The organism is Mesorhizobium metallidurans STM 2683 (assembly GCF_000350085.1).
Classification (GTDB): Bacteria; Pseudomonadota; Alphaproteobacteria; order Rhizobiales; family Rhizobiaceae; genus Mesorhizobium; species Mesorhizobium metallidurans.
In genome coordinates this window covers 163563-219404 of record NZ_CAUM01000143.1, presented here as the reverse complement: position 1 = coordinate 219404, position 55842 = coordinate 163563, and the positions used below count along the sequence as shown (strand labels likewise).

Sequence of the window (55842 nt, the reverse complement as noted above, 5' to 3'; positions counted from 1 at the left end):
AGGCGATCAGCGACCACACCGCGAGACCGGCGATTGCGATGGTCCAGGAGAACAGCTTCAATGCTTGCGACGCTGGACGCCTGTCCGATACACCATCTGGTATCTCTCGGCCGGAAAACTGCTGCTCGCCATGAGTGTTTCGCCTATGTCTGCCCATGTCGGCCTCCTTCGTCTGACCTGGGGCGCGATCCGCCAGGGATCGGCCAGGACTGTCACTGATTAGGCATGCCTGCCGCTCGCCGCGTCCGACGCGGCTTCGGCTGCTGCATTTGAAAATGCTGCATAGATCTATTGCCCGCGAGTTTTGCGATGCCGGCTATAGCTTCAACTCGCCTTCGGCTTCACGCAGGCTCTGGTCCTCGATCTGCATCGTGGTGTGCGTGAGGCCAAAACCGCTCTTCATCGCCTCATTGGCGCCGACAAGCGTCGCCCGAGCCTGGCCCATGTCGGCCACGACGAGATGGCAGCTCATGGCGTCTATGCCGGAGGTGATGGTCCAGACGTGGAGATCGTGGACGGCGACAACGCCAGGAATGTCGAGCAGTTTTCGCTCAAGCAGCGTGATGTCGACTTCGGGCGGCGTACCCTCCATGAGGATGTGGATTGCCTGTCTCAATAGAATCCATGTGCGCGGAACGATGAACAGGCCGATCGCGGCGCCGATGATAGGATCGGCGAGCGTCCAGCCGGTAAGCATGACGACGGCCGCGGCGATTATGACGCCGAGGGAGCCGAGCATATCGCTCAGCACCTCGAAATAGGCGCCCTTCACATTAAGGCTTTCCGACGATCCGGCGGAGAGAAGCTTCATGCTGACCAGGTTGACCACAAGGCCAGCCACAGCCACCGCCAGCATCGGCCCCCCCCAGAATTTCCGGTGGATTGAGGAAGCGCTTGTAAGCTTCGTAGAAGATGTAAATCGTCAGCAGCAAAAGGACTACAGCATTCGTCAGCGCGGACAGAACCTCCATACGGACATAGCCATAGGTTTTTTGCGGGGTCGCTGGACGTTCGGCGAAACGGATGGCGATCAGCGCCAGGGCCAAACCTCCTGCATCCGTCAGCATGTGCGCCGCATCGGCGAGAAGCGCGAGGCTGCCCGTCCACAGACCACCGATAACCTCGACGGCCATGAAAGTCGTGGTGAGAGCAAGAGCTCCTGCGAGCCTGCTCTTGTGTCGGCCCGCAGCGGTTCCCTGTCGGTCCGCAGCGGTCCCCGACGAAGCAGCCGCTGCGTGTGAATGTCCTGCGCCCACGTGTAAACCCTCGTTGTCAGTGAAGATCCGGCGCTGCGAAAGCCGCCTGTATCACGAGCGAACGTCGTTAATCGAACAGCCGCCCGAGGAATGATCCGTGCCTGCGGCTTTGACCGTGGCCGCCACCATGTCCGCCACCGTGCCTCGAACCATGACCGCTGTCATAGTAGCCTTCGGACGGATAGGGTTGCCCCTGCGGCGCGGGCTGCGGCCTGGAGGGCTGCGCCTGCGCGCCCTGAACCTCTTCGCTCGCGCTGCGCTCGATGATCTTGTCGAGTTCGCCCCTATCCAACCAAACGCCGCGGCATTTGGGGCAGTAGTCGATCTCGATGCCTTGACGTTCGCTCATCACAAGATCGACCCTGCAAGCAGGACAAAGAAGCCCGTGACCTTTGGCGCCACTGCTCGTGCTTGCTACATCTGTCATGTTTCGCTCCTGTATGCAATCTGCGGCCAGACCATTGTCCGCTAGGACATCTGACTTAGAACCTCTGCCACCTAGAGGTTCAAGGGGCTGGCAAAGTTTATTTTGGATGCCACCGCTTTTAAGCGGCTCGACACGGTTGAGACGGTGGTGGATTTCCCGCGCTCTGGGCCGTGAAATCCACCGCGCAGCCAAATGCTCAGAACTGTCTCGAACCTTGATCGCCAACTCTCGGCGGCCAGCATGTGGCAGCGCGTCCCGGCTGATTTCGGCCAGTATCCTTATGGCTTGGTCTTTGGCCGCCACAAGCCCGGACAGGTCCATCCCTTTATCATCGGGACAGAGTTCGCCATCGGGCTGGAAATCGAAGTAGTAGCGCGGCATCCGATTCAACGACGCGGCAAGGCAAAGGTTCAATCGGGATGACAACTCATGAAGCAGCCAGAGCAGGCGTCTGAACGTCGCGGTTCAGCGTTTTGGCTTGCAAACATCGCCTTTTAGGGCCAGCCTATACCGATGATGGCACGTTGGTCGCCAAAACACGTCCTTGTTCTGCTGCTGGCGGTCTTCCTGACCACCGGGTTCAGCCTGTCTGCCGCCCAGGCCAACGTCATGTCGGCAAGGATGACAATGGCGGCCGACAAAGGTATGACGATGCCCGCCAATACCAGCAGGGCCAAGATGGCCGATGCCACCATGAACGGCGATTGCAAGGCATGCCTCAAGGATGCCGCCGGCAGCGACAATCCTGTGCGTTGCCCGCCGAGCTGCATTGCGCCCGTGGTGGCGGTCCTGCCACAAGGCCTCGCCGTGACGACAGCTCCCGGCTTGCGGCAGCCGTCGGCGCTGCGCGCGCCATTCCCGCGCGGGCGAAGTTTCCTGCCCGACCCATACCCTCCCAGACCCAGCGCCTGACGCCGTATCAGCCGTAACACGGCTGATACCCGGCGCCTGATCGCCTGCGTCGCGCATTGCGCCGCGGGTGCGCATGGCAATTCGATGTCGAGCCGCTCGCCATCGATCGAGATCGCAAAGGGATAGAAGGGTGAGTCACGATTTTCATTACACCATGTCGCGCCGCGGTTTTCTCGTCGCGGCGGCGGGCGCTGCCATGTCCGCTTCACTGCGGCCCGCACGCGCCGCCGCCGTGGACGAACGCCGGATCAGGGCCGCGCCGGGCCAGGCGCGGTTCGGCGGCCCCGACGGTCCTTCCACCGCTGTCTGGGCCTATGACGGCACCATCCCCGGCCCGGTGCTGCGCCTGCGGCAGGGCCAGCCCGTCCGCATCACTGTCGAGAACGGGCTGGACGAGGACACCACGGTCCACTGGCACGGCATCCGCCTGCCAAACGCCATGGACGGCGTGCCGGGCCTGACCCAGCCACCCATCAAGCCGGGCGAGAATTTCGTCTACGAGTTCGCGCCGCCGGATGCCGGCACCTTCTGGTATCACCCGCATGCCAACAGTCTCGTGCAGCTCGGTCATGGACTTGCCGGCCTGCTGACCGTCGAGGAGGCCGAGCCCGTCGCCGTCGACCGCGACCTTCTCTGGCTGCTGCAGGACTGGCGGCTCGCCGCCGACGGGCAGATCGCTGCCGGCTTCGGCAGCATGATGGATGCGTCGATGTCCGGCCGCGTCGGCAACGCCGTCACCATCAACGGTGCATCCTTGGCCGATCAGCCGGTGCGCGCCGGCGAACGCGTCAGGCTGCGGCTTGCCAATGCATCGCTCGCGCGCATCATGGCGCTGCGCTTCGAAGGCCACCGCCCAGTCATCGTCGCGATCGACGGCCAGCCTTGCGACCCGCATGAGCCGGAGGACGGCCGCCTGGTGCTGGCGCCGGCCATGCGCATCGACATCGTGCTCGACCTGCAGGGCGATCCGGGCAGCCGCCATCAGGTGATCGACGACTACTATGACGGCCTGGCCTACCGGCTTACCACGCTCGCCTATGACAACGCGCCCCCACTGCGTGCCCATCCTTTCGACGCGCCCCTGCGCTTGCCGGCCAATCCGCTCCCGGTCCCCGATCTCACCAGGGCCGTGCGCCAGGAGATCGTGCTGCAGGGCGGCATGATGGGCGGCGGCAAGCTCGCCGGCGTCGGCGGCATGATGGGAATGGGGATGCCCGGCATGAACGGCGGCGCTGCCTGGGCGATCAATGGCATGTCGATGACCGGCGACGGCATGGCGGGCATGCCGCCGTTGTTCACCTTGCGGCGCGGCGCCACCTGTCACCTCACCATGCGCAACGAAACGGCCTGGTGGCACCCGATGCACATCCATGGCTTCAGTCTGTCGGTGCTTTCTCGCAACGGTTCGCCGGTGCCCAACCGGACCTGGCAGGACACGGTGCTGATGGCACCCAAGGACACGGTCGAATGCGCCTTCGTCGCCGACAATCCCGGCGACTGGATGCTGCATTGCCACGTCGTCGATCACCAGATGGCCGGCCTGATGACCGTCTTCCGCGTGACCTGATCCGTTCGACCGACTTTTTGAACTTCTGCATCAACCGGACCAACCAACCACAAAGGACAACCGCAAAATGAAACCGACTTACGCCCTCGCCGCCCTCGCGGTCGCAATCGCAGTGCCCATGCCCGCGTTCGCCGCAACGATCCAGGCGGTGATGTACAAGAACCCAAGTTGCAGTTGCTGCGAGTCCTACGCTGCCTATCTCGAGCAGAACGGCTTCAAGGTCGAGATCAAGGCGACCAACGACCTGTCACGGATAAGCGCTGGATTCGGCGTTCCGGCGCAGCTCCAGGGCTGCCATTCGGTGGTGATCGGCGACTATGTGGTCGACGGCTTTGTGCCGGTCGACCTTGTCAAGAAGATGCTGACCGAACGTCCCGCGATTTCCGGCATAGCCATGCCCGGCATGCCGATGGGCTCGCCGGGAATGGGCGGCCAGAAAACCGAGAGCTGGAAAATTTACGCTTTCACCAAGGATGGCAAGGCGCCGACCGTCTACGCGACGGAATAACGGCCGCCCCCCGGACTTCTGCAACCAATGGAGATTTCAATGAAACTGACCTATCGCCTTGTCGCCCTGTCCCTGCTGGTCGCGACGCCTCTGCCGGCGGTTGCCGCGACGATCAGCGCCGTAATGTACAAGAACCCGCAATGCAGCTGCTGCGAGGCCTATGCGGCTTATCTCGAACAGAACGGCTTCAAGGTCGACATCAAGCCGGTCAACAACCTCTCGCAGATCAGCAGCGATGCCGGCGTGCCCGCCGACCTCGAAGGCTGCCACACGATGATGGTCGACGGCTATGTCGTCGACGGTCTGGTGCCTGTCGATGTCGTCAAGAAGCTATTGACCGAACGGCCCGCCATATCCGGCATCACGCTGGCCGGCATGCCGGCAGGGGCACCGGGTATGGGCGGCGAAAAGGATGGCACATGGACGATCTACGCCTTCACCAAGGACGGCAAGGCGCCGACTGTCTACGCGACGGAGTGAAAGGCGACCGCCATGTTGGCCAACGTGTCTGATTGCCCTGCAAGAATCTGGCTTTCTATGACGTTCCTGTTGGATCAGCGGGTGCATCATGACCAGCGATAACATCATTCAGTCCGACGCGGACCCGCCGGCCGCCCGGCGCGCCATGCTGCGACGGCTTGCCGTCTTCCTGCCGGCGATAATTTTCGGCGGCATGGCCGTCTTGCTCGGCTGGGGGCTCACGCGCAACGCATCGGATATTCCGTCGGCGCTGATCGACAAGCCGGTGCCAGAATTCAACCTGCCGCCGGTCCAGGGCCGCACGCTTGGCCTGTCGAGCGGCGATCTGCGCGGCGAGGTCTCGCTGGTCAACGTCTTCGCGTCCTGGTGCCTGGCCTGCCGCGAGGAGCATCCCGTGTTCATGCAACTGGCGGCTAGCGGGACGGTGCCGCTGCATGGGCTCAACTACAAGGACAGGCCCGACGACGCCGCGCGATGGCTCGACACGATGGGCGATCCCTATAAGCGCACCGGCGCGGACCTGAACGGCCGCGTCGCTATCGACTGGGGCGTCTACGGCGTGCCGGAGACCTTCGTCGTGAGCGCCGACGGACGCATCGCTTACAAACACATCGGCGCGGTGACGGAAGAGACGCTTCGGAAGACGATCCTGCCGCTGGTCGAGCGGTTGAGGGCAGAAGCAAAGGAACAGCAGCCATGAAGACATTCGCTCTCGCCCTGTTCGGCGCATTGCTCGCCGTGGCGCTGCCCGCAGCGGCGGCGGAGGCGCCCGAGAATTTCGCCGTTCTCGACACGCCGGCAGCGGTGCCGGAGATCACCTTCGTGGACGGCGCCGGCCAGCCGAAAACGCTCGCCGATTTCTCCGGCAAGGTCGTGCTGCTCAACATCTGGGCGACCTGGTGCGCGCCCTGCCGCAAGGAAATGCCGACGCTCGACCGGCTCCAGGCGGAGCTTGGCGGGCCGGATTTCGAGGTGATCGCGCTGTCGATGGACCGGAATGGCCCCGACGCGGTGAAGAAGTTCTTCACCGAGATCGGCATCCAGCACCTTGCCCTCAACATCGACACATCGGCCAAGGCCATGTTCGCGCTCGGCGCTGTGGGCCTGCCGACGACCTTACTGATCGACCGTGACGGCAACGAAATCGGCCGCCTGATCGGCCCCGCCGAATGGGACTCTCCCGAGATGGTCGACTTCATCCGCGGCCGCATCGCCGCAAAATGAGAAAGGAAACGACATGACCACCACTGAACTGACCCAGGCCCGGCAGGCATTGCCAAGCCGCGATGTCCAGTCTTTTCGACGCGCTCTCGGTGGCCGGCGCGGCCTCATAGCCGCCGGCGCGGCCATTGCCGCCGCCGGCCTTGCCTTCAACTGGTCGTGGCTGGTCGCCGCCGGCATCGCGCCGGTGCTGCTCGGCCTGCTGCCATGCGCTGCGATGTGCGCGCTTGGCCTGTGCATGAATCGGATGACGAGTGGATCATGTTCTGCTGAAAACGTTGCCCGGGAGGACGGCGCCGACAGCCCGAAGACACCGTCCGCGGACATGAAAGGCAATGGCTGATGTCTGTCACCGCGCAAAACGGGCCGGACGCCCGGCGTGTTGCATCGACCTGGCGTGAGTGGACGCGCCTGCTTGGCAGCCTGATCGCCATCGCGGTGCTGGTAGCGGCCTTCGCGCGTGGCGCGTGGGCGCATTCGCTCGACGAAGTCGACACCATGCTGCAGGGCGACGAGAAATACTTCCAGCAGATCGACAAGCCGGCGCCTGATTTCACGCTGCGTGCCGCGGACGGGCGCATCGTGCGGCCTGTCGATCTCCGCGGCAAGGTCGTCGTCCTCCACTTCATCTACACATCGTGCCCGGACGTGTGCCCGCTGCATGCCGAGAAGATCGCCGAGATCCAGAAAATGGTGAACGCCACGCCGATGAAGGATCGGGTTACCTTCGTGACCATCACCACCGACCCGACGCGGGACACGCCGGACGTGCTGCGCGACTACGGACCAGCGCACGGGCTCGATCCCGTGAACTGGCTGTTCCTGACCACCATCCAAGGTCAGCCGGAGGACACGACCCGCAAGCTGGCGAAAGCCTTCGGCCACAAGTTCACCCTGACGGATGACGGCTATCAGATGCACGGCATCGTCACGCATGTGATCGACAAGGAGGGCCGCTGGCGGGCGAATTTCTACGGCCTGAATTTCGCGCCGGTCAATCTCGTCACTTTGGTCAACGCGCTCACCAACAACATCGAGCGTCCGCACGATGAACCGGACGAAGGCTGGCTGGCAAAATTGAAGGGCCTTTTTTGAACCATTTTTATACCGCCGGCACGCCCGCATCGGGCGGCCCCCAACAGATGGCAAGGGGAGACGAACATGAGTACAGCTGCAAAACAGATCAACCGACATAGCGGCGGGGTTCTCGGCGCCCTTCTGCTTGTTGGGCTGACGGGATGGTTCCTGCTCAATCCAGGCCTCCAGGGGGTGCAGCAATCGGCGCACGCCGCTGGTGAAATGTCCCAGGACCAGTTCGACAAGCGCGTGCGAGACTATATTCTCGCCAACCCCGAAATCATCATGCAAGCCTTGCAGAGCCTGGACGCTCGCCAGCGCGAGGCGCAGGCTGCCGAGGCCAAACAGGTGTTGGCATCACGTGCGGACGACATCTTCCGCGACAAGCAGAGTCCGGTAGGCGGCAATGCCGAGGGCAACGTCACCCTGGTCGAATTCTTCGACTACAATTGCCCCTATTGCCGGCAGATGGCGCCGATCATGGAACAGGCGGTAGCCGACGATCCGCAACTCAGGATCGTCTACAAGGAATTCCCCATCCTCGGCCCGGATTCGCTGTTTGCGGCCAAGGCGGCGCTGGCGGCGCAACTGCAAGGCAAGTACGGCGCTTTTCACAAGGCGCTGTTCGGTGCCCGAACCAGGGTGACCGAGGCTGTCGTGCTGAAAATCGCCGGTGAGACCGGGCTCGACGTCGAGCGTATGAAGAGCGATATGCAGAAGCCCGACATCCAGGCACTGATCGACCGCAATACGGAACTGGCTCAGGCGCTGAGGATCACCGGTACGCCGGGTTTTGTCGCGGGGGACCAGATTTTTCCCGGTGCGACAGATCTTGCGACCCTGAAGAAACTCCTAGACCAGGCAAGGAGCGGCAAATGACGACGACCCCAAACCGGCGAACGGTCGTTCTCGGCGCAATCGGCGCTGCCACGGCCCTTGGCCTATTCGAAGACGAGGCGATGGCCGCAGGCGACCTGGCAACTCGTTTCAAGGATCTCAGCCAGAATGGCAACAGCACCTGCTCAGCCAAATTCACGGAGTCGATCGCAACAATGCCGAGCACGTCGCGGATCAAGGGGTCATGTTGCAGCCCGATGGAAATGAAGCGCTATGTCGAGCAGCTGAATGGCCTGACCAAATACCGCGACATCGCTATGATCCCGCGCGATCCATACGATATCCCGTCGGGCATCGCGCAGAAGGTGATGCCTTACTACGATGTGAAACTCACCAGCGCCGAACAGAAGGCCTACGACTATGCGATGGCCAATTCCGAAGAGAAAGGTCCGTGTTGCTGCCAATGCTGGCGCTGGAAGATGTATGGCGGGCTGGCGAAATACCTGATCCATGAACGCGGCTTCACCGGCAAGCAGATCGTCGATGTGTGGGACCTCTCCGACGGCTGCGGCGGCGGTATGTAACAGTAAGACCGCGCTGGCAGCCGCCGAAAGCAACCGTTCAGACAATCACCTGACGGAAATGTGAGGGCTTAGGGGCTTTTCTTGCGCTGCACCAAATGCCATGTAGCCTGTGTGAAATTCTGGACCCTATTCCCCCAATTGCTGTCGATCATGGCTGTCGTAAGCCTTCTGACCGCGCCGATGGTGACTCCATCCGCTGCGATGATGATGGTTGTCGATCCTACGGCGACAATGGCGGATATGGCGGACGGTATGCCGTGCCCTTCGGACCAGAGGCAGCAACTGCCTGACTGCCAGAAGTCTTGTCCCCCCGCGACCCTATGCGTCGCCAAATGCCTTCCGAGCGCGTCGACGGCCGCTGCAATCACGCTGACCCGGTTATCCGCGGCTGACGTGATCGCGCCTGGCAGTGACGTCGGACGGAACCTCCTGCCTAGTCCGCCGCCTCCCAGACCTCCACGAACCTGAGTTCATCGACAGCTCCAGCGGGGCCGTTTGTCGCCGCAGGTCTGACGGCCTTGTGGCGAGAGTCCGTGGCTTTGGCATGAGCCTGGCCACCAACCTGCCGTGCACTCCGCGCGGCCGAATGATGAACTTTGGGAAAATCTGACAATGAACTTTTGCAATGTGAAGCACGTCGCAGCCGCGGCGCTGATCGGTCTTGCTCTCGGCGGTGCCAATTCGAAGGCCTGGGCCGGGATCGAGGATTACGAGTTTCAACTCGTTCAAAGCACGATCAAACAAGGCGATGCCGCGATTGTCGCGGTCCGCCTCATTGACAAGCGCTCCGGCAAGGCGGTTTCCGACGCGGTGATCTTTGCCCAGCGCGTCGACATGGCGCCGGACGGCATGGAGATGATGACGGCGCCAATCGAGCCTCTGCCCTCGACGGAGCCCGGCATCTATCGTTTCAAGGCCAATCTGATGACGCCAGGCGGCTGGCGCCTGTCGCTCGGCGCCAAGGTCCAGGGCGAAACCGGCTCTCTCGAAAACAAGCTCGAATTCAAGGCCACGCCATGAAACGCGCAGGCCGTACTGGCCTCACCCTCGCCGCCATCTTGGCGGCGGGGGCCGGAGGCTATTGGGCGGGGCATCGCGATCTAGCGCTGCCTGCCGTTCCGTGGCTGCAAGCTGTCGCCTGGCTCGAAGGCACTGCAGCGGGCCCGGCGAGCGCCAACCCTGCGCCCACCGGACCCGTGATCTACTACCGAGATCCGGACGGCCTCCCGGCCTATGCGGCAACTCCGAAGAAGACCGGCGACGGGCGGGATTTCCTGCCCGTATCGGCGGGGGAGGACCTGAGCTTCGAGGACAAACCGCCGGCCGCCGCTGCGGCCGTTGCCGCAGCTACGACCGTTGCCGCGACTCCCGCGAACCGTGAACCGAAGCGGGTCTTGTACTACCGCAATCCGATGGGCCTTCCGGACACCTCGCCGACGCCGAAGAAGGATTCGATGGGGATGGATTACATCCCCGTGTACGCGGGCGAGGATGAAGACGGCTCGACCGTCAAGGTCGCGACAGGCAAACTGCAGCGCACCGGCGTCAGGTCACAGATCGCCACCGAGCAGTTGATATTTCGCCCGGTGCGGGTGCCCGGCACCGTGCAACTCGATGAGCGGCGCATCACGGTGGTCGCGACGCGCTCCGATGCCTTCATCGACAAGGTAGCGGACGTTACCACCGGCGATCGGGTCAAAAAAGGCGAACCGCTGATGCGGCTGTATTCGGCCGAGATCGCCACGGCGAGCGCCCAGTACCTTACGGATCTGAACGGAAGTGGCCGCGGCTCGGCCGGCGCACGCCAGCGCCTCGATAATCTCGCGGTCCCACCAGATGTCATCGCCGCAATCGACCGCACCCGCCAGGTTCAGACGTCCATCACCTGGACCGCCCCGCGCGATGGCGTGATCCTCGAGCGCAATGCAGTCGAGGGCATGAAGGCGTCGCCCGGCGATGTGCTGTTCCGCCTCGCCGACGTCTCGACCGTCTGGATCGTCGCCGACGTACCCGAATATGAGCTGGGAGCCGTGAAGGTCGGGGCCGCCGCCACGATCCGGGTGCGAAGCCTGCCGGGCCAGACTTTCAGCGGCCGCGTTGCCCTGATCTATCCGCAGGTCACCAAGGAAACGCGCACGACCAAGGTGCGGATCGAACTCCCCAATCCCGAAGGTCTCTTGCTGCCGGACATGTATGCCGACGTTGAGGTCGGCAGCGGCAGCAATGCCCCGGTGGTCGCCGTCCCCGACAGCGCCGTGATCGACACCGGCACGCGGCAAGTGGTGATCGTGGACAAGGGCGAGGGCCGCTTCGAGCCGCGGGAAGTCAAGATCGGCCTTCAAGGCGGCGGCTTCACGGAAATCCGCAACGGCGTTGCCGCCGGCGATCGGGTCGTGGTCGCGGCGAATTTCCTGATCGACGCCGAGAGCAACCTGAAGGCCGCGCTGAGCGGCATGACGAACCCGGAGACTGCGCCATGATTGCCCGGCTCATCGCGTGGTCCGCACGCAATCTCGTCCTGATCTTCGTCGCCACGGCCTTCGCGGTGGCCGCCGGAGCCTACGCGCTGAAGACGCTTCCGCTCGACGCCATTCCGGACCTTTCGGATGTCCAGGTCATTGTCTACACCGAGTATCCCGGCCAGGCGCCGCAGGTGGTCGAGGACCAGGTCACCTATCCCCTGACGACGGCCATGCTCACCGTGCCGAAGTCCAAGGTGGTGCGCGGGTTCTCCTTCTTCGGCGTGTCCTTCGTCTATGTCATCTTCGAGGACGGCACCGATCCCTATTGGGCGCGCAGCCGCGTGCTCGAATACCTCAACGCTGCCGCGCAGCGCCTGCCGGCTGGCGTCACGCCGGGCCTCGGCCCCGATGCCACAGGCGTTGGTTGGGTCTACCAGTACGCCGTCGTCGCCAAGGACATGACGCTGGCCGAGCTGCGGTCGCTGCAGGACTGGGTGGTGCGATACGCCGCCTCCAAGGCGGAAGGGGTCGCGGAGGTCGCGAGCGTCGGCGGTTTCGTCAAGCAGTACAACATCGTCGTCGATCCATTGCGGCTGCGCGCCCAGGGCATATCGCTGTCGACGGTCCGCGACGCCGTGCGCGCCAGCAATCGGGATGTCGGCGGACGCACGCTGGAACTTTCCGAATTCGAGTTCATGGTGCGCGGTCGCGGCTACATCAAGTCGATTGCCGATATCGAAGACATCGTCCTGAAGACGGACCAGGGCGTGCCTCTGCGCCTCAAGGACGTCGCCAAGGTCGAGATCGGCCCCGACGAACGGCGCGGCATTACCGAGCTCAATGGCGAAGGTGAGGTCGCCAGCGGCATCGTCCTGCAGAGGTTCGGGGCCAACGCCCTGACCGTGATCGAGAACGTGAAGCAGCGGCTCTCCGACATCGCCGGGAGCCTTCCCAAGGGTGCCGAAATCGTGCCGGTCTACGACCGCTCGCAGCTCATCGAGGCGGCCATCGAGACGTTGAAGCGCACGCTGGCCGAGGAAAGCGTCATCGTCGCCCTGGTCTGCGTCGTATTCCTTCTTCACCTGCGCAGCGCGCTGGTCGCCATCCTGATGCTGCCGGTCGGCATCCTGATGGCGTTCGGCGCCATGAAGGCGATCGGGCTCGGCTCCAACATCATGAGCCTCGGCGGCATCGCCATCGCCGTCGGCGCCATGATCGATGCCGCGATCGTCATGATCGAGAATGCCCACAAGCATCTGGAGCGTGCTCCGCCCGGCAAGCCGCGAGTCCAGATCCTGATCGACGCGGCGAGCGAGGTCGGCCCGGCGCTGTTCTTCAGCCTCCTCGTCATAACAGTATCCTTTCTGCCGATCTTTACGCTCGAGTCGCAGGAGGGTCGGATGTTCGGTCCCCTCGCTTTCACCAAGACCTTCTCCATGGCGGCCGCGGCAATCCTGTCGGTGACGCTGGTGCCGGCTCTGATGGTGGTCTTCGTGCGCGGCCGGATCATTCCGGAGCACAAGAACCCGATCAACCGCTTTCTGATCTGGATCTACCGTCCTGTCATTCGCGGCGTCCTGAAGGCAAAGACCCTCACCATCGCGCTCGCGCTTGTCGTGCTTGGCGTCTCAGTCTGGCCGGTGAGCCAGATCGGCTCTGAATTCATGCCGAGTTTGAACGAAGGCACGCTGATGTACATGCCGACGACCCTGCCTGGGATCTCCGTCACCAAGGCGGCGGAACTCCTGCAAATGCAGGACCGGATCATCAAGGCCTTTCCGGAAGTGGATTCGGTCTATGGCAAGGCGGGGAGGGCGATGACCGCGACCGACCCGGCCCCGACCGAGATGTTCGAGACCATCATCAATCTGAAACCGAAGGATCAATGGCGGACTGGTGTTACCATCGACAGCTTGAAGGCCGAGATGGACAAGGCTCTGCAGTTCCCAGGTGTCTCCAACGCCTGGACCATGCCGATCCGCGCCCGCATCGACATGCTTTCGACCGGCATCCGGACGCCGGTCGGCGTCAAGGTGTTCGGCACCGACCTGGCGCAGATGGAACAGATCGCGCGCCAGATCGAAGCAACCCTAAAATCGGTTCCGGGCACATCGAGTGCCTATGCCGAGCGGGTGATCGGCGGATATTATCTCGATATCGTCCCGGATCGCGAGGCGCTCGGCCGGTATGGCCTTGGCGTCGGCGACGTCCAGGACGTCATCGCGACGGCGCTCGGCGGCGAGACCGTGACGACGACCGTCGAGGGACGCGAGCGATATGGGGTGAATATCCGCTATCCCCGTGATCTGCGCTCTAGCCCTCAGTCGATCGCTACCGACGTCGAAGTGCCGTTGCCCGGCGGCGGCGCCATTCCACTCGGTGAGGTGGCGAAAGTTCAACTCACACGCGGCGCGACCTCGATCCGTACCGAGAACGGTCAACTCGCGACCTACATCTTCGTCGACATCAACGGCCGGGATCTCGGCGGCTATGTCGCCGATGCCCAGAAGGCCGTCGCGGCGACGGTCAAGCTGCCGCCAGGCTATTCGGTCGCCTGGAGCGGGCAGTTCGAATATCTGGAGCGAGCCGCGGCGCGGATGAAGATCGTCGTGCCCGTCACGCTGCTCATCATCTTCCTGCTGCTCTATCTGAACTTCCGGGCGCTCACCGAGACCTTGATTGTCATGCTGTCCTTGCCCTTTGCCCTTGTCGGCGGGATTTGGCTGATGTGGTGGCTAGGCTTCAACATGTCGGTGGCGGTGGCGGTCGGCTTCATCGCGCTCGCCGGCGTCGCCGCGGAGACGGGTGTCGTCATGCTGATCTATTTGGAGCAGGCCATGGCCGAAGTGAAGGCGGAGCGGGCCGTACACAAGCGGCCGTTCAACCGGGCAGATCTCCATGAGGCGATCATGCTTGGCGCAGTGGAGCGCGTCCGGCCGAAGATGATGACTGTCGTTGCCATCATGGCCGGTCTGATCCCGATCCTCTGGAGCACTGGCGCCGGCTCGGAAGTGATGCAGCGCATCGCCGTGCCGATGATCGGTGGTATGATCTCGTCTACCCTCCTGACCCTGGTTGTGATCCCAGCGATCTACGGATTGGTCAAGGGATGGCGGTTGCCGAAGGGCTTTGCATCGACGATCGACAAGGTTGCACTCACGGAACCTGCAAGGTTTGACCTCGCTGCCGAATGATGGGAGGCCGCAATGATGAACGAGACGATAGGGAGCGGGATGATGTGGGGCATGGGCCGCAGGCTTGCTCCTGGTCGTCGTCGTGCTGCTGATCATTGCGGCCCTCATCAAATGCGTCTTCTTTCGTTGAGGCTATCATGCTTCCCGGGATGCCCCTCGGTGCACCCGACACGGGCGGCAGCAAGTTCCATATTTGAGGAGGCTCAAATTGGTGCCGACCGGGCTCATTGTGTAGAGCTCATTCGTGCGCCCGAACTGGATTTGCCAGCTCATCTGCATGCCGATGCGATCCAGCCTCGGCCGCGCCGGAAAGAACATTCACGGAAGCGAGCCCGGTTGCGAACACCCTCAGCATTGAACCGGCAACCAATTCTGCTCGTGTCGTTCCTTTGTGTGGCGTTCGGTCACTTCGGAGGGTGATTGCATGCGGCTTCAAATCACCTATACTAAGGGAACGATGAACTACGCTCGTCGCCTTGTTATTGGTCTGCTGCTCGTCGTTCTGGGGGCAGGAACGCCTGTGCTTTCAGCGCAGGCGGGCCAAATGGCTCAGCCCGTCACTGTAACCTCCGCACATCAAATGACACTAAACGGTTGTAGTGACTGCGGCGGCGGAGACATGGCGATGATGATGACATCCGCATGTTCGTCCATGGGAACCTGCGTGCAGGGCATGATTGCCACGATCGGACCTACTGTGCGGCTGCCAGGTAACATTTCCCTTGTGTATTTTGCTGAGCACATCGGCGGCTTCAGCGGTTCGCCCGAACCCTTTCCCCCCAAACCTTCCATCCTCGCTTAGGGCGGGTCTGGCCGCACGTCGCGGCTGATTCTGTCCCTTGTCCGAGCCGGTGCGCTTTTGCGTCTCGGCAGCATTCTGGACGTCATCCGCAGCCATGTTCCGTGCGGAAGGCCAAGCCCGGAGGATGGGATGTTCACCAGTTCTCAAAGAACTCGCCTTGATGCGAGCAATCTTCCGTCCTTCGCCAGCGAAGCGATGGACAGGATCGATGCGCCCTCCGTTCGACCTCGATGGGCTCTTCTGCTGCTGCCGGTGGGCATTTTTTGGCTCTTCTGGTGGGGACTGGGACGCGATCCGAGCGTCCTGCCTTCGGTTCTGATCGGCCACGCGGTACCCACGTTCACGCTGCCGCCAGTGCAGGGGAGACCACTCGGCCTGTCGAGCACGGATCTCAAGGGAGAGGTCTCGCTCGTCAACGTCTTTGCGTCCTGGTGCGTGGCCTGCCGTCAGGAGCATCCGGTGTTCATGGGATTGCGCCAAATCAACACGGTGCCGATCCATGGCATCAACTACAAGGACCGTCCCCAGGATGCGGAAAAATGGCTGAACACAATGGGCGATCCTTACACTCGGACCGGTGCGGATCTTGATGGCCGGGTCTCGATCGATTGGGGCGTCTACCGGTTCCGGAGACATTCGTGATCGACGCCGAAGGCCGGATCGCCTTCAAACAGGTCGGGCCTGTCACGCCGGAAATCTATCGGGAAAAAATCGGGCCGCTAATCGAGAGGCTGAGAAGGCAAAACCCCGAGGAGCCACGCGATATCGAAGATGATCGTTCCAACGATGCCGTCAAGGAAGACCGAAAGCTAGAGCAGAAATGAGTCATAACCGCGTCAGCAAGAAACCTAGGAGCCATCCTTACTGGCTGAGTAGAAATCCACGTTTAGTCAACAATCCAAAATCTGAATGGAGATATGAGATGAATTACATAGAGAAACCGACAAAAGTGAGCAACTCCTGTTGTGGTGAAAGCTCTTCGGTAGCTGCTACCGGCGACGCGCCATCCAAAGCATTCGTTGCGTCGGACGGCTCCCTGGGCCGGGATATCCTTCTCTACATACGCCATTCATTGCGGGACCGGCGAGTCCTGATCGGCATTGCCGCGGTCGTTCTCGTCGCTGCCGCGACGTTCAATTGGGGATGGCTGGTGGCGATCGGCGTTGCGCCGCTCCTGCTCGCCATGGCGCCATGCGCCGCAATGTGCGCGCTCGGTCTTTGCACGATGGGCAGCGGCAAGAAAGGTGTGCCCCCTCAGGGGAGCGCCGACGATGGAGCGGGTTCCGGACTCGATACGACGAGACACGAATCTGACACTCGCCCTCAGTGAGACGTACTGCTTCGGGTGCGGCCCGTCTCTGCCGGCTGTCGCCGCCTCGGCGCAGTCGGACAAGAGTTGCTGTCACAGTCCTCGATAAATGGAGAAACCACGATGCGTAAACCCGTACAAGCCTTCGTTCTGGCCTCGGCCTTCGCTGGCCTCGTCGCCATTACCTCAACCCTCTATGCGCAGGAAACCTCGCCATCGCCCGGCCCCTCTAAGGACACCGAGATGATGGGCGGGAGCGACATGATGAGTGGTAACAACATGATGGGCGGGAACAACATGATGGGTGGGGACAACATGATGGGTGGGGACAACATGATGGGGATGATGAATATGATGGCGCAGATGAATCAGACGATGGGGATGATGAACATGGTGGCGCAGATGAACCAGATGATAGAGAGCTGCAACAAGATGATGCAGATCTCCATGAATAAGGATCATGGTTCGAGTAAGCCCAATGACAGGTCGGTAGCCCCCGAGAAGAAAAACTAAGGTTGGTCGACCCGCGGGCGCTTCAACGATCTGCGGGTCACCTCCATGCCAAATATCTCGGATCAATGAGATCCGATTCATCATCTAAATCAAGGTGGACGCGCGAGCCGAAATGGACCCGAACACTGACAATCCACGAGGTAGTCTTTCGCAGCAAAAAGAACTTCGTTGAAGGGTTCGGCGATCCGGACGGCGATCATATCCTTCTCGATGCGTTCTCCGACCTGAATGCCCGCGTCGATGCGGTGTTCCATCAGATCAAGGTGAAGATCATCAACAAGGATTTCGAGCTCAATATCGGGATGCTTCACAAGGAAGCGGCCGATTCAAAGGGTCGCGCTTCTTGACATGCAGTCTGGATCGAGCCAACGAATGCTCGTTTCAGCTCCGCCATGCTAGCCCTTCCACATCGCGTCCGGCACCACCACCAGCTTGCCGACAAAGTCCTTGGCGATGAAATCCGCCTGTGCCCGATGGAAATCGGAGAGCTTGTAGACGCCGCCGACCAGCGGCCGGATCTTCTTTTCCTCGATGTAGCGCACGACGCGGAGGAAGTCCGCCCGCGTGCCCTGGCTCGAACCATGCAGCTGCAGCTGCTTGAGGTATATGGTGCGGAGATCAAGCTGCACGACTGGCCCGGCAATGGCGCCCGCCGTGGTGTAGCGCCCTTCAGGCCGGAGAATGCGTAAGAGGTCGTTGAAGATTGCGCCGCCGACCAGATCCGCGACCACGTCGATCGGCCGGCCGTCGGTTGCCTCGTTCACCGCAGCCGGTAGATCGGCGACGCCGCGGGTGATCACCGCTTCGGCGCCGATGTCGAGCACAGCCGGTTCCTTGCCCTTGCCGACGATAGCATAGGGGATGGCATCACGTGCCCTCGCCAGCTGCACCATGCCTGAGCCGACGCCGCCGGAAGCGCCGGTGACCAGCACCCGTTCGCCGGCCTTGAGCGCGGCGCGCTCCAGCATCTGTTCGCCGGTCAGATAGGCGCAGCAGAAGGTGGCGAGTTCGATGTCGCTGAGATCGGTGTCGACGACATGAGCGTTCTCGACCGGCACGGTCTGGTATTCGGCATAACCGCCGTCGCGCCCATGGCCCATATAGTCGATGTCGGCGAGCGAATCGTCATCGCGGTTGTAGATCGAGAAGTCGACCATCACGCGTTCGCCGATACGATCGGGCGAAACGCCGTCGCCTACGGCAACGATTTGGCCCACAGTATCGGCGCCCTGGATGCGCGGGAAGGTCAGCGTGTTGCCCTGGCGGCGCCAGGTCGACACCGCTGCTGCATCTTCCTCCGTGCCATAGGCGCCCTGGCGCACCCAGACATCGGTGTTGTTCATCCCGCAAGCGGTGACCCGTATCAGCACTTCACCCGGCACTGGCGAGGGCACTTTGACGTCGGTGCGATAGACAAGCTTCTCCGGTCCGCCGTGCCCGGTCAAAAGCACGGCGGCCATTGTGGTGGGGAGGGTCTTGGTCATGGCATTCATGTCGGTCTTCAGATGTTGGCGAACACGCTCTTCACAGCGTCCGCCGTCTTCGACACCACGATGTCGGCTTCCTTGCGCGTCAGGCAGAGCGGCGGCGCGAAGCCGAGGATGTCGCCCTGCGGCATGGCCCGGCCGATGACACCGCTTGCGGCGAGCGCGGTCGCTACCTGCGGCCCGATCTTCTGCGCGGCGTCGAAGAACACCCGGTCGTCCTTGTCGGCGACGAACTCGACCGCCGCCAGCATGCCGTCGCCGCGCACCTCGCCGACATTTTTGTGGCCGCCAACGGCTTTCGCCAGTTCGGCGCGGAAATAGGCGCCGGTCTCGCCGGCGTTCCTGACCAGGTCCATCTCGTCGATCAATTCGAGATTGGCGACGCCGGCGGCAACGCAGATCGGATGCGCCGAATAGGTCCAGCCATGGCCGAGCGAACCAAGCTTGTCGGAGCCCTGCACCAGCACCTGCCAGACCTTGTCCGAAACGATGACGCCCGACAGCGGCGCGTAGGCCGAGGTCAGGCCCTTGGCGATGGTGATGAGGTCGGGCTTGATGCCGCAGTGGTCGGAGCCGAACATCGTGCCCAGCCGGCCGAAGCCGGTGACGACCTCGTCGGCGACCAGGAGCACGTCGTATTTCTTCAGCACTGCCTGGATCTTCTCCCAATAGCCGGCCGGCGGTGGCACGATGCCACCGGTGCCGAGGATCGGCTCGCCGATGAAGGCGGCGACGGTCTCCGGCCCTTCGGCCAGGATCATCTGCTCGAGCTTGTCGGCGCAATATTGCGAGAACTGTTCCTCGCTCATCGAGCGGTCGGCGCGGCGGAAATAATAGGGCGCCTCGGTGTGCAGGATCGGCGCGCGCGGCAGGTCGAAGGCGTTGTGGAACAGGCCGAGCCCGGTCAGCGATCCCGTCATGACGCCGGAACCATGATAGCCGCGCCAGCGCGAGATGATCTTCTTCTTCTCCGGCCGTCCGAGAACATTGTTGTAGTACCAGATCAGCTTGATGTTGGTCTCGTTGGCGTCGGAACCCGACAGGCCGAAATAGACGCGGCTCATGCCTTTCGGCGCGCGGTCGATGATCATCTTGGCCAGCGTGATCGAGGCCTCGGTGCCGTGGCCGACATAGGCGTGGTAGTAGGCGAGGTTCTTCGCCTGCGCGGCGATGGCGTCAGCGATCTTCTGGCGGCCATAGCCGACATTGACGCAATAGAGCCCGGCAAAGGCATCGATGCTCTTCTTGCCATTGTTGTCCCAGACAGTGACGCCTTCACCACCTGCCATCACGCGGGTCGGCGATTCGCCGCGCGCGTGCGTGCCCATATGGGTCGAGGGATGGAAGAAGTGGTCGCGATCCCAGGCGGCGAGTTCATTGGACTGGTCGAGCATTTTTGACTCCTGACGAAAAACGAAGAACCCAGCGCGGCTTAGCCCACGTCGAGACAAAGGTATTTGAGATCGGTGAAGGCTTCCAGCCCGTGGCGCGAGCCTTCGCGGCCGACGCCCGATTGCTTGACGCCGCCGAAGGGGATCGGCGCGCCGGTGATCTTGACGCGGTTGATCGCCACCATGCCGTAGTCGAGCGCACGGCCCAAACGCGACTGCCGGGCGCCGTTCTCGGTCACGACATAAGCGACCAGACCGTATTCGGTGGCATTGGCGCGGGCGACGACCTCGTCCTCCGTATCAAAGGCGGCCACTGCCGTGACCGGCCCAAACGTTTCTTCCCGCATGATCAACGCATCGTCCGGCACGTCAACCAGCAGCGTGGGCTGGTAGAACAATAGTCCGGCCTGGTGGCGGCCGCCGCCGGTGAGGCAGCGTGCGCCATGGGCTAGAGCATCGGCGACCTGTTCCTCGACCTTCCTCACCGCGCGTTCGTGCATCAGGGGCCCGATATCGACATCCGCGGCAAGGCCGTGGCCGGTCTTCAAGGCCGAAATGCGCGTGGCAAAGGCCGCACAGAAACGATCGTAAATGCCGCGCTGGACAAGGATGCGGTTGGCCGCAAGGCAATCTTGCCCGGAGGTGGCGAATTTCGCATCGAGCGCAATCGTTACCGCCTTGTCGAGATCGGCGTCGTCGAAGACGATCAGCGGCGCGTGGCCGCCAAGCTCCATCACCAGGCGTTTCATGGTCGGTGCGCACTGCGCCGCGATCAGCCGGCCGACCTCGGTCGAGCCGGTGAAGCTCATGGCGCGGACGCGTGGGTCTTCGCATATCCGCCCGACGATCGCCGAAGCACTGCCGGTGATGACGTTGAAGACGCCTGCCGGCAAGCCGGCGCGTTCGCCGAGTTCGGCCAGCGCCAGCGCCGACAGCGGTGTTTCGGAGGAGGGGTGCGCGACGATGGTGCAGCCGGCGGCAAGCGCTGCCGCCGCCTTGCGGGTCAGCATGGCCGACGGAAAATTCCACGGCGTGACGACGCCGACGATGCCGAGCGGTTCGCGCCGCACTATCATCTCGGCGTCCGGCAGATGGCTGGTGACGCTTTCGGCGTTGAGGCGTTTTGTTTCTTCCGCATACCATTCGACGAAAGACGCGGCATAGTCGATCTCGCCCAGCGATTCCCTAAGCGGCTTGCCCTGTTCGAGCGTCATCAGCAACGCAAGGTCGGCCTTGGCGGCGACGATCAGATCGAACCATTGGCGCAGGATTCTCGACCGCTCCTGCGGCAGCAGGCCGCGCCAGGCCGGAAAGGCCCGGGAGGCCGCATCGATGGCCCTCGCCGTCTGCCCGGCGTCGAGCGCGGCGACCCAGGCGACAGTCGTGCCGGTCGCCGGATCGGTGACTTCGAAACTCTTTCCCGCCTCGCTCGCCGTCCAGCGCCCATCGACATAGGCAAGCTCGCGCAGCAGGCGCCGATCGGCCAGCTGGTCGAGCGCTTCGTGACGGTGCGAGCGGGCAAAATGCGCGGACATGATCGAGCCTCCCGGTTCAGGTGATACGGGCAAGACTATCCGCGCGGCACGGACAGAGAGGCTGTTTGCATGTCCCGATATAGAGAGATTGTCTTTATTGCACTGCCCTGCCAGACGATCTCTCTGGCGTCGCTATGGCTGCTCCGGCAACAGATCGGCCACGGGCAGCACGATCTCTTCCTTGACCGTCTTGGTGACGATGTAGGTGAAATAACGGTCGATGCCGATTTCGCGTTCGAGCAAGCCATCGACAAGCCGTTGATAGGCGTCGATATCGCGCGCCATCACTTTCAGCACATAGTCGACGCCGCCACCCACCGACCAGCAGGCGACGATCTCGACGATGTCGCGAATGGCGCGTTCAAAGCGGTCGAAATCGGCTTGCCGGTGGCTGGCAAGTGTCACTTCCATCAATACGGTGGCGATTGGCGCCAGCGCACGGATCGCCACCCTTGCGTGATAGCCGGAGATGATGCCGGCCTTTTCCAGCTTGCGCAGCCGCATCCAGCAGGGCGTCGGCGACAGGCCAACCTTTTGCGCCAGGGCAAGCTTGGTGATGCGGCCGTCGCGCTGAACGGCATCCAGTATTTTGAGATCGATGGAATCGAGTCGCGCGGATGTCATGGCGGGCAACTCCGCAGGCCCGGAATCGCATTGTGGCGGGCGGACCTCATTCGACGGTAATCGCAATGACGCTGGCGCAATCGCCGGCCTTGACGAGACCGGGAAAGTGTCGCGCGACGAGAAGGCCAGACATCCTTGCCACAATCTCCTGCGGCGCCACCCCGGTTCGGCTGATGGGGTGAATGCGGGCAACGACCTGTCCGGCTGTGACTGGTTCGCCAAGATCAACCATCGTCTCGATCATACCGTCGTCCTCGGCGAAGCAGAAGCAATCGCCTGACGGCATGTCCAGCCAGCGCGTCGGCCGCTGATCGACAGCGCCGGCGACGATGCCGGCGTGTTTGAGCACGTTCAAAACACCACGCCGGGCAATGCCGACCGTATACGCGGTCGACGTGCCCCCGCCGCCGAGCTCGGTGGTGACGAAGATCTTGCCGAGATCTTCGGCGGCGGTGTCGTACATGCCGACCGCGTCGATTTCGAGCATCTTCATCGACCATGGCGCCGAGAATGCCGCGACGGCTGCGAAGGTCTTTGTGGACAGCGCCTGGTCGGGAACAGCGTGCGCGGCGCAATAGGGAATGAAATCAAGGGTTTTGCCGCCGGAGTGGAAGTCGAGCACGATGTCCGCGCGCGGCAAGAGTTGGCGCTGGAAGTAGTCGGCGATTTTCTCCGTCACCGTGCCGTCAGGGCGTCCGGGAAAGGATCGGTTCATGTTGCCCTTATCGATCGGCGAGGTGCGCGTGCCGGCGCGAAACGCCGGGTAGTTCATGGCCGGCACGATGATGACCGTGCCGTTGACGTCCTTCGGGGACAGGGTACGCGCAAGCTCGAACAAGGCAAGCGGCCCCTCATACTCGTCGCCGTGATTGCCACCGGTCAGAAGGGCGGTCGGCCCGTTGCCATTCCGGATCATGGCGATTGGAATCATCACCGAGCCCCAGGCCGAGTCGTCACGGCTGTAGGGCAAGCGAAGATGGCCATGCTGGACCCCTGACTTGTCGAGGTCGATGGTCGGGGTGATCGACGAGGGTCGCTGGTGAGCTGTCGGCATGATCAATCCTTGACGAAGAGCTGGCGAGGCACGTTGGCCAGGCATTCGACGCCTGTCTCGGTGATCAGGATCGACTCGGTGATCTCCAGCCCCATCGTTTCCAGCCAGAGACCGGTCATGAAATGGAAGGTCATGCCCGGCTTGAGTTCGGTGCGGTCGCCGGGCCGCAGGCTCATCGTGCGCTCGCCCCAGTCCGGCGGGTAGGAAAGGCCGATCGAATAGCCGGTGCGGCTGTCCTTGACGATGCCGTATCGCTTCAAGACCGCGAAAAACGCATTGGCGATGTCTTCGCAGGCATTGCCTGGCCTGGCGGCGGCGAGGCCTGCTTCCATACCTTCCAGCGTGGCCTTCTCCGCGTCGAGAAAGGCTGGTGTCGGCTTGCCAAGAAATACGGTGCGCGACAGCGGGCAGTGGTAGCGGTTGTAGCAACCGGCGATCTCGAAGAACGTGCCTTCATTCGGCTTCATGGGCTTGTCGTCCCAGGTGAGGTGCGGCGCCGACGCATCCTCGCCCGAGGGGAGCAGGGGCACAAGCGCCGGGTAGTCGCCGCCAATGCCGTCGACGCCGCGCGTTCCGGCATCATAGATCTCGGCGACGAGATCGCATTTGCGCATGCCGACCTCAACCTTGTCGACGATGCGCTTGTGCATGGCCTCGACGATGCGGGCGGCGTTGCGCATGTAACCGATTTCGGTTTCGGTCTTGACGGCGCGCTGCCAGTTCACGAGCCCCGTCGCGTCGACTAGGCGCGCGTTTGGCAGATGCTTTTGCAGAGACAAAAAGGCCGCGGCGGAAAACCAGTAATTGTCCAACTCGACCCCGATGGCGAGCTTGTCCCAACGCCGCTCGCCGAGAATCTGCGCGAGATAGTCCATCGGATGCCGCTCGGTCGACTGCACATAGTGGTCCGCGTAGGGCACGATGTTGTCATCGGTGAGATAGCTGGTGCGCCTGGCGCCGTTGGCGTCCTGGCCGCGGCCGTACCAGACAGGTTCTCCGTCGGGCGGTACGATGACCGCCTGGTGGACGTAGAAGGACCAGCCATCATAGCCGGTCAGCCAGTGCATGTTGGACGGATCGCTGACGATCAGCAGGTCGATGCCTTTGGCCTCCATGGCACGGCGCGTCTTGGCCAGGCGCTCGGAATATTCCTGCCGGGAGAACCTCAGATTTGCAGTGGTCATTTTCATTTGTCCCGGTTCTAGGTCTTTGTTTGTTCGCATGATCTTGTCCGAAAAGTCTGCAACTTTTCGGGATCATGCTCTAGCTTTCGAAGGATGTGCCGGCCTTGGCCGCATTGGCGCGATCGCGAGCAAGCGTGGCGATCGCGGTGTCCTGTACGCCGGTGCCGGTGAGATCGGCCAGGGTTGTGTCGGAGGGCGATGTGCGTCCAGGCGACGTACCGGCGATGACTGCGCCAAGCTCCGGGAACGCTTGTTCTGGGGCGGCGACGCCGGCGGCGATGGCGTGGTGCAGTTCGCCAAGCCGCCGCGTCTGCTTGAGGCTGTCGGCGACGTAGACGGCTTTTTCGAACACCGCCGGATCGATCTCGTTCTTGTGCTCGGAGTCCGACCCCATGGCCGTGACGTGCTGGCCGCTCTTCAGCCATTGCGCCATCAGCACCGGCTTCTCGGACGGCGTCGTCGTGACGATGATATCGGCTTCGGCGGCTGCTTGGCGGGGATCTGACACGGCAGCGACGTTGATGCCGAGCGACCGGCTCAGATCGGCCGCGGTGGCCTCGGCCTTGGCCCCGTTACGCGCCCAGATGCGCGCCTGCCGGATCGGCCGCACCAAAAGCAGCGCTTCGAGTTGCAGCCGCGCCTGGGCGCCAGCGCCGTAGACAGCGGCCACGGACGAGTCCGGCCGCGACAGATGTTTGGCGGCGACTGCGCCGGCGGCCGCCGTGCGGACATCGGTGAGGTAGCCATTGTCCAGCAAGAGGGCTTCGACCAAACCCGTTCTGGCTGACAACAACACCATCATGCCGTTGAGGCTGGGCAACCCGAGCTTGGGATTGTCGAAGAAGCCAGGGCTGATCTTGATGGCGAAGCCATCGACGCCGGGAATGTATGCCGTCTTCACGTCAACTTCGCCGCGATGCTCGGGAATGTCGAGGCGCAGGATCGGCGGCATCGCAACCGGCAAGGTGGCCAGTGCCCGAAAGGCGTGCTCGACGCAGGCCACCGCTGCAAGATCAAGTTTGACGACCTTTCTAAGTTCGACCTCGGTCAAGATGGTCATGCGGCTCATGGATTGATCTCCTCGTCATTCGTCCATGTTGCGCAGATGATGCTGCGGTGCAGGCCCATGCCGATGTTGCGGCCCGACAGCAGGACGACGGTTTCGCCTTCCAGCCTGACCTTGCCGGCCAGGATTGCGGCGATCCCAACGGCGCCGGCTCCTTCAACAATCTCGCGCTCGACGGCGTAGGTGTGCCGGATACCCGCGGCGATCTCGGCCTCGGTCAGCAGAACCACCTCGTCGAGCAGGTCGCTGCACATCCGGAAAGTGTATTCATTGGCCAGACCGATGCCGCCGCCCAGCGAGTCCGCGAGCGTCGGCAGCTCCGTCACCGGGATTGGCTTACCAGCATCGATGCTGGCTTTCATAGCAGCACCGCGTTGCATCGAAACGCCGATGATCCGTGTTGCCGGCGAGATGCTTTTTACCGCGGCAGCTATACCGGCCGCGAGCCCGCCGCCGGAAAGCTGGACCAGCACCGTCCCGGCGGTAGGTACCGCTTCGATCATCTCGAGGCCGATTGTGCCTTGTCCGGCAATCACGGCGGGATGGTCGAAGGGCGGAACCATGGTCATGTTCTCATCGCGGACCAGCCGATCGACCTCTTGCTGCGCGTCGTCCTGGCTGTCGCCGACAATGCGTATGTCGGCGCCAAGGCGGCGGATTTCGGCAAGCTTGTTGTCGGGAACCAGGCGCGACATGCAGATGACGGCGCGCACGCCTTCGAGCTTTGCCGCATGCGCCAGCGCGCGCCCATGATTGCCGGTGGAGGCAGCGACCACGCCGCGCGACTTTTCGTCAGGAGAGAGCAGGGCGACCGCGTTGGAGGCGCCACGCAGCTTGAAACTGCCGGTCGTCTGGCGATGCTCCAACTTCAGGGACACCGGCACTCCGGCAATCTCCGAAAGCGACGCGGAACGGACTGTCGCGGTCCGCTCGATCTTGTCGGCGATCCGCAGCCGCGCGGCCTGGATATCGCTGAGCGTGACCGGCTTCATTGGAATACCCGCTGCTCGGCGGTGGCCGCGATCGGCGGTCGATCGAGAGATGCGTTGCGGAAAATCGAGAGTGCGGAATAGCGCGTCATATCAGCGGACAATCGGGCCGGTGGGAGTGCGGGTGAGCACTTCCGCCCCGCTACCGGTCAGAAGCACGGTGTTGGAGATGAAATCGTCGCCGCGGCCCGTGCCCATCAGCCAGGACAGGATGTGAAAACTCATGCCGGCCTCGATTTCGATATCGGAATCGTGGCGGAGCCCCGTCACCGAATTGCCGCCGGTCCAGGAGGGCGGCTGGCCAGCGCCGACCAGATAGCCGCAATGGTGCCGCCGGTAGTGCGAGAGACCTGCGTCATCGACGACGTCCTGCCAGGCCGCGTAGACATCGCGCGCCTTGACGCCCGGTTTGAGCGCAGCGACCACAGCGTCGAAGGCCTTGGCGGTCGTCTCGGCCATCGCCGCGTCCGCATCGCTGATGCCGCCGATACGGACAAGCCGTCCGAGCGGCGCGTGATAGCGCGAGACGCAGCCGGACAGTTCGAGGAACACAGGCTCGCCGGATCTGTAGTTCTTGTCGCCCCAGGTGGTGTGCTCTTCGCCAAGCCGGGCGGCCGGGCGGATGAATGGGCCGAAGCCCGGAGCGTGGCCGCCGGCCCTGATCATTGCCGCCACGCATTGCGCGGCGACATCCTGCTCGGCCGCGCCATCCGAAATCGCTTCGATCGCGGCGGCGGCGGCGGCGTCCGTCACCTTGGCGGCGCGGCGCATGAGGGCCTGTTCCTCGGCACTTTTCACACGCCGCATCGTGTCGACCAGACCGGAGATATCGCTCCAACTGGCACCAACTTGCGCCTTGAGCTTGAGAGCGAGGCCGTGGCTCAGTCCGGACGTCCAGTATTCGAGCCCGATCGGCTTGTCCGCGAGGCCGAGTTCGGACAGCACACGGGCAGCGAGATCGGCTGCGGTCTCGCTGTCGGAATGGCCGCGAAATTCTGTCGCCTTGACCTGGTTCTCGATGGTCACGCGCTCCATCGAACGCGTGATCAGGATCGGTTTTCGATCGGGTGGAACGATAAGGAAATGCGGCGCGAAGTAACCCCAGTGATCGAGGCCGGTGAGGTAGAAAACATTCTCCGGCGAGACGATGATCGCTGCTTCGAGCCCACTTTCAATCAGCGCTGCGCGAAGCTTCGCAAGACGTTCAGCCAGCTCGGCTTCGGAAAACGGATTGCGGTCCATGGGGTCTCTTTCCAAGCATTTTTTCTGGGTACACCAACACGGCCGACGACGCTTAATTGTGCACAACAAAGAGAGTGGGTGCGCTAAATTAGCAATGCGCACTCAGCAATTTATGGATTGTTACAACGCCGCTTGCAGCAAGTCCAGATCAGTTGTATACGTCTTATGCACCAATCGACGATGTGGGAGAAACATCGATCCGCTTGGCCAGCCATTGAAAAAGAAAAGGGGAAAGCATGTTCAAATCAACGACATCACGTCGCGCGGTGGTGAGAGCCGCTGCTTTTATCGCGCTCACGGCTACGGCATTCACATCGCTGCCGGCTCAGGCACAGACGACTCTCGAGCGCGCAAAGGCGGATGGCTACATTCGCGTCGGTTTTGCCAACGAGGCGCCGTTCGGCTTCGCCACGCCAGACGGCAAGCTGACCGGCGAGGCGCCGGAAGTCGCCAAAGCGGTGCTCGCCAAGATGGGCATCAAGCAGGTGGATGGCGTTCTCACCGAATTCGGCTCGCTCATTCCCGGCCTCAAGGCAGGCCGGTTCGACATCATCGCCGCCGGCATGTTCATCAACCCCAAGCGCTGTGCGGAGATCAATTTCTCCGAGCCGTCTTATGGCATTGGCCAAGCCATGCTCGTGCTCAAGGGCAATCCGAAAGGCGTGAAGGACTATTCGAGCATCAAGGACAATCCCGACCTGAAGCTCGCCGTGATGGCTGGCGCCGTCGAGGGCGGCTACGCCAAGGACGCCGGCGTAGCCGCTGACCAGATCGTCTCGCTGCCCGATCAGTCCAGCCTGGTCGCCGCCGTTCAGGCAGGCCGGGCCGACGCGGCGGCGCTGACTGCGCTGTCGATCGCCGACATGGCAAAGAAGGCCGATGGGGTCGAATCCACGACACCGTTCGGTGAAGTCGCCGGCAAGTCGGTCAAGGGCCATGGCGGGTTCGGCTTCCGCAAGGAAGACACCGACCTGCTGGAGGCGTTCAACGCCGAACTGAAAACCTTCCTGGGGTCGCCTGAGCATATCGCGCTGGTCGAGCCGTTAGGCTTTGGCAAGGATTACCTACCGAACAAGACCACCGCGCAGCTTTGCGCGGGCGAATAGTTTCCCCTACCGCTGGGCGGCGCAAAACGCGCCGCCCCCTTTGCAAGGAGGGGTAGATGGGAATCCGTACGCTGGTCGGCATGCTTGTCGCAGCACTCGCCGTCATCGGCGTGCTGGCGACGCAGGAGGCCTATAGCCTCTTCCTGCCGGGACTGCTGCAAGGCGCGGTTCTGACGATCGAGATCGCCCTTCTGGGCAGCCTGCTCGCCGTCGTCATGGGCGTGCTCGCCGCGCTGGCGCGGATGTACGGCCCGGCGCCGCTCCGCTGGCTGGCGACGGTCTATGTCGAGATCTTCCGCGGCACTTCGGCGCTGGTGCAGCTGTTCTGGCTGTTTTTTGTGCTGCCGCAATTCGGCGTCTCGCTCGACGCATTTCTTGTTGCCGTGCTTGCCCTTGGCCTCAATGTCGGGGCCTATGGCTCGGAGGTGGTTCGCGGCGCGATCCAGTCCGTCGCGCGCGGTCAATGGGAGGCGGCAACCGCGCTCAACATGAGCCGCGCCCAGATGCTGCGGCGGATCATCCTGCCGCAGGCGTTCGTCGCCATGATCCCGCCCTGGGGCAACCTCTTCATCGAGCTGTTGAAATCGACCGCCCTGGTTTCGCTGATCACCCTTTCGGACCTGGCCTTCAAGGCGCAGCAGATGAATCAGAACACGTTCAAGACCATCCCGATCTTTACTCTCGTCCTGCTGATGTACCTGGCCATGTCGCTGGTGCTGACGATCGGTATGCGGCTTCTTGAAAGGCGCGCCTCGCTGGGCCTTGCACGGGGGAGGGCGGCATGATCTGGGACTGGGCATTCGCCTTCGAAATCCTGCCCGTGCTTGGCCGCGCGGCGATCGTCACCATCGAGGCGACGCTGCTTGGCTTCATAATCGCCGCGTTGCTGGGCCTCGTCCTGGCTGTGGTGCGCATAGCGGTGCCGTGGACAGGCTGGACGATCTCGGTGCTGGTCGAGCTGATCCGCTCGACGCCCCTGCTGATCCAGATATTCTTCCTCTATTTCGTGCTGCCGAAATTCGGCGTCGTGCTCGACGCCTTCACGGCCGGCGTGCTCGCCATCGGCATCCACTACGCCGCCTATTGCTCGGAGGTTTACCGCGCCGGCTTCGACAATATTCATCGTGGCCAATGGGAAGCCGCGATCGCGCTCAACCTCTCGTCGTGGACGACGTTCAAGGACATCATCATCCCGCAGGCCATCCCGCCGATCGTGCCGGCACTGGGCAACTATCTCGTCGCGCTGTTCAAGGAGACGCCGCTGCTTTCGGCGATCGCGGTCCTGGAGCTGATGCAGACCGCCAAGATCATCGGCTCCGAGACGTTCCGCTACACCGAGCCGATCACGCTGGTCGGCCTGTTCTTTCTTGCGATGAGCCTGGTTTCGGCCGCCCTCATCCGCTCCCTCGAAGGGGTGCTCAACCGGAGGACCATGCGATGACCGAACAACCGATGGTTCGCTTCGAAAACGTCTCCAAACGCTATGGCGCGCTGACCGTGCTCGACGGCCTCGATCTCGAGATAAAGCGCGGCGAGAAGGTCTCGGTCATCGGCCCGTCCGGGTCGGGCAAGACCACGGTGCTGCGCATGCTGATGACGCTGGAAACGATCAATGACGGCGTGATCTGGGTCGAGGGCGAGCCGCTGACGCATATGCACCGGAACGGCAAGCTGGTGCCGGCCGATATCAATCACATCCGCAAGATCCGCGCCAAGATCGGCATGGTGTTCCAGTCGTTCAACCTCTTCCCGCACATGACCGCGATGGCGAACTGCATCGAGGCGCCGATCACGGTGCTCGGCATGAAGCGCGCGGACGCGGAGGCGCGCGCGGCCGATCTGCTGGAGATGGTAGGGCTCGGGCAGAAAAAGGGCCACTACCCCTCGCAGCTTTCCGGAGGCCAGCAGCAGCGTGTCGCCATCGCCCGCGCGCTCGCCATGCGGCCCAAGATCATGCTGTTCGACGAGGTGACCTCGGCGCTCGATCCCGAACTTGTCGGCGAAGTGCTGGAGGTTATTCGCAAGCTCGGCAGAGAGCACGATTTGACCATGCTGATGGTTACCCACCAGATGGGCTTCGCGAAGGAATTTTCCGATCGTGTCTGCTTTTTCCATGCGGGCAAGATCTGCGAACAGGGTCCGCCGAAGGAATTGTTCGGAGCGCCGAAGAATGAGCGCACGCAGCAGTTCCTCCGTGCCGTTCTGGAGGCTGGATGACGCTTGAAGCGGACGACACGGTGATCGCGGCGGCTTCTGCGGCCCCGCGTCCGCCTTCGGCACGGGAGCGGTTCGAACGCATCTACCTGATATTGCGCGACCGCATCTGCCTGCTCGAATACGCACCCGGTAGCCATCTTTCGGAAGAAGAGCTCGCCCAGGAGTTCGAGATCAGCCGCACGCCGGTTCGACGTGTGCTCACGCGCCTCGAATCGGAAGGTCTCGTCCAATCCGTCCATGGCGTCGGCACGATCGTCACCGACGCCGATGTCGAGGAGCTCCAGCAGGTCTACCATTTGCGTCTGGAATTGGCGCTGCTGATCGGCAAGCTCTCGCCGATCCCGCGCACGGCTGCGGATCTCGAACGGATCCGGGCTTTGATCGAGCGATGCGATGCCGATATGCGCGAGCCGGATCAGCGCGCCTTCCTGCGCCTCAACATGGATTTCTTTTACGAACTCAGCGCCATGACGGGGAACCAGCCACTGCGCGAGATCAGCGAACGGCTCTATTTCCAGGTCTCGCGCGTCGTCATCAAGATGATGCCCCAACTCGGCCTGGTGGACGAGTTCACCGCCTTCCGCCGCGAGATGGAGGAAGTCCTTGCCGCCGCGGAAATCGGCGACTGGGACTCAATCGGGCACATCAGGCGGGCGCATATCTCCATGAGTTTCCGCCGCATGATGCGCCATGCAGGCCACTCGGCCGACGTTACCGGCGCTCGCTGACTGAAGCGTCGCAAAACCGCTGTGCACTTTTGCGCCATGTACATTGGGCGGAAATGAGCAAATTCCGATTTCAATTCCGTGGCTTCTGGATTGGGCTGGAGCCGCGGATTTCGGCGAGCAACGGTGCAATCTCTCTTTGCTGATTTGCAGCCTGGCGGTATGCGAGCAGCAATTTCGCGGCCATTGCGGTCGTTGCCGGATCGGGAACATGGCGGACCATCAACACCGGCGCCGAGGATCTCGTCATGGTCTTCGTATATCCGTCCGACAGCGGCCAGGATTATGCCATCATCGAAGCCTCGAACGGCATGCGCCATCGTGTGATCGCGTCCGCGGACGGCGGCTGGAGTCTCATCGACAACGCGGTCTATAAGCCGCGCACCGGCGAGCAGGCGGATGCGCTGATGAAGAAATACGCCTGACGAGCCGAGAGCAATTCCAGGAAAAGTGTGAAACGGTTTTCCGCCCGGAATTGCGCCAAAAACAAAGAGATGGAGCGGTCCGGCGTTTCCGTGAAACGATGAACCGTTCTGGCCTTAGCAAAGGATCATTCATGAACGACCCAATCGACCTGATCGCAAGGCTCGGCGTTGTGCCGGCGAGGAACGCCGCGGCCGTCAGGGCCGGCTCTGGAGGCAAGCGCGTGACCGCCTACGAACCAGCGACCAGGCCGACGCTCTATTTCATCGGCGTGACCACCGGCAAAAGCTCGATCATGAAAGTCTTCCCGGCCTGGGCCAGATTTCTTGGGGCTGGAGGAAGAGGTCGGCATGCTGCGGCCGGACATCGCGCTGCTGCCCGTCAATGGCCGCAGGGCGGATCTGTCCACCAATGGCGTGGCTGGAAACTTTGACCTGATGGAAGCCATTGCCATCGCCCGGGCAGTCGGTTGCGGCGACATGGTTGCCCATCACTACGGATTGTTCGGGTTCAACAGCGTGGCTCCCGCGGCCATCGACGCGGCGCGATTGACCGATGGGCTGTACGTGCACCGGGCACGCGAGGGATTTGTACTTGAGAGTGCCGCGGCAACCGCAATGCATGCCCGATGAAGGATGTGGCGGCCGATCTCGCTCGGGCCGTCGCGCGAGGAAATTCCCGGTCGCTCTCGTCCTACCAGCACGTAAAACCGCCATCGACAGGCACGACGGCCCCGGTCATCAGGCTGGCCGCGTCGGAAGCGAGGAACAGCACGGCGCTGGCGACTTCATATGCCTGCCCCATTCGGCCCATCGGCGTGTCGTTCAACCAGGTCTCGATCCGCGTGCTGTTTTCCGGGTTTGCCAGAACCATCGGCGTTTCGATGTAGGTTGGTGCAACCGCGTTGACGCGCACCCCATGCGGCGCCCACTCGGCGGCGATCGAGCGCGTCATGTGATGGACGGCTGCTTTCGAGACGTTGTAGGGCGTCTGCGGTTGCGGTCGATTGCAGACCGTGCCGGACATCGATCCGAGATTGACGATCGAGCCACGCCGGGCGGCTATCATGTGCCTGCCGAATGCGCGGGAGCACCAGAAGACGCCGTTGACGTTGACGTTCATCATGCGCAGCCACAGTTCGTCGTCCACGTCCTCCGACGAAATGCCGCTGTTGCCGATGCCGGCATTGTTGACGAGGATCGAAGCGGGAGTGCCTCGGGCAGCCAGCATGTCGGCGATCTCGGTCATTCCTGCCGATGATGTCACATCACCGATCACCAGTTCGGCCTTGTGGCCTTTCGCGATCAGCGCGTCCGTCCCGGCCCTGCCGATCTGCTCATCCGGTTCGATGATCACCAGCAAGGCTCCGGCCTCGCCCAACGCTTCCGCGCATGCGAGGCCGATACCTCTGCCTCCGCCGGTCACCACGGCGACCTCGTCGTCCACCCTGAAACGCGCCTGGTACATGGTCAACCTCCCTGAACCTCCGCGCCGAGGTGCTGCGTTTCAGATGTCGAAGTTGGCCGGCAGAATGACGATGTCTCTGATCGTTACCGTCCGCGGCCGCGTCAGCATGAACAGCAGGACTTCGGCGATTTCCTTTGGATCGAACAGATTTCCGGACGCCATCGCCCGGTCAAGGTTCTCCTTCGGCCAGTTGGCGACAAGGGGCGTCAGCACCGGGCCGGGGGCGATCGCGCCGACGCGGATGCCGTGTTTGGCGACCTGCCGCCTCAGTGCGTGGACGAACGCCTGAACTGCGTGCTTGGAAGCCGTGTAGATTGGCTCCCACGGCACAGCGGTGTGGCCGGCGACGGAACTGGTGACGACAATGTCTCCAGTGCCCCGCTCGATCATGTGCGGCAGGACCGCATGGACCGTTCGGAACACGGCATTGACGTTCAGGTCCAGCATCCGGTCAAAGGCGTCCGGGTCGCCATCGATGAAATCGCCGCCGATATAGGCGCCGGCATTGGCATGGAAGGCATCGAGATGACCGACCTTGTCCAGAATGCCGGGCATCATCCCCGCCACGCTTTCCGGATTGGTGAGATCCACCCGCAAGGGAATTGCATTCTCGCCGAGCTCAGCAGCCAGGCTGCGCAGTTTGTCGTCCGCATAGTCGATCAGAACCACGCGTGCACCCGCATCGAGACAACCGCGGACACAGGCAAGGCCGATGCCCGATGCCGCACCGGTGATTGCGATGACCTTTCCAGAGAGTTGTCCGCTCATCCTCGTCCTCCATCCGTCGAATTGCTTTCGGTATTGGGCGCCTCGCCCGTGCAGGCGAAGCGGTACTCGTCCAGGCTGCGCTGGATCGAGGCGATCAGTAACGAGGTCGGCTCGAGCGGTCTGCCTGCAAACGCCTCGAATGCAGGCAGATGCTGCCGGAACAGCGTGAGCGGCACCGTCTTGCCGCGCAGGGCCGCTGTCAGCTTCGCAACCGCTGCTTCCGCCTCCGGCTGGTTCCAGTAATAGCGGATGCGGTCCGAGAAAGAGTAGTGACGCTGCAGGCGCTGTTCGGCTCCCGAGCCGTGATAGTGGCCCTGCCAATTGGCGGGTTCGGCCAGCATCAGCCGCTCCATGGCCTGATAGAGCGGACGGGCTCCGTAGTCCGGCAAAAGATCGGTTGCGATTAGGTCCAGCCCGTAGAGCGCTTCGCGTAGGACGAAGGTCAATTCCGGCCCTACCTTGAGGATCGGAAAGCCGTCCTCGACCAACTGGCGCAGAGATACCTGTCCCTGGTAATCGGTCGAATGCGCCTCGAAGACAAGGCTCGGCTCCTGCTCAAGCAGTTGCGTCAGCCCCCGTGCCTTGGCGCGATCGTAGAGGACCACATTCTCATTGCCGAACTCGACGCCCGGCTGGACCACCAGTGCGATGACGCGTGAGAACGCATCGGCCAGGCCCTGGCTGAGGAACAGGTCGCGATGAACATCGATCGTATGGGTCGCCGCCGCCATGCTGGTTGGCTCGATGTCGTTGATCGCATGGTTGGCGCCGCCGGGCGCCGGCACTTCGGTGCCGATGATATAGACCGGCGCTTCACCTCCAGCGGCGCGCGCCGCGCGCTCTGCCGCCAAGGCCAGCCGTGCTGCACGCTCCGCCGTCGTGGCGTCGTCGAGCGCGGCAGGCTCGCCGGCGCATCCCATCGAAGCATCGAGGTGGATCTTTCGGAAGCCGGCAGACACGTATGCCGTGACCATCTCTTCCGCTTTCGCCATCGCTGCGCCGGCATCTTCCTTGCGCCACGGATTTGGCCCTAGGTGATCGCCACCAAAGATGATCCTTTCCGTCGGGAGTTTTTCCTCCGCCGATATAAGCTGGACGAGACGAACGAAATCGCTGGGCAACATTCCGGTGTAACCACCGAACTGATTGACCTGGTTGCAGGTTGCCTCGATCACCAGCGTGTCGGAGAAGCGTGCGGCGTTGCGCGCTGCCGCCCGGATGACCAATGGGTGTGCCGAGCAGACCGACGTGACGCCTATCGGCGAACCCTTGCGCCGCGCCACCGCCAGGCTTCTGAGGAGGCCGGTCATGGCAGGCTTCTCGGGGTCACGGCGATGAATTCGTCAAGCTGCGGGCGTGAGGCGGCGCCTTCCATCGGACCTTGGACGGTGACGTTGCGAGCTCCCGCGGCATTGGCATATTCCAGAGCTTTGAATACCGGCATGCCGAGACGGCGGCAAGCAACGTAAGCGCCGCCGAAGCAATCGCCCGCGCCTGTCGGATCGACTTCCACAACCTTGAACGCCCGACAGTCGACACGTGAGCCGTCGGGGCCGAAGAATGTCGATCCATGTTCGCCGCGTTTGAGAGCTATCTCCGTCACGCCGCGGGCCAGGAGCGCGGTGACCGCTGCGGATTCACCATCAACTCCAGCTGCCATGAACAATTCGTCGCCCGAGGGCAGGATAAGGTCGGCGACATCCACAAGCTTGGCGAAGCGTTCCTGCGTCTGCCCGAGCCCGAGCAGTTCCTTGCGCAAATTCGGGTCGAGTGAAACGGAACCGCCGCGCTGCTTGATGACACCGATGGCGTGGTCCATCATCTCCCAGGCCCCCGGGATGGCAAAGGCGGTACCCATGACATGGAGGTGCCCGGCCCGCGCGAAAAGCGCTTTCGCCTCAGCCGTCAGGCTCACCAGCGCGGCCGCGGATTTTCCGATGTTGTAGACGAAGTCGCGCGAGCCATCGTCGCGATAGCGAACGAACGCGCTTCCGGTCGGATAATCCGGGCTGACCGAGATGGCCGATACATCCGCGCCGTCGGACCGGAGCCGTTCGATGTTGATGCGGCCGAAATCATCATCGCCGACCGAAGCAACAATTGCCGCCGAGCCGCCGATCTTCGCGCACTGGTCGATGAAAATCGCCGGCGCGCCGCTGGGGTAGGGGCCGATGAGTTCGATCGGTTCGAGGAAACCGTCGCCACGGCTCTTCGCCATGATCTCCACCAGGATCTCACCGATAACGACGGTTGGCCCCAGTGCATCCGCTGCGAGCTTGGTCTGACTTAGAATCGCATCTGCAGGCATCGCATGGCTCGGCTATTGGGCACTTTCAACATCGGAACACGCGCCAGCCGCAGGTCTCGTGGCCGCCGGGCGCCAGTCCTTTTCGGCAGCGAACGACAGCCCGGGACGGCTACGGTTAGGAATGCGCGATTACTCCTCCAGAAGGCACACTATGAGTGTTTGTAGGTTTATGCAACATATTAATCGACCGAGACTATGCGGGGATTTGCCGCCATTGTGAAATCGCTTGCAAAAGCGACTTCACATCAAGTCAGCCTTCGTCTTATTCCAGCTCTTCGAGTTCCGCCGTGTCATCGGCGAAACGCTGGCTTTCCAAAGACAAATAACGCTGGTGCAACATACAGGCCGCACCGAAGGCGGAACCGAGAGTTCCTTCATCGTTCACCGTGATTGATGGGAATGGGAAACTGGATTCCTGTATGGCATGGATGTGTGCAGCCACCCTGGCGGTCATCAAGGGATAGAGCGCGGCGACCGAACCGCCCAGCACGATCCGGTCGGCGTCGATGATCCGGCAAGCCTGCACAAGCCCAATTGCCAAGGCCTTTGCCCACTGCTCGGCAATAGAGACGGCGCTGGGCAGCCGATCCTGGACATCGGCGAGGAAGTTGCCAAATGTCGGATGATCGAGGGCGGAGGTCTTCCGGTACTCCCCCATGATGGTCTCAAGGCCGATCAGTTGTTCCAGATTGCGGCGCGGGCCTGGCGCGTCGCCGATGATCAAGTGCCCGATCTCGCCAGCCAGCCCGTTGGCGCCGCGAAAGAGATTGCCGTCAATGATGATGCCGCCGCCGACGCCACTCTCCATCACGAGAAAGAGCGTCACGCCTGAATGCGCCTCGCTGCGCCCGTAGGTCGCGCCGATGGCGAATGCGTTGGCGTCGTTTTCGGCAAGGACCGGAACGCGCAGCGGCAAGGCGTCCCTGACCAGGTCGGCGAGGTGAACATTTCGCCAGCCCAGAAGCGGCGCCAGGCGGATCAGGCCATGCTTGTCCATCTGCGCCGGCGTCGATACGCCAATGCCTTCGCAGCGCTCCAGCTTTGACGCCGGAATGGATTGAAGAGCCAGGCTCACCGCGCGGTCGACCGCCGCCTCGACGCTGATCGAGGGCCCATCGAACGGTTCTACATTCGTCGAAACGATGTTGGTCCCGAGATCGATCTCGACCGTGCTGATATGTTCGACACCGATCTCGACCCCAAGGAAAAATATGGCATCCGGCACGAGTTCGAGCATGATGCCCGGGCGACCGGCCCGGGCATAGCCCGGTAGTTCAGGCGGATCCTCAATCGCTTCGCGCACCAGGCCGTCAGCCGTCAGGCTGGCGATGATATGCCCCGACGAAGAGCGGTTAAGACGCAATTTGCGCGCGAGTTCGGCTCGGCTGAGACGCCCGAACTGATGAAGGGCTTTGAGGGCCGCCACTTCATTGCTTTGTCGAATTCTGCGATGCGAACTGGCGGTCAGCGCCGGGTCATTCACGTAGGTCTCTCCAGGCCACCTGCGATCCGCCAGTCGAAAGCCGATCCGCAGGTCCCCATTTTGGTATACGCCGTTTCAAGCGTGCGGCGACAGACGCAGTCTTTTCGACAGGTCCACACTGCCGCACAATCAGATCCTCGACTACGGACGGGCGTTCGTCGTTCGCCGGCGAACCGCCTCGTCCATTTTCAGGTCGATGAAGGCCTTGGCATGCTTGGCCAGCGGCATATTGTCGGTCCAGGTATCGCGCCAGATGGCGCATGCCAGCGAAAGACTCTCATCGACCACGGCGCTGGAGAACGATTCGAAGGTGATGTCGCGCTTGTAGCCGATGTCGAGCAAGGCATCGAAGATGCGATCGAAGTCGATAACCCCGTCGCCGAGATAGCCGCGATTGCTTTCGCCGATGTGAAAATAGCCGATCTTGTCGCCGGCCAGGCGAATGGCCGCCGCTGGGTTCGCTTCCTCGATGTTCATATGAAACGTGTCGAGATGGAGGGTAACGTGATCGGAGCCGGTCGCCTTGATGAAATCGAGGCCCTGAGCCGTCGTGTTCAACAGGTTCGTCTCGAACCTGTTGACGACCTCCAGGACCAGGTCGACCTTGGCCTTCTTTGCTGTTTCGGCCGTCCTGGCGATGGCTGCAACGCTGTTCTTGCGGCCGCGATCGCTTGGCATGGTCGAATATTTCGTATGGGCGGAATAGAGAATGCCGCCAAGTTTCGTGCCGCCGATATCTCGAACGGCCGCGACAGCACCCGCCAGCAGTTCCTCGCCGGCCTTGACGACGTCAGCATCCTCGCTCGACACATCGGCGCTCAACGGAAGACCCATCGTGACGGCGATTTCGAGACCCAGCGACTGAGCCTTCCTTGCGAGGCGGTCGAGATCGAACTTTTCGGGCCGAAGATACGCGAACTCGATCAGCTGGTAACCGCACGCGGCCGAATTCTCCATCGCCTCTTCGAGCATGGCCTGGGTGCCGCCCCCGGTCCAAACGAATGAATGAATGCCCAATCTGCGCATGCCGACCTCCTCCTAGAAACGCAATCTATGTTGCATAGCACAACAAAATATCCAAACTTGCCTCATGTCAAGGTCATGCGGAATATGAAATAGTTTGGTCGAATCTTGCCGTTTGAACAAAAAAGATTGACAGCCTAACGGAAAGCCCTAATTTGTCTCGTTAAGCAACATATAAGTTTGGCAAAGCACCAGGCGCAGAGGAGGAGGACCATCGAGCCGCGCTTGGATGCGCGGTAGTTCAGCTTTATGTTTCGCCCTATGGCGTCGTTCAGTGTTCGGTGACGTACATGTTCGATGGCTTGGGCACGCTCAATGATCCACAATGCTTGTGGCCTTTGGCCCGGTACACGACGGTTTTCGAGAACTCCGGGCAAATGGGCAAAGGAGACGTTGGCTATCACCGAGGGTAGAGGCTTGCGGGCTGTGGGAGGCTGCGGATCAAGGAGAGCGAAGCGCGACGTTATCGGGAAGGAGCCATTCAATGAAGCCCGCTCAGAAGATCGTTCCGGACTTCGAAATGATCATATGTCCGCCGGCGGAGTCGTTCCGCTGGAACATGCACGACTATCCATTTTTCAAGGCCAAGTGGCATTATCACCCGGAATACGAGTTGCACCTGACGCGGACGACTTCGGGCGTCATGATGGTGGGAGATCATATCGGCAAGTTCGCTCCAGGTTGCCTGGTCCTGACCGGGCCGAACGTCCCGCACAATTGGGTCAGCGATATTGAACCCGGGAAGCTGGTTCGCAATCGCGACATGCTGATCCAGTTCAGCCGCGAATGGGCCGACCGTGTCACCGGCTTCTGTCCCGAACTCGGAACCATCCGGCCGCTCTACGATGACGCCGTCTACGGAGTAGAGTTTCGCGGTGACACCGCTCTCGCCGGGCAGCGGCTGCTCGCACAGATCGGCGCCGCCCATGGCGCCGAGCGCGTTGTGCTCTTTCTGCAATTGATGATCACGCTGGCCCGCAATCCCGGCGACCGCCGCAGGCTCTCGCGGCTGGCACCCACCTCCGCTCAGGCGGAATTGCCGCCGGAACTGGACGTCGCGATGCGCTATGTTCTGGACCACTACAGCGACGATATCGACCTGCCGTTCGTTGCAAGGCTCTGCGACCTGGAACCGCAAGCATTTTCACGTTTCTTCAAGCGGCAGACAGGCCATACCTTCGCCCGTTACGTCATCCTCGCGCGCATATATGCCGCCTGCTCACTGCTGACGCAGACTTATCGGCCGATTACCGACATCTGCTTCGAAGTCGGGTTCAACAACATCGCCAATTTCAACAGGCAGTTCTTCAAGATCTGCGGGCGCACGCCATCGGACTACCGGCGTAGTGCCCACAAGATCGGGACTGAGGCGCGCGCCGATCCGTTCAGGGAAATCCGCACCTGGTCGGGCGTCGCCCGCGCAGTCGGCGAAAAAGTATAGATCGCCTGCAAACCACGCGTGGCAGGGGGGATGTCCCCCGCACTAAGTTGATCGGAATGCCCACGGGAGCGAGGCTGCGGAAGACACTGCGAATGCAGGTCGGGGGAGGAGGTATCTGGCGGAAACCACGGCCGCAGTTTCATTGTCTTGAGGGTGTGGCAACCGCGCTATCGGGAGGGATGGCAAGTGGCGCCACGATCGGTTGGTCGGAGGCGCGATGGGCCCCTGCATTTCGAGCGCGTGGACCTGGTCTCTCTCCAGCCTGAAACGGATTTTCAGTTGTGGCCAGGTGGGCCAAGAGGTGCCGTTCTGAAGGGCACGAACACAGCGATCGCAGAGTGGATGACTGACAGTCAACGTTTTGTTGGAGGAGTGAAAAATGAAACATGAACTTGGAATGAGTCTTGCCGCATTGGCAGTCGGCCTGATGACCAGCGTAATGCCTGCAAAGGCCGATTTCTGGTCGGACGCCGGTGCAAAATACAAGGGTGTCACGCTGCACGGCGTGACCGAAAGCACCCCACCTTCGAATTATATCAAGGACGTTCTTGCCCCCGCTTTCGAGAAAGCGACGGGTATCAAGGTGGAAATCGAGACCACGTCCTGGGACCAGATGTACGACAAGGCGATCAAGGACATGGAGGCCAAGACCGGCATCTATGACATGGTCTATATCGAGCAGGACATCATCTACGCCTACCTTGCCCGGGACTTCCTGGTCGATATCACGAAATCCCTCAAGGACGACCCATCGCTGAAAGCGCCGGATTACGACGAAACGCGTTTCACGACATTTGCGAACTATTTCAAAAATGCCGACGGCGATCTTTTCGGCATTCCGATGGAAGCCTTCATCAAGGTTTATTTGTACCGGACCGATCTCTTCAACGATCCGGCGATCAAGGAAGCCTTCAAGAAGGAAACCGGCAAAGACCTGGCGCCGGCAAAGACCCATGAGGAATACACGCAGATCGCGGAATTCTTCACCAAATGGGGCAAGGACCACAATCTGGAACTGTGGGGCACCACCGCGCAGGCGCATACCGGCCACCCCGCTTCATGGTATGAGTTCTTCGAGTCGATCGCGCCCACTTTCGGCGTCTACAACTGGGGTATCGACGCCTCGAAAAACTACTCTGCGTCCGTCGCCAATGGCGGCACGATGAACAGCGACAAGGCAAAGGCAGCGCTCAAATACTGGCTGCATCTGCGCGACATCGCCCCGCCGGAATCGCCGGCCAGCACCTGGACCGAAGTCGGCACCACCTTCGCGGCGGGCCGCGCGGCACAGGGCCTGGTCTATGGCGAGAACGCGGCATGGATTGCCGCCGACGCGGAGAAATCGAAGGTCGTGGGCAATGTCGGCGTTGCGCTGCCGCCGCTGGAGCCCGGCGTCATGGAGGACACAGAAGCCGGCAAGGGCTATATCGGCTACTATGACGGCGGCGCCTTCGGCCTTCCGGTCACGTCGAAAAACAAGGAAGCGTCGCTGCTGTTCCTGCAATATATCGGCCAGGATTCGGTCCAGGGCGATTGGGCGGTGGCGGCACCCCGCATCACCAACACGGCAACCTATGACGATCCGAAAGTCATCGAGATGGATAAGAAGCTCAATGGCTACTATACCATGCTCAAGAACGACGGAAAGCTGTTTGCCGGCGCTCCGCCCTATCCGTTCCATGCGCAGGTGCGTGAAGCAACGGCGCCGATCTTCTACAAGATACTCCTGGGTGAGGTCTCGCCCGACGATGGGCTCGACCAGATGGCTGCCGCAGCCGAGGCGGAATTGACGAATCTCGGCTACCGCAAGTAGCGGAGCGAACCCAGATCTCGGGCCGCCCTGAAGCGGCGGCCCGATTACGCTTTTTGCCGCTTCACGACATTCCGGGAATATCGTGAAGCGCCTTTCTGGGAGTGGTTTCATGCGATCAAACAGAGTGGGATGGCTGCTGCTCGCCCCGACGATTGCGATCCTGGGGATCTTCGGCATCGTCCCATTCCTGTACGTGCTCTACGTGGCCTTCCATCAATGGAACCCGTTCGGCGCAAATCCCTACATGATCTACAATGGCGCCAACAATTTCCGCCGCCTCGTGTTCGACAACGAGTTCCTGACCTCCATCGCGTTCACGCTGAAATTTGCCTTCTTCGCCGTTCTGAGCGAGGTCGTCCTTGGCTACTTTCTGGCCCAGCTGTTCATGAAGGAGTTTCCCGGCCGGGGTCTGTTCCGCACGATCCACACGCTGCCGCTGATCGTGGCGCCGATCGTCGTCGGATCGGTCTGGCGGCTGATGACAACGCCCAGCATCGGCATCATCCCGTACCTTCTGAAATCCTGGTTCGGCTACGACCTCAATATCGGTCGTGACGCCACCATGGCCTTTGCGCTGACCGTCATCATGGATATCTGGCACTGGACGCCGCTGGTGACGCTGACGCTGCTTGCGGCACTCGTCTCGCTGCCCAAGGAGCCGTTCGAGCAGGCCCAGATCGACGGCGCCAACCGATGGCAGATATTCTGGCACGTCACCTTGCCGATGATCCGCCCGGCAATCCTGGCGACGGTCTTCATTCGCCTCATGGATGCGCTGCGCACCGTCGACGAAGTGTGGATGCTGACCGGTGGCGGCCCAGGTGCGGCGACGCGCTATCTCGGCCTGCACATATGGAAGATCGTGTTTCCCAAGACCGACTACGGCTACGGCTCCGCCACTTCGGTCATCGTCCTGTACCTCACTCTGGTGATGTGCTGGCTGCTTTACGTCGCCCTTGTCGCCCGCCGCGGCCAGAAGAGAGCTTCCTGATGCGCGCCAACCGCCCCATTCTTTCGATACTGCTGTGGACCTTGCTCAGCCTGGTGACCCTGTTTCCGATCTATTGGCTGTTCGTGATCTCGGTAAAGCCGGCCGTCGAGCTGTTCACCACCCCCAGCGTGCTGCTCGATACCGTATACTGGAAGAACTACGTCAAGGTTCTCGGCGACGACACGTTGCGCCGCTACATGTTCAACTCCATCGTGATCTCGACCGGCAATGCGGTGCTGGTGACCGTTCTGGCGTTCATGGCCTGCTATGCGCTGTCGCGCTTCGATCTGCCGGGAAAGGAGAACATCTTCTTCTGGACGATCACCAACCGCATGGCGCCGGCCGCCGTGTTCCTGCTGCCCTTCTTCCTGCTCTTCACGCAGGTCTTCGTCATAGGGGAGTGGAAGCTTTACGACACGCGCACGGGTATGATCCTGCTCTACTGTACGTTCAACCTGCCTTTCGCCATCTGGACGCTGAGGCCGACGATCGATGCAATTCCCAAGGAATTGGACGAGGCAGCTACAGTCGACGGTGCCACGACGTGGCAAGTGATCCGCGAAGTGATCTTTCCGCTTGCGCGGCCAGGCCTTGCCGTCACCCTGATCCTGACCTGGGTGTTCGCCTGGAACGAGTTCCTGCTCGCAGCGACGCTGACCAGCTTCAATGCGCGCACCATCACCACCGGCCTGTCGGAATATGTCACCACGACCGGGACCGAATGGGGCACGATGGCGTCCATCGCGATCATCACGCTTATCCCGGCCCTGTTGATCTTCTCGGTCGTCCAGCGGCACATTGTGGCCGGTCTGACCTTCGGCGCGGTCAAGGAGTAGCTCCATGGAGCACATGGTCGATCTCGATGCAGTGGATGACGAAGCCAGCACCATCATTGCGAGCCCGCAACGCACCGGTTTCCTGCCGATCGTTACCAACTGGTTCGACCGGGTTTTTGTGGCCATCTATCTGTTCGTTGCGCTCGAACTGTTCTGGATGAGGTTCCTCGAACAATCGATACCGTTGTCGGTTTGTCATGTCCTGGCGATCGCATTGGGTGCGTTGATCGTTTGGCGTGGCTAGCGCGCAACGACGATCGAGAGAGAAGAGGACGGGAAGCAGGCTCATGAAGTCATTGGTGCTGGAAGAAAAGATGAAACTGTCGCTGCGGGATTTCCCGATCGAGCGCGAGGAGGTGCTCGGCGTTCGCGACGTGCGCATCAAATTGCACACCGTCGGCATCTGCGGCTCGGATGTGCACTACTATACCCATGGCGGTGCCGGCATCTTCCAGGTGAAGGCGCCGATGATCCTTGGCCATGAGGCGTCAGGCATCGTCGTGGAGACAGGCGCCGAGGTGACGTCGCTGAAGGTCGGCGACCGGGTGTGCATGGAGCCGGGCATTCCCGACCCGAACAGCCGTGCGACGCGCATGGGCCTGTACAATGTCGATCCGGCGGTTCGCTTCTGGGCGACGCCGCCGATCCACGGCGTTCTGCGGCCGACCGTTGTCCATCCGGAGAATTTCACCTTCAAGCTCTCCGACAACGTCTCGTTCGCGGAGGCGGCCATGGTCGAGCCACTCGCCGTCGGCGTCCATGCCGCCACCAAGGCGCAGGTGAAACCGGGCGACGTCGCTCTGGTCATGGGCGCGGGGCCGATCGGTCTGGTCACGGCGCTGTCGGCGCTGGCGGCAGGCTGCGCGCGAGTCTTCGTATCTGATATCGACGACACCAAGCTCGAGCTCGCGGCGAAACTCGGCGCCATCACGCCGATCAATGTCGCGCGTCAGGATGTGGCCAAGGAAATTCTCGCCGCAACCGATGGCTGGGGCGTGGAGATCGTGTTCGAATGCTCGGGCAGCCCACGCGCCGCGGAAGGTATTTTCGATCCGCTCTGTCCTGCTGGCCGGGTGGTGTTCATCGGCGTGCAGATGCATGACATCAACTACGATGTCGGCAAGGCGATGGTGCGCGAAGCGCGCGTCGAGCACGTGTTCCGCTACGCGCATGTTTTTCCGCGCTGCGTTGCCATGCTGTCTTCGGGAGCGATCGACGTGAAGCCGCTGATCACGCGCACGTTCGAGTTCGAGGACAGCGTTCGAGCGTTTGAAATCGCCGCATCCGCCCCAAAAGGCGAAGTGAAGATGCAGATTGCCTTGCCGCAATGAAGGGGATGCGAGTTGGCTGAAGTCACCGTCAGAACATCGTCAAGCGTTATGGAAGCGTCCAGGTCATTCACGGTGTGAATGTCGATATCGCCGATGGCGAGTTCGTCATCCTCGTCGGCCCGTCGGGCTGTGGCAAATCCACTTTGCTGCGCATGATCGCCGGTCTCGAAGCCATATCGGGCGGCGAGATCAGCATTGGCGGCCGGGTGGTGAACGATGTCCTGCCGAAAGACCGCGACATAGCGATGGTGTTCCAGAACTATGCGCTCTATCCGCACAAGAACGTCGCCGACAACATGGGCTTCTCGCTCAAGATCAAGGGCAGGCCGAAGGCCGAGATCGAAGCCAAGGTGAAGAAGGCGGCCGAAATCCTCGATCTCGGCAAGCTGCTCGACCGGTTTCCCAAACAGCTGTCCGGCGGTCAGCGCCAGCGTGTGGCCATGGGGCGCGCCATCGTGCGCGACCCGCAGGTCTTCCTGTTCGACGAGCCGCTGTCCAATCTCGACGCCAAGCTGCGTGTCGCGATGCGGGTCGAGATCAAGGAATTGCATCAGCGCCTCGGCACGACGATCGTCTATGTCACCCACGATCAGATCGAGGCGATGACGATGGCCGACAAGATCGTGGTGATGCGGGACGGCAAGGTGGAGCAGGTCGGCGCACCGCTCGATCTCTACGACAATCCGGGCAATGTCTTCGTCGCCGGTTTCATCGGCTCGCCGGCGATGAATTTCATCAAGGGCAAGATCGGTTCGAAGGACGGCAGGCAGGTCTTTGTGTCGGATACCGGATCCGTGCTGCCGGTCGAGGCGGGCCGCGCCCAGGATGGCCAGCCCGCCATCTACGGCATACGCCCCGAGCATATCGACATCGCGCCCGACGGCTTGCCGGCAACGGTTTCGGTACTGGAGCCGACCGGCTCCGAGACGCAGATCTTCGCCAAGTTTGGCGAGGATCCTATTGACGCCATTGTCAAGGACCGACTCACCGTCCGCCCCGGTGAAGAAGTAAGGCTGAAGATCGACCCGCGCCGGGTCCACATCTTCGACAGGCAAAACGGCGCGCGCATGTAAACTCTTCAGCGTGCCGTCGCTGTCGACTAGGCCGGAAAGAGGAAGGCGGCGCCCGGATCGAAAAAGACCTGCCTGTGGCGCGGCGCTGCATCTTGCGACGCCATGGCGGCTGAAGTCGGCCTGATGTCGATCTCCTGTCCGGCGGCGGTGCGCGCAACGATCCGCCGGCGCTCGCCGTAGAAGGCAACATCGACGATCTCAACGGCGAGTTCCGCGCTTGTCGGGCCGCGCTCGAGACGAAACGCTTCCGGTCGGATCATCAGCCTGGTCTTTTGTCCCCGTTCGAAGCTGCCGTTGGCGCTTATGCCTGAAACGAGCGAGCCGTCGCCGAGACGGATGGTTGCCGCACCGCCGACGGTTTCCAGATGTTCGGCGGCCAGAAAGTTCGAATTGCCGATGAAGCCTGCGACGAAATCGGTCGCCGGCCGCAGATACAGGTCCTCGCCGGTGCCGGTCTGCTCGATGCGGCCGTCCCTGAACAGGGCGATCCGGTCCGACAGATGCAGCGCCTCTTCCTGATCGTGGGTGACGTAGAGAATGGTGACGCCGGTCTCGCGATGGATGCGGCGGATTTCGGCCTGGATCTCCTCGCGCAATTTCTTGTCGAGCGCCGACAGCGGCTCGTCCATCAAAAGGATCGGCGGGTCGTAGGCCAGCGCGCGGGCAAGTGCGACGCGCTGCTGCTGGCCGCCTGACAGCGCGCCCGGTAGCCTTTCGGCGAAGCTTTCGAGCCTGACAAGGCCAAGCATGTCGGCGACCTTGCGCTTGACCTCGGCTTCGGGACGGCGACGAACGCGAAGCGGAAAGGCGACGTTTTCGGCGACGCTCAGATGCGGAAACAGCGTGTAGCGCTGGAAGACCATGCCGATGTTGCGTTTATGCGGCGGCACCGCGAGCAGCGACTTGCCTTCCAGCAGGACATCGCCTGAACTCGGGTCCTGGAATCCGGCGATCGCATAGAGCGTCGTCGACTTTCCCGAACCCGATGGGCCGAGGAAGGTCAGGAACTCGCCCCTGGGGATATCCAGCGTCACATCGTGCACGGCCGTGAAGGCGCCGAACGCCTTGCGCAATTTGCGTATGGAGAGGAAGGGCTGGGTCATGTCTGGAACCTTCGGCGCAGCAGTGCCGTCACGATCATCAGGGCAAGCGTCAAACCGACCAGCAGGCTGGAGGCCGCGGCGATCACCGGGCTGAGGTCGGCCCTGAGGCTGCCCCAGATCTTGACGGGCAAGGTCTGCAAGGTGGGACTGGCCATGAAGATCGCCACGACAACCTCGTCCCACGATGCGAGGAAGGAAAAGATCGCGGCGGAGAAGATGCCGATCCGGATCGACGGCAAGGTGATCCTGAGCTTGGCTTCGAGCGGGCTGGCGCCGCAGACGATGGCAGCGTCCTCGATCGACTTGTCGAAGCCTTCGAGCGCCGTGGCGATCGGGATGATGGCGAAGGGCAGGGCAAGGACGGTGTGGGCGATGACGAAGCCGATGGTGGTGCCGCCGAGACCAAGGCGAAGGAAGAATGCATAGATGGCGATGGCGAAGACCACGACCGGCAACACCATCGGCGTCAGCAGCAGGCCACGCAGGATTTCGCGCCCGCGAAAACGTCCGCGAACCAGCGCGAAGGAGGCAAGAATGCCGATCAGGACGGCAAGCAGCGCTGTCATGGTGGCGATCCTGGCGCTGGTGAGTGCTGCTTCGAGCCATGACGGATCGGCGAAAAGCTCCTGATACCATTTGAGCGTCCAGCCGGGCGGCGGAAAGGCCAGCCAGCGCGACGAGCCGAACGAGAGCAGCACGATGAAGACCACCGGCAGCAGCAGGAAGGCGGCGACGAGCGCTGTGAAGCCAAGCAGCGCGACTTTCAGCCATCCCATGCGGTCATAGTCGAGCAGCATCTCAGACGCCTCCCGTCGCGCGTCTGGCGCCGACGAGGCGCAGTTGCAGCGCGTAGAGCGCCATGGTGACGACGAGCAGGATGAAGGCGGCGGCGCTGCCCAGCCCCCAATTGAGCAGCGACTGGATCATCTGCGCGATCATTTCGGCAAGCATCATGTTCGCGGTGCCACCAAGCAGCGCGGGCGTGACGAAATAACCGAGCGACATGACGAACACCATCAGGCCACCGGCGGCGACGCCGGGAAGCGAGAGCGGCAACAGAATGCGGCGGAAGGCCTGGAAAGGGCTTGCGCCACAAAGTGCCGCGGCGCGAAGCGTCATCGGATCGATTGCCCGCAAGGTGCCGACCAGCGGCAGGATCATGAAGGGCAGCATGATGTAGACCATGCCGATGGTGACGCCGGTGAGGTTGTTGATGAGAGGCAGCGGCTGGTCGATGACACCTGTCGCCATCAGCGCCCGGTTGATGACGCCGGTGCGCTGCAGCAGCACCATCCAGGCATAGGTGCGGGTCAAGAGATTGGTCCACATCGACAGGATGATGATGCCGAAGACGATCGAGGCGAGCGCCGGCGGCATGATCGCTAGCATCCAGGCGACCGGGAAGGCGACGAGTATGGTGACGATGGTCACGACCGCGGCGACCAGGAAGGTGTTGAAGAACACCCGCGCATAGGTGCCGTCGCCCAGAAGGGCTGCATAATTCTGCAGGCCGGGGGCAGGGTCGGTGACGCTGCGCAGCAGAAGCGCCAACACCGGGACGACAAAGAACAGCCCGATCAGGATCAGCGCCGGCAGCAGGCCGCCGAGGCCTCCCGGCATACGCATTGTTGCGATGCTCCGCTGCGTTTCCACCGACATGGCGACACCTTGGTTGCGGAGCGGGACGAGCATGCCGTCCCGCTCCTTGTCATGGAATGGCTGGCGCTAGAGCGGTTCATCGTTTCACGGAAACGCAGAGCCGCTCTATCTCTTTGTTTTGACGCAATTCCGGACGGAAAACCGTTTCACACTTTTCCTGGAATTGCTCTATTTCGCCTGCCACGCATACCAGCGCGTGGCGATCTCGTCGCGGTGCTCGGCCCAGTAGTTCATGTCGAGATTGATCTGCCCGTCGACATGGGCATCGGGCAGGGCCTTGACCGCATCGGCGGGCATTTCGGCCTTGGCCTTGGTGTTGATCGGCGCGTAGCCGCTGGCTTCGGCGAACTTGGCCTGGCCGGCAGCACTGCTGGCCACTGCCAGGAACTTCATGGCCGCGTCCTTGTTCCTGGCGCCTTTCGGCACGACCAGAACGTCGGCGGCCGTCAGGTTCTGGCTCCAGGATGCGCCGACATCGGCGCCGTCTTTCTCCAGCGCAAAGACGCGGCCGTTCCACAACTGGCCGAACGCTGCCTCGCCGGAAGCGATCAATTGCTGCGATTCCGCGCCGCCGCTCCACCAGACGATGTCCGACTTGATGGTGTCGAGCTTCTTGAAGGCGCGGTCGAGATCAAGCGGATAGAGCTTGTCGGCAGGCACGCCGTCGGCCAGCAGCGCGATTTCGATGACGCCGGGCGCCGACCATTTGTAGAAGGTGCGCTTGCCCGGGAATTTCTTCAGGTCGAACATGTCGGCCCAGCCGGCCGGTTCGCCTGAAACGGCGCCCTTGTTCCAGGCGAGCACGAAGGAATAGTAGAAGCTGCCGACCGCATGGTCGGTGGTGAAGCGGGGGTCGAGGTCGGCCTTCGGCACGGCATTGAAGTCGATTGGCTCCAGCAGGCCGTCCTTGGCCGCCTTGATAGCGAAATCCATCTCGACGTCGACCACATCCCAGCTCACATTGCCGGCGTCGACCATGGCCTTCAGCTTGCCGTAGTCGGTCGGGCCGTCCTGCAACACCTTGATGCCGGACGCGGCCGTGAAAGGCTCCGCCCATGACCTGGTCTGGGCCTCCTGGGTCGTTCCACCCCAGCTGGTGAATACCATGTCCTCGGCCTTGGCGGCCGTCGTGGTCAGAAGTCCGGCAAGGATGCCGGCGAAGATCAGTTTCATGTCGTTCTCCTCTGTTTGTTGTCGTTGTCGGCATTTCACGGCCGGGTCGTTTTCGCCCTGACCGTCATTCCTCGCCCGCGGCGCCTACCGCATGACGAAGGGATCGGGGATCGGCTCGTCCGAGGTGCGGATCCACACCGATTTCGAGCGCGTGTAATCGCGGATGGCATCGAGACCGCCTTCGCGGCCGAGCCCGGACTGGCCGTAGCCACCGAATGGCACCAGAGGCGAGACGGCGCGGTAGGTGTTAATCCAGACCACGCCGGCGCGGATACCGCGAGCCATGCGGTGCGCCCTGGCGAGATTGGTGGTGAAGACGCCGGACGCCAACCCGAACTCTGTATCGTTGGCGAGCGACAGCGCCTGCGCCTCGGTGTCGAAGGCCAGCGCGCTCAGCACGGGGCCGAACAGTTCTTCACGCACACAAACGAGACTCTGATCCGATGCCTCGATGATCGTCGGCGCAAAATAGAAACCGTCTGTCTTTTCCTTGGGCCGCGCGCCGCCAGTGATCAGGCGACCGCCGGCGGTGAGGCTTTCTGCAACAATTCGTTCGATCCGTTCGCGCTGGCGCGAGGTCGCTAGGGGTCCCATTTCCGTTGCAGGGTCTTGCGGGTCGCCGATCCTGATGGATTCAGCCTTCCGCTTCAGCCTGTCGAGGAATTCGTCCTTTACCGAACGCTCGATGAGCAGCCGCGAGCCGGCGACGCAGCTTTGGCCGGTGGCGGCGAAGATGCCGGCGACCACGGCGTTGGCGGCGCTGTCCAGATCGGCGTCGGAAAAGACCACGACCGGGCTTTTGCCGCCGAGTTCGAGCGTCGTATAGGCGAGGTTCTCCGCCGTGTTGACGACGATCCGCCGGGCGGTCGCCGGCCCGCCGGTGAAGGCGACGCGGGCGACGAGCGGATGGCTGGTCAGGCGGTGTCCGCAGTCGTGGCCGAAGCCGGTCAGGATGTTCACGGTCCCGGCAGGAAAACCGGCTTCGTGCACGAGTTCGGCGAAGGCGAGCAGCGGTGCCGGGCCGTCCTCGGACGCCTTTAGAACGACGGTGCAGCCCGCTGCCAGCGCCGGGCCGAGTTTGACGGCCGACAGGAACAGCTGCGAATTCCACGGCACGAGAGCGGCAACGACGCCTATCGGCTCCGGCCGGATCGTCACCTCCATATCCGCCTTGTCGATCGGAACAAACGAGCCTTCGTGCTTGTCCGCCAGCCCGCCATAGTAGCGGTAGTAGTCGCCGACATAGGCGATCTGGGCGCGGGTCTCGCGGATGATCTTGCCGGTATCGCGCGTCTCGAGTTCGGCCAGCCGATCGGCATTGGCAACGACAAGATCGCCGAGCTTGACCAAGAGCTTGCCGCGCGCGCTCGCCGTCATTGACGCCCACGGGCCGGAGCGCAGCGCATGGTGAGCGGCTTCGACGGCCCGGTCGACATCGGCCACGGATGCCGCGGGCATTTTGGCCCATGGCGCACCAGTCGACGGATCGATGCTGTCGAAGGTCGCCGCGGCGTCCACGAAGCTTCCGTCTATGTAATTCCTGAATTCGGTGGTGCTCATCGCGGCCCCATTTGCGGCTCAGAAAAAGCCGGTATCACCTTGTCGATGAAGAGCTGCAGCGATTTCTTCTTGCGCTGGTGGGAGAGGCCGCTGTCGATCCAGATCGAATACTGGTCGTAGCCCTGCGCTTCATAGGTCTTCAGCCGGGCGATCACCTCGTCGGCTTCACCGATAACCAGATTCTGCCTGATCTTGTCCGGCGCATACTGCGGCATGGCCGCAATCTCTGCTTCCGTCAGCGGCTCCAGAATGCCCTGATGCACCGGCTTCTTGTTCTGGAACCAGGCGCCGAACTGGCAGTAGAATTGCGACAGATCCTGTGCCAGACGGTCGGCGTCGGCCGCGTCCTCGGCCACGAATGTGTGCATCAGAAGCATGATTTCCGGCCGCGGCGTTTCCGGATGAGCGGCACAAGCTGCATTGAAGCGCTCCATCAGGCTCGCCACCTCGCCGTCGCCGGAGGCAAGCGGCGTCACCTGCACATTGCATTTGCTGGCCACGGCGAAGTCGTGCGAATTCGGATCACGTGCCGCCACCCAGATCGGTGGATAAGGTTTTTGCAGCGGCTTGGGCGAGGAGGTGGTCGACGGGAATGACCAGAACTCGCCGGAGAGTTCGAAATCGCCATCCCAAAGGCCTCGGATCGCCGGGACCATCTCACGCATGCGCTGGCCCGCGCCCCAGGCTTCGAGCCCGGGGAAGAGCCGCTGGTACTCATAGCTGTAGGCGCCGCGCGCAATGCCGATATCGAGCCTGCCGCCGGTGATGACGTCGGCCATCGCCGCCTCGCCGGCGAGCTTGATGGGATGCCAGAACGGCGCCACGATGGTGCCGGTGCCCAGGCGGATGCTTGTCGTCCTCGCGCCGAGATAGGCGATGTTGATGAATGGGTTCGGCGAGATGGTGAATTCCATGCCGTGGTGCTCGCCGATCCATGCGGTCTCGAACCCTGCCTGCTCCGCGAGCAGCACAAGCTCCTCCAACTCCGCCAGCAGTTCGGAATGCGGCTTCGCCAGATCCGAGCGCTCCATGTGGACGAAAAGCGAAAATCTCATCGGTCTCACCTGTGGCCGGAATGAAGAGCTGCGGCAGGCGCTGGTTTGGCAAGCGGCCGGACTTCGCCTTCGACCTCATTGCCGACATAGACGCCGAATTGATCCTCGGCGCGTTCGCGCGCATAGCGGTCAAGCATCGAACGCACCGCCGGGTCGGCGATCTTCAGACCGGCGATATGCTCGATGTCGACAAGCCTGACCCGGCGATCGTCGGAGTAGGGGCCGTCAACCGTGCCGCGATAGTAGACATGGGTGCGCGAAGGGTCGGCTGCATCGTCCCATACCGCGAACAGGAAGCCGAGCTGCGCGTCGATGGCCCTGGCGGCAAGGCGTCCCTTGAGACTACGTGCGTCACCGGGTGTGCCCAGCCCACGCCCGGCCGGCAATTCGTGAAACCCGTCGGCGGTTTCGAAGAACAGCACACGGCCCTCATTTTCCAGGATGGCGCCGACTTCGGTCTCAGGCGGCGCCGCCGCCAGGGCTTCCTGGCTGAGGCCGGGCGTGACATAGGCGCCCCGGCAATAACCAAGCGGCTGTGCGCCATTGTGGCTGAAGTCGCGGACGCGGCCGATGAGGATCGAATGGTCGCCGGCATCGACCAGTTGCTCCATGCCGCAATCGAACACTGCAACGGAACCGTCGATCAGGGGATTGCCGGTCTGGCCGGGTTGCCAGGCGACGGCGGCGAATTTGTCCACGGCCTTGGATGCGAAGATGCCGGATTCGGTCTTCTGACTTTCGGACAGGATGTTGATGGCGAAACCTCTGGATGTCGAGAAGGCGCTGTGTCCCAAAGCCTTCTTGGCGATGCAGACAAGCACCAGCGGCGGCTCGAGCGAGACCGAGGTGAAGGAGTTGGCGGTGAAGCCGCGCGGTTCGCCTTCGGCGCCGATCGTCGTGACGATGGTGACGCCGGTCAGGAAGGAACCAAGCGCCCGCCGGAATTCGGTGACGTCGAATGCGGGATCGATGCCGGCGCTTGCGGCATGCGTGGGGTTTTCGAGAAAAGTGTTGATATGCTGAGTCACTTTTTCCGGCGAAGCTATTGTCATCATATGCTTTTCGCCGCTCAGGACCAGGCATTGGCCGTTCGGTGCAAGCCGTGCCATCGCGGCCGACATTGCGGGTGTCGAATTCCTGTCTTCCGACCCGGTCATGAACAGTGCCGGCTGGCTAAGTCCGGCAAGGCGGTCGCCGTGCTCGGCGTCGGCGCGGGCAAAGAGACGGTAGGTGCGGGCATAGCCTTGCGCGTCGACGCTTTCGAGCGCGGCGCGCGCCGTTGCGGCGGCTCCGGCCAGATCGGCCGGGATCGGCTCGCCGAACCAGCGGGCAATCGTTGCGGCAATGGCTGAACGATCGCGGTGACGACCCAGCGCCGCCGCGCGTTCGCGCACCGCCTGCGCCTGCGCCGGAGGGCGGCGGAAGACCGCGTTGAGGCAGACAACGGAGCTGACACGCGAAGGCGCGCGAAGCGCAATTTCCTGAGCGATCAACGCGCCCATGGAATGACCGACCACCGATACGCTATCGAGACCAAGATGGTCGAGCAGGCGGATCGCCTGATCGGCGAAGTCCCGAAGTTCGGCATTCTCCGGCGGCAAGGGCGAGGCGCCATGGCCAAGCATGTCGATGGCGATCAGGTCGTGGCTATCCTTCATCATCTCGATTTGCGGCTGCCAGATCGAAGCACTCATGCCGACGCCGTGGATGAGCAGAACCGGCGCACCGGAACCGGCCCGGATGAAGCCGGTGCCGTCCGGAGCCGTGTCGCGGCCCCATGCGGAGGCGGCGGTGTCAGCCATCCAGATCTCCGACCTCCTTCAAATCCTGATAGCGGTCGCCGATGCGGTGATGCGGGCGGCCACCGATGGAGGCGCCGAGCGCCACCACCAGTTCGTCGGGAGCGGGCGCATCGCCGATCTGGAAATGCACGGTCAGATAATGCGAGCGGCGGCCCTCGTCGTTCTTGTCCATAAGCGGGATCATGATCGGCGTGTTCGGTCCGCCGCGCAGATTGGTGAAGGCGAGATACGTCTTGGCGCCGACGGCGCGGCGATAATGATTGCCGAAATGCAGCGTGTGGATCAGCGCCGAGGCATGCTCGATCTCGCCTGACGTGCCTGAGATGGCGGCCTTGCCATAGCCTTCTATCGCCTCGCCCGAACCGGCGATCGCGACGATCTCGCGGGTCAGCGTTTCGCCGAGGACGGGAGCGATGGCCCGGATCTCCGGCGAAAGATCGTCGGTGAAACCGCGGCCAGCCCAGGGGTTCGTCAGCACCGCGGCGACGCCGATCAGGCGCAACGGCCGGGGTGCTGTCTTGCCACCTTCGATCAAGGTGTTCTCGACATAGGTCACGATCTTGCGAATGGCCGGCTTCATGCAAATCCTCGGTCGAAATGGTGCAAAAGGCTCCGCCATTCCTATAGCGTATTATGGTATACCATGCTACGGAGAACCACGAACCTTGTCAACCAACTGTGGAATCTGTTTTTGTGGTCGGGCGAGGAGCGGAGAAAAATGGCTGACGATACGCTTCGGATCGACCGCTCTGCCAAGACGCTGC

The 55842-nt window shown here is 62.4% G+C and carries 59 protein-coding genes and 3 pseudogenes (2 of these 62 running past the window's edge); 35 read left to right on the top strand and 27 right to left on the bottom strand.

Annotated features, from left to right (window positions below; all coding sequences use genetic code 11):
- The 4 genes and pseudogenes from MESS2_RS24605 to MESS2_RS34190 form a co-directional block, all read right to left on the bottom strand.
- A protein-coding gene (locus MESS2_RS24605; protein ID WP_244440077.1) for a hypothetical protein crosses the window boundary here: on the bottom strand, nt 1-157 show its 5' end (the start). Its footprint begins 290 nt before the window's first position; only the first 157 of its 447 coding nucleotides appear in the window; its start codon is at nt 155-157; the stop codon falls past the left edge of the window.
- 159 nt (nt 158-316) lie between these two features.
- A pseudogene (locus MESS2_RS24600) lies at nt 317-1114 on the bottom strand (cation diffusion facilitator family transporter); the annotation flags it as partial.
- A 209-nt stretch (nt 1115-1323) separates the two neighbouring features.
- Nucleotides 1324-1683, bottom strand: a complete 360-nt coding sequence (locus MESS2_RS24595; RefSeq protein ID WP_008877247.1) for a TFIIB-type zinc ribbon-containing protein — start codon at nt 1681-1683, stop codon at nt 1324-1326.
- A gap of 201 nt (nt 1684-1884) precedes the next feature.
- Nucleotides 1885-2064, bottom strand: a pseudogene (locus MESS2_RS34190) (DUF6894 family protein); the annotation flags it as partial.
- 132 nt (nt 2065-2196) lie between these two features.
- Here MESS2_RS34190 and MESS2_RS24590 point away from each other — a divergent pair.
- The 19 genes from MESS2_RS24590 to MESS2_RS32465 all read left to right on the top strand — a co-directional run bounded on the left by MESS2_RS24590 (nt 2197) and on the right by MESS2_RS32465 (nt 17496).
- Nucleotides 2197-2595 (top strand): hypothetical protein, encoded by a 399-nt coding sequence (locus MESS2_RS24590; protein WP_008877246.1) that lies wholly within the window; start codon nt 2197-2199, stop codon nt 2593-2595.
- A gap of 130 nt (nt 2596-2725) precedes the next feature.
- Nucleotides 2726-4162 carry a multicopper oxidase family protein gene (locus MESS2_RS24585; protein ID WP_008877245.1) on the top strand — a complete coding sequence of 479 codons (1437 nt, stop codon included), beginning with the start codon at nt 2726-2728 and terminating at the stop codon, nt 4160-4162.
- A gap of 67 nt (nt 4163-4229) precedes the next feature.
- Nucleotides 4230-4670, top strand: a complete 441-nt coding sequence (locus MESS2_RS24580; RefSeq protein WP_008877244.1) for a DUF411 domain-containing protein — start codon at nt 4230-4232, stop codon at nt 4668-4670.
- A 39-nt stretch (nt 4671-4709) separates the two neighbouring features.
- Entirely contained in the window at nt 4710-5150 is a 441-nt protein-coding gene (locus MESS2_RS24575; RefSeq protein ID WP_008877243.1) for a DUF411 domain-containing protein, read from the top strand.
- An 88-nt stretch (nt 5151-5238) separates the two neighbouring features.
- Complete coding sequence (locus MESS2_RS24570; RefSeq protein WP_008877242.1) at nt 5239-5850, top strand: DsbE family thiol:disulfide interchange protein; 612 nt, start codon at nt 5239-5241, stop codon at nt 5848-5850.
- A complete protein-coding gene (locus MESS2_RS24565) occupies nt 5847-6374 on the top strand; it encodes a TlpA family protein disulfide reductase (protein WP_008877241.1) in 528 nt (175 codons plus the stop codon). Before MESS2_RS24570 ends, MESS2_RS24565 begins: the two co-directional genes overlap by 4 nt.
- A gap of 13 nt (nt 6375-6387) precedes the next feature.
- Nucleotides 6388-6714, top strand: a complete 327-nt coding sequence (locus MESS2_RS24560; protein ID WP_008877240.1) for a hypothetical protein — start codon at nt 6388-6390, stop codon at nt 6712-6714.
- Nucleotides 6714-7466 (top strand): SCO family protein, encoded by a 753-nt coding sequence (locus tag MESS2_RS24555; protein WP_008877239.1) that lies wholly within the window; start codon nt 6714-6716, stop codon nt 7464-7466. The genes MESS2_RS24560 and MESS2_RS24555 overlap by 1 nt, the downstream gene beginning before the upstream one ends.
- Before the next feature lie 66 nt (nt 7467-7532).
- Entirely contained in the window at nt 7533-8327 is a 795-nt protein-coding gene (locus MESS2_RS24550) for a DsbA family protein (protein WP_008877238.1), read from the top strand.
- Nucleotides 8324-8869 carry a hypothetical protein gene (locus tag MESS2_RS24545; protein ID WP_008877237.1) on the top strand — a complete coding sequence of 182 codons (546 nt, stop codon included), beginning with the start codon at nt 8324-8326 and terminating at the stop codon, nt 8867-8869. Before MESS2_RS24550 ends, MESS2_RS24545 begins: the two co-directional genes overlap by 4 nt.
- Before the next feature lie 612 nt (nt 8870-9481).
- The gene (locus MESS2_RS24535) at nt 9482-9889 is read left to right on the top strand and encodes a FixH family protein (RefSeq protein ID WP_008877235.1); all 408 of its coding nucleotides are present in this window, start codon (nt 9482-9484) and stop codon (nt 9887-9889) included.
- On the top strand, nt 9886-11349 hold the full coding sequence (locus MESS2_RS24530; RefSeq protein ID WP_008877234.1) for an efflux RND transporter periplasmic adaptor subunit: 1464 nt from the start codon (nt 9886-9888) through the stop codon (nt 11347-11349). Before MESS2_RS24535 ends, MESS2_RS24530 begins: the two co-directional genes overlap by 4 nt.
- On the top strand, nt 11346-14525 hold the full coding sequence (locus tag MESS2_RS24525; protein WP_008877233.1) for an efflux RND transporter permease subunit: 3180 nt from the start codon (nt 11346-11348) through the stop codon (nt 14523-14525). Before MESS2_RS24530 ends, MESS2_RS24525 begins: the two co-directional genes overlap by 4 nt.
- A 424-nt stretch (nt 14526-14949) precedes the next feature.
- Entirely contained in the window at nt 14950-15327 is a 378-nt protein-coding gene (locus MESS2_RS24520; protein ID WP_040593904.1) for a hypothetical protein, read from the top strand.
- Between the two features lie 195 nt (nt 15328-15522).
- A complete protein-coding gene (locus tag MESS2_RS24515) occupies nt 15523-15969 on the top strand; it encodes a redoxin domain-containing protein (protein WP_341872367.1) in 447 nt (148 codons plus the stop codon).
- Nucleotides 15966-16151 carry a thioredoxin domain-containing protein gene (locus tag MESS2_RS34000; protein ID WP_008877229.1) on the top strand — a complete coding sequence of 62 codons (186 nt, stop codon included), beginning with the start codon at nt 15966-15968 and terminating at the stop codon, nt 16149-16151. Before MESS2_RS24515 ends, MESS2_RS34000 begins: the two co-directional genes overlap by 4 nt.
- 98 nt (nt 16152-16249) lie before the next feature.
- Nucleotides 16250-16657, top strand: coding sequence for a hypothetical protein (locus MESS2_RS32025; protein ID WP_008877228.1), 408 nt, complete (start codon nt 16250-16252; stop codon nt 16655-16657).
- Between the two features lie 102 nt (nt 16658-16759).
- Nucleotides 16760-17149 carry a hypothetical protein gene (locus MESS2_RS24505; RefSeq protein ID WP_008877227.1) on the top strand — a complete coding sequence of 130 codons (390 nt, stop codon included), beginning with the start codon at nt 16760-16762 and terminating at the stop codon, nt 17147-17149.
- Between the two features lie 2 nt (nt 17150-17151).
- Entirely contained in the window at nt 17152-17496 is a 345-nt protein-coding gene (locus tag MESS2_RS32465) for a hypothetical protein (RefSeq protein WP_008877226.1), read from the top strand.
- A 48-nt stretch (nt 17497-17544) separates the two neighbouring features.
- Here MESS2_RS32465 and MESS2_RS24495 read toward each other — a convergent pair whose 3' ends face one another.
- The 9 genes from MESS2_RS24495 to MESS2_RS24455 all read right to left on the bottom strand — a co-directional run bounded on the left by MESS2_RS24495 (nt 17545) and on the right by MESS2_RS24455 (nt 27721).
- A complete protein-coding gene (locus MESS2_RS24495; RefSeq protein ID WP_008877225.1) occupies nt 17545-18642 on the bottom strand; it encodes an alcohol dehydrogenase family protein in 1098 nt (365 codons plus the stop codon).
- An 8-nt stretch (nt 18643-18650) separates the two neighbouring features.
- Nucleotides 18651-20030, bottom strand: a complete 1380-nt coding sequence (locus MESS2_RS24490; RefSeq protein ID WP_008877224.1) for an aspartate aminotransferase family protein — start codon at nt 20028-20030, stop codon at nt 18651-18653.
- A gap of 38 nt (nt 20031-20068) precedes the next feature.
- Nucleotides 20069-21562 (bottom strand): NAD-dependent succinate-semialdehyde dehydrogenase, encoded by a 1494-nt coding sequence (locus MESS2_RS24485; RefSeq protein ID WP_008877223.1) that lies wholly within the window; start codon nt 21560-21562, stop codon nt 20069-20071.
- 132 nt (nt 21563-21694) lie between these two features.
- Nucleotides 21695-22186: an Lrp/AsnC family transcriptional regulator gene (locus MESS2_RS24480; RefSeq protein ID WP_008877222.1), complete on the bottom strand. Its 492-nt coding sequence runs from the start codon at nt 22184-22186 to the stop codon at nt 21695-21697.
- Nucleotides 22187-22232: 46 nt separating this feature from the next.
- On the bottom strand, nt 22233-23240 hold the full coding sequence (doeB, locus tag MESS2_RS24475; RefSeq protein ID WP_008877221.1) for a N(2)-acetyl-L-2,4-diaminobutanoate deacetylase DoeB: 1008 nt from the start codon (nt 23238-23240) through the stop codon (nt 22233-22235).
- A 2-nt stretch (nt 23241-23242) separates the two neighbouring features.
- Entirely contained in the window at nt 23243-24424 is a 1182-nt protein-coding gene (doeA, locus tag MESS2_RS24470) for an ectoine hydrolase DoeA (RefSeq protein ID WP_008877220.1), read from the bottom strand.
- 79 nt (nt 24425-24503) lie between these two features.
- Nucleotides 24504-25493 carry an ectoine utilization protein EutC gene (gene eutC, locus MESS2_RS24465; protein WP_008877219.1) on the bottom strand — a complete coding sequence of 330 codons (990 nt, stop codon included), beginning with the start codon at nt 25491-25493 and terminating at the stop codon, nt 24504-24506.
- Nucleotides 25490-26482, bottom strand: coding sequence for a hydroxyectoine utilization dehydratase EutB (gene eutB, locus MESS2_RS24460; RefSeq protein ID WP_008877218.1), 993 nt, complete (start codon nt 26480-26482; stop codon nt 25490-25492). The genes eutC and eutB overlap by 4 nt, the downstream gene beginning before the upstream one ends.
- A 90-nt stretch (nt 26483-26572) precedes the next feature.
- Nucleotides 26573-27721 (bottom strand): M24 family metallopeptidase, encoded by a 1149-nt coding sequence (locus MESS2_RS24455; protein ID WP_008877217.1) that lies wholly within the window; start codon nt 27719-27721, stop codon nt 26573-26575.
- Nucleotides 27722-27957: 236 nt separating this feature from the next.
- Here MESS2_RS24455 and ehuB point away from each other — a divergent pair, with 236 nt between their 5' ends.
- The 8 genes and pseudogenes from ehuB (at nt 27958) to MESS2_RS24425 (ending at nt 32824) form a co-directional block, all read left to right on the top strand.
- Complete coding sequence (ehuB, locus tag MESS2_RS24450) at nt 27958-28827, top strand: ectoine/hydroxyectoine ABC transporter substrate-binding protein EhuB (protein WP_008877216.1); 870 nt, start codon at nt 27958-27960, stop codon at nt 28825-28827.
- 56 nt (nt 28828-28883) lie between these two features.
- A complete protein-coding gene (gene ehuC, locus MESS2_RS24445; RefSeq protein ID WP_008877215.1) occupies nt 28884-29612 on the top strand; it encodes an ectoine/hydroxyectoine ABC transporter permease subunit EhuC in 729 nt (242 codons plus the stop codon).
- The gene (gene ehuD / locus MESS2_RS24440; RefSeq protein WP_008877214.1) at nt 29609-30268 is read left to right on the top strand and encodes an ectoine/hydroxyectoine ABC transporter permease subunit EhuD; all 660 of its coding nucleotides are present in this window, start codon (nt 29609-29611) and stop codon (nt 30266-30268) included. Before ehuC ends, ehuD begins: the two co-directional genes overlap by 4 nt.
- Nucleotides 30265-31044 carry an ectoine/hydroxyectoine ABC transporter ATP-binding protein EhuA gene (ehuA, locus tag MESS2_RS24435; protein ID WP_008877213.1) on the top strand — a complete coding sequence of 260 codons (780 nt, stop codon included), beginning with the start codon at nt 30265-30267 and terminating at the stop codon, nt 31042-31044. The genes ehuD and ehuA overlap by 4 nt, the downstream gene beginning before the upstream one ends.
- Nucleotides 31041-31772, top strand: a complete 732-nt coding sequence (locus MESS2_RS24430) for a GntR family transcriptional regulator (RefSeq protein WP_008877212.1) — start codon at nt 31041-31043, stop codon at nt 31770-31772. The genes ehuA and MESS2_RS24430 overlap by 4 nt, the downstream gene beginning before the upstream one ends.
- A gap of 182 nt (nt 31773-31954) precedes the next feature.
- Nucleotides 31955-32194, top strand: a complete 240-nt coding sequence (locus MESS2_RS31470; RefSeq protein ID WP_341872368.1) for a glucose-6-phosphate isomerase family protein — start codon at nt 31955-31957, stop codon at nt 32192-32194.
- Between the two features lie 221 nt (nt 32195-32415).
- A pseudogene (locus tag MESS2_RS33995) lies at nt 32416-32523 on the top strand (shikimate dehydrogenase); the annotation flags it as partial.
- A 19-nt stretch (nt 32524-32542) separates the two neighbouring features.
- Nucleotides 32543-32824 (top strand): hypothetical protein, encoded by a 282-nt coding sequence (locus MESS2_RS24425; RefSeq protein WP_157357807.1) that lies wholly within the window; start codon nt 32543-32545, stop codon nt 32822-32824.
- Nucleotides 32825-32885: 61 nt separating this feature from the next.
- Here MESS2_RS24425 and MESS2_RS24420 read toward each other — a convergent pair whose 3' ends face one another.
- The 6 genes from MESS2_RS24420 to MESS2_RS24395 all read right to left on the bottom strand — a co-directional run bounded on the left by MESS2_RS24420 (nt 32886) and on the right by MESS2_RS24395 (nt 39244).
- Nucleotides 32886-33659, bottom strand: coding sequence for an SDR family NAD(P)-dependent oxidoreductase (locus MESS2_RS24420; protein ID WP_008877208.1), 774 nt, complete (start codon nt 33657-33659; stop codon nt 32886-32888).
- A gap of 39 nt (nt 33660-33698) precedes the next feature.
- Complete coding sequence (locus MESS2_RS24415; protein WP_008877207.1) at nt 33699-34427, bottom strand: SDR family oxidoreductase; 729 nt, start codon at nt 34425-34427, stop codon at nt 33699-33701.
- On the bottom strand, nt 34424-35737 hold the full coding sequence (locus MESS2_RS24410) for a D-tagatose-bisphosphate aldolase, class II, non-catalytic subunit (RefSeq protein WP_008877206.1): 1314 nt from the start codon (nt 35735-35737) through the stop codon (nt 34424-34426). Before MESS2_RS24410 ends, MESS2_RS24415 begins: the two co-directional genes overlap by 4 nt.
- Nucleotides 35734-36735: a tagatose kinase gene (locus MESS2_RS24405; RefSeq protein WP_008877205.1), complete on the bottom strand. Its 1002-nt coding sequence runs from the start codon at nt 36733-36735 to the stop codon at nt 35734-35736. The genes MESS2_RS24410 and MESS2_RS24405 overlap by 4 nt, the downstream gene beginning before the upstream one ends.
- Nucleotides 36736-36997: 262 nt before the next feature.
- The gene (locus MESS2_RS24400; protein WP_008877204.1) at nt 36998-38218 is read right to left on the bottom strand and encodes an ROK family transcriptional regulator; all 1221 of its coding nucleotides are present in this window, start codon (nt 38216-38218) and stop codon (nt 36998-37000) included.
- A 141-nt stretch (nt 38219-38359) separates the two neighbouring features.
- Nucleotides 38360-39244 carry a sugar phosphate isomerase/epimerase family protein gene (locus MESS2_RS24395; protein WP_008877203.1) on the bottom strand — a complete coding sequence of 295 codons (885 nt, stop codon included), beginning with the start codon at nt 39242-39244 and terminating at the stop codon, nt 38360-38362.
- A gap of 481 nt (nt 39245-39725) precedes the next feature.
- Between MESS2_RS24395 and MESS2_RS24390 the strand changes: the two genes are divergently transcribed.
- The 7 genes from MESS2_RS24390 (at nt 39726) to MESS2_RS24360 (ending at nt 46726) form a co-directional block, all read left to right on the top strand.
- Nucleotides 39726-40682 (top strand): helix-turn-helix domain-containing protein, encoded by a 957-nt coding sequence (locus tag MESS2_RS24390; RefSeq protein WP_008877201.1) that lies wholly within the window; start codon nt 39726-39728, stop codon nt 40680-40682.
- Nucleotides 40683-41079: 397 nt separating this feature from the next.
- A complete protein-coding gene (locus MESS2_RS24385) occupies nt 41080-42495 on the top strand; it encodes an extracellular solute-binding protein (RefSeq protein ID WP_244440080.1) in 1416 nt (471 codons plus the stop codon).
- 109 nt (nt 42496-42604) lie between these two features.
- Nucleotides 42605-43486, top strand: a complete 882-nt coding sequence (locus MESS2_RS24380; protein ID WP_040593901.1) for a carbohydrate ABC transporter permease — start codon at nt 42605-42607, stop codon at nt 43484-43486.
- A complete protein-coding gene (locus MESS2_RS24375) occupies nt 43486-44322 on the top strand; it encodes a carbohydrate ABC transporter permease (protein ID WP_008877197.1) in 837 nt (278 codons plus the stop codon). The genes MESS2_RS24380 and MESS2_RS24375 overlap by 1 nt, the downstream gene beginning before the upstream one ends.
- 4 nt (nt 44323-44326) lie before the next feature.
- Complete coding sequence (locus MESS2_RS24370) at nt 44327-44566, top strand: DUF2160 family membrane protein (RefSeq protein WP_008877196.1); 240 nt, start codon at nt 44327-44329, stop codon at nt 44564-44566.
- 43 nt (nt 44567-44609) lie between these two features.
- Nucleotides 44610-45653: an NAD(P)-dependent alcohol dehydrogenase gene (locus MESS2_RS24365; RefSeq protein WP_008877195.1), complete on the top strand. Its 1044-nt coding sequence runs from the start codon at nt 44610-44612 to the stop codon at nt 45651-45653.
- A 74-nt stretch (nt 45654-45727) separates the two neighbouring features.
- Nucleotides 45728-46726, top strand: a complete 999-nt coding sequence (locus MESS2_RS24360; protein WP_008877194.1) for an ABC transporter ATP-binding protein — start codon at nt 45728-45730, stop codon at nt 46724-46726.
- Between the two features lie 26 nt (nt 46727-46752).
- Here MESS2_RS24360 and MESS2_RS24355 read toward each other — a convergent pair whose 3' ends face one another.
- From MESS2_RS24355 to MESS2_RS24320, 8 genes are all read right to left on the bottom strand, one after another.
- Nucleotides 46753-47829 (bottom strand): ABC transporter ATP-binding protein, encoded by a 1077-nt coding sequence (locus MESS2_RS24355; protein WP_008877193.1) that lies wholly within the window; start codon nt 47827-47829, stop codon nt 46753-46755.
- Complete coding sequence (locus tag MESS2_RS24350; protein ID WP_008877192.1) at nt 47826-48626, bottom strand: ABC transporter permease; 801 nt, start codon at nt 48624-48626, stop codon at nt 47826-47828. The genes MESS2_RS24355 and MESS2_RS24350 overlap by 4 nt, the downstream gene beginning before the upstream one ends.
- 1 nt (nt 48627) lies before the next feature.
- On the bottom strand, nt 48628-49488 hold the full coding sequence (locus tag MESS2_RS24345) for an ABC transporter permease (protein WP_040593931.1): 861 nt from the start codon (nt 49486-49488) through the stop codon (nt 48628-48630).
- A 168-nt stretch (nt 49489-49656) separates the two neighbouring features.
- On the bottom strand, nt 49657-50661 hold the full coding sequence (locus MESS2_RS24340; RefSeq protein WP_008877190.1) for an ABC transporter substrate-binding protein: 1005 nt from the start codon (nt 50659-50661) through the stop codon (nt 49657-49659).
- A gap of 84 nt (nt 50662-50745) precedes the next feature.
- The gene (locus MESS2_RS24335; RefSeq protein WP_008877189.1) at nt 50746-52221 is read right to left on the bottom strand and encodes an aldehyde dehydrogenase; all 1476 of its coding nucleotides are present in this window, start codon (nt 52219-52221) and stop codon (nt 50746-50748) included.
- Nucleotides 52218-53276, bottom strand: coding sequence for an LLM class flavin-dependent oxidoreductase (locus tag MESS2_RS24330; protein WP_008877188.1), 1059 nt, complete (start codon nt 53274-53276; stop codon nt 52218-52220). Before MESS2_RS24330 ends, MESS2_RS24335 begins: the two co-directional genes overlap by 4 nt.
- Before the next feature lie 5 nt (nt 53277-53281).
- Nucleotides 53282-55078 carry an alpha/beta fold hydrolase gene (locus MESS2_RS33885; RefSeq protein WP_008877187.1) on the bottom strand — a complete coding sequence of 599 codons (1797 nt, stop codon included), beginning with the start codon at nt 55076-55078 and terminating at the stop codon, nt 53282-53284.
- The gene (locus tag MESS2_RS24320; protein WP_008877186.1) at nt 55071-55658 is read right to left on the bottom strand and encodes an amino acid synthesis family protein; all 588 of its coding nucleotides are present in this window, start codon (nt 55656-55658) and stop codon (nt 55071-55073) included. Before MESS2_RS24320 ends, MESS2_RS33885 begins: the two co-directional genes overlap by 8 nt.
- 138 nt (nt 55659-55796) lie before the next feature.
- Between MESS2_RS24320 and MESS2_RS24315 the strand changes: the two genes are divergently transcribed.
- Nucleotides 55797-55842: the beginning of a GntR family transcriptional regulator gene (locus tag MESS2_RS24315; protein ID WP_008877185.1), read on the top strand. The gene runs 632 nt beyond the window's last position; the window shows 46 of its 678 coding nt (coding positions 1-46); the start codon lies at nt 55797-55799; its stop codon lies off the right edge, out of view.

Bases quoted from the DNA above. Each gene is read 5' to 3' on its own strand.
- MESS2_RS24395 (WP_008877203.1), bottom strand. From the start codon at position 39,244: ATGCGCAGATTGGGCATTCATTCATTCGTTTGGACCGGGGGCGGCACC.
- MESS2_RS24405 (WP_008877205.1), bottom strand. From the start codon at position 36,735: ATGCCTGCAGATGCGATTCTAAGTCAGACCAAGCTCGCAGCGGATGCA.
- MESS2_RS24455 (WP_008877217.1), bottom strand. From the start codon at position 27,721: ATGGACCGCAATCCGTTTTCCGAAGCCGAGCTGGCTGAACGTCTTGCG.
- ehuD (WP_008877214.1), top strand. From the start codon at position 29,609: ATGATCTGGGACTGGGCATTCGCCTTCGAAATCCTGCCCGTGCTTGGC.
- MESS2_RS24590 (WP_008877246.1), top strand. From the start codon at position 2,197: ATGATGGCACGTTGGTCGCCAAAACACGTCCTTGTTCTGCTGCTGGCG.
- MESS2_RS24560 (WP_008877240.1), top strand. From the start codon at position 6,388: ATGACCACCACTGAACTGACCCAGGCCCGGCAGGCATTGCCAAGCCGC.
- eutC (WP_008877219.1), bottom strand. From the start codon at position 25,493: ATGAGCCGCATGACCATCTTGACCGAGGTCGAACTTAGAAAGGTCGTC.
- MESS2_RS24375 (WP_008877197.1), top strand. From the start codon at position 43,486: ATGCGCGCCAACCGCCCCATTCTTTCGATACTGCTGTGGACCTTGCTC.
- MESS2_RS24545 (WP_008877237.1), top strand. From the start codon at position 8,324: ATGACGACGACCCCAAACCGGCGAACGGTCGTTCTCGGCGCAATCGGC.
- MESS2_RS24335 (WP_008877189.1), bottom strand. From the start codon at position 52,221: ATGAGCACCACCGAATTCAGGAATTACATAGACGGAAGCTTCGTGGAC.
- MESS2_RS24480 (WP_008877222.1), bottom strand. From the start codon at position 22,186: ATGACATCCGCGCGACTCGATTCCATCGATCTCAAAATACTGGATGCC.
- MESS2_RS24580 (WP_008877244.1), top strand. From the start codon at position 4,230: ATGAAACCGACTTACGCCCTCGCCGCCCTCGCGGTCGCAATCGCAGTG.
- MESS2_RS24495 (WP_008877225.1), bottom strand. From the start codon at position 18,642: ATGAATGCCATGACCAAGACCCTCCCCACCACAATGGCCGCCGTGCTT.
- MESS2_RS24340 (WP_008877190.1), bottom strand. From the start codon at position 50,661: ATGAAACTGATCTTCGCCGGCATCCTTGCCGGACTTCTGACCACGACG.
- MESS2_RS24330 (WP_008877188.1), bottom strand. From the start codon at position 53,276: ATGAGATTTTCGCTTTTCGTCCACATGGAGCGCTCGGATCTGGCGAAG.
- MESS2_RS24345 (WP_040593931.1), bottom strand. From the start codon at position 49,488: ATGTCGGTGGAAACGCAGCGGAGCATCGCAACAATGCGTATGCCGGGA.
- MESS2_RS24350 (WP_008877192.1), bottom strand. From the start codon at position 48,626: ATGCTGCTCGACTATGACCGCATGGGATGGCTGAAAGTCGCGCTGCTT.
- MESS2_RS24415 (WP_008877207.1), bottom strand. From the start codon at position 34,427: ATGAGCGGACAACTCTCTGGAAAGGTCATCGCAATCACCGGTGCGGCA.
- MESS2_RS24535 (WP_008877235.1), top strand. From the start codon at position 9,482: ATGAACTTTTGCAATGTGAAGCACGTCGCAGCCGCGGCGCTGATCGGT.
- MESS2_RS24595 (WP_008877247.1), bottom strand. From the start codon at position 1,683: ATGACAGATGTAGCAAGCACGAGCAGTGGCGCCAAAGGTCACGGGCTT.
- MESS2_RS24530 (WP_008877234.1), top strand. From the start codon at position 9,886: ATGAAACGCGCAGGCCGTACTGGCCTCACCCTCGCCGCCATCTTGGCG.
- MESS2_RS24515 (WP_341872367.1), top strand. From the start codon at position 15,523: ATGGACAGGATCGATGCGCCCTCCGTTCGACCTCGATGGGCTCTTCTG.
- MESS2_RS24520 (WP_040593904.1), top strand. From the start codon at position 14,950: ATGCGGCTTCAAATCACCTATACTAAGGGAACGATGAACTACGCTCGT.
- MESS2_RS24505 (WP_008877227.1), top strand. From the start codon at position 16,760: ATGCGTAAACCCGTACAAGCCTTCGTTCTGGCCTCGGCCTTCGCTGGC.
- ehuC (WP_008877215.1), top strand. From the start codon at position 28,884: ATGGGAATCCGTACGCTGGTCGGCATGCTTGTCGCAGCACTCGCCGTC.
- MESS2_RS24385 (WP_244440080.1), top strand. From the start codon at position 41,080: ATGAGTCTTGCCGCATTGGCAGTCGGCCTGATGACCAGCGTAATGCCT.
- ehuB (WP_008877216.1), top strand. From the start codon at position 27,958: ATGTTCAAATCAACGACATCACGTCGCGCGGTGGTGAGAGCCGCTGCT.
- MESS2_RS33885 (WP_008877187.1), bottom strand. From the start codon at position 55,078: ATGGCTGACACCGCCGCCTCCGCATGGGGCCGCGACACGGCTCCGGAC.
- MESS2_RS24555 (WP_008877239.1), top strand. From the start codon at position 6,714: ATGTCTGTCACCGCGCAAAACGGGCCGGACGCCCGGCGTGTTGCATCG.
- MESS2_RS24355 (WP_008877193.1), bottom strand. From the start codon at position 47,829: ATGACCCAGCCCTTCCTCTCCATACGCAAATTGCGCAAGGCGTTCGGC.
- MESS2_RS24380 (WP_040593901.1), top strand. From the start codon at position 42,605: ATGCGATCAAACAGAGTGGGATGGCTGCTGCTCGCCCCGACGATTGCG.
- MESS2_RS24365 (WP_008877195.1), top strand. From the start codon at position 44,610: ATGAAGTCATTGGTGCTGGAAGAAAAGATGAAACTGTCGCTGCGGGAT.
- MESS2_RS32025 (WP_008877228.1), top strand. From the start codon at position 16,250: ATGAATTACATAGAGAAACCGACAAAAGTGAGCAACTCCTGTTGTGGT.
- doeA (WP_008877220.1), bottom strand. From the start codon at position 24,424: ATGACCACTGCAAATCTGAGGTTCTCCCGGCAGGAATATTCCGAGCGC.
- MESS2_RS24550 (WP_008877238.1), top strand. From the start codon at position 7,533: ATGAGTACAGCTGCAAAACAGATCAACCGACATAGCGGCGGGGTTCTC.
- MESS2_RS24565 (WP_008877241.1), top strand. From the start codon at position 5,847: ATGAAGACATTCGCTCTCGCCCTGTTCGGCGCATTGCTCGCCGTGGCG.
- MESS2_RS24425 (WP_157357807.1), top strand. From the start codon at position 32,543: ATGCTGCGGCCGGACATCGCGCTGCTGCCCGTCAATGGCCGCAGGGCG.
- doeB (WP_008877221.1), bottom strand. From the start codon at position 23,240: ATGCCGACAGCTCACCAGCGACCCTCGTCGATCACCCCGACCATCGAC.
- MESS2_RS24370 (WP_008877196.1), top strand. From the start codon at position 44,327: ATGGAGCACATGGTCGATCTCGATGCAGTGGATGACGAAGCCAGCACC.
- MESS2_RS24485 (WP_008877223.1), bottom strand. From the start codon at position 21,562: ATGTCCGCGCATTTTGCCCGCTCGCACCGTCACGAAGCGCTCGACCAG.
- MESS2_RS24430 (WP_008877212.1), top strand. From the start codon at position 31,041: ATGACGCTTGAAGCGGACGACACGGTGATCGCGGCGGCTTCTGCGGCC.
- eutB (WP_008877218.1), bottom strand. From the start codon at position 26,482: ATGAAGCCGGTCACGCTCAGCGATATCCAGGCCGCGCGGCTGCGGATC.
- ehuA (WP_008877213.1), top strand. From the start codon at position 30,265: ATGACCGAACAACCGATGGTTCGCTTCGAAAACGTCTCCAAACGCTAT.
- MESS2_RS24320 (WP_008877186.1), bottom strand. From the start codon at position 55,658: ATGAAGCCGGCCATTCGCAAGATCGTGACCTATGTCGAGAACACCTTG.
- MESS2_RS24390 (WP_008877201.1), top strand. From the start codon at position 39,726: ATGAAGCCCGCTCAGAAGATCGTTCCGGACTTCGAAATGATCATATGT.
- MESS2_RS24570 (WP_008877242.1), top strand. From the start codon at position 5,239: ATGACCAGCGATAACATCATTCAGTCCGACGCGGACCCGCCGGCCGCC.
- MESS2_RS24575 (WP_008877243.1), top strand. From the start codon at position 4,710: ATGAAACTGACCTATCGCCTTGTCGCCCTGTCCCTGCTGGTCGCGACG.
- MESS2_RS24410 (WP_008877206.1), bottom strand. From the start codon at position 35,737: ATGACCGGCCTCCTCAGAAGCCTGGCGGTGGCGCGGCGCAAGGGTTCG.
- MESS2_RS24490 (WP_008877224.1), bottom strand. From the start codon at position 20,030: ATGCTCGACCAGTCCAATGAACTCGCCGCCTGGGATCGCGACCACTTC.
- MESS2_RS24420 (WP_008877208.1), bottom strand. From the start codon at position 33,659: ATGTACCAGGCGCGTTTCAGGGTGGACGACGAGGTCGCCGTGGTGACC.
- MESS2_RS24525 (WP_008877233.1), top strand. From the start codon at position 11,346: ATGATTGCCCGGCTCATCGCGTGGTCCGCACGCAATCTCGTCCTGATC.